Genomic DNA, 54803 nt, shown 5'->3' on the forward strand with positions numbered 1-54803 from the left:
AGCGGTGCACTCCAGCGCAGGCTGGTTTCATAGCGAGGGCTGGGCACGATATTGCAGGCCAGATCGGCCTCGCCCTGTTCCAGCGCGCTTTCCACGCGCGCGCGCGGCATGGGCTGCAGCTCAGCGCGGCTGTGCAAATGTTCGGCCACGGCCCGCACCAGATCCAGATCCAGCCCCTCCGCCGGGGTGTTGTCGCGCCAAAGGATGAAGGGCGCCGAAAGGGACTGTGGCAGCAGCACCCGCAGCGGCGGTGGCGTCTGCGCCAGCACCGGGGGCGATGTCTGGAGAGCAGCGCTCATGCAGACCATGGAAACCAAGCGCCAGCGGGGCAGACCCCAGCGCCGACCCAGTTTGTGGCGGGCGTGGTCGGGGTGGTGCAACGCAGTCATGGCCTTCAGAACACGAAGTCCAGGCTGGCGCTGAGCAGCTGCACACGCCCGTCCCAGTTCTGGCCGGGCGCTAGGCTGATGTCGCCGCCGCGGGGCGTGCTGCGGTCCCTCAGCGCGGACCAGCGCTCGGCCTGCAGCTTGAGGGCCATGCCCTCGGCAAAGTCCCAACGCAGCCCGGCCAGCAGGATGCGCCTGTCGAAAGGGGATTGAAGACTGCGATCGAGCAGGTCCAGGCTGTTCTGTACCGCCGGCGGTGTGCCGGGGCGGGCCTGCAGACCCAGGGCTCGCTCATGGAAGCGGGTCTCGCCCACGGCGCCATAGGGCGTCCAGTCGCCCTGTCGCCGTGCCAGCTGCACATACCAGCCGCTGGCTTCCGGCGAGAACACCGAGTTGCCGCCACGCCGCGTGAACTCGCCTGTGAACTCGTAAGGCCCCGGCGTCCAGACCAGGGCCAGGGTCAGCAGTGCTCCCTGGATGTCGCGGGCGGGCGCCCGATCACTCAGCTTAGCGGCACAGTTGCCGCAAACGCTGCCGGGTTGCGACAGCGCGTCCAGCTCACGAGCCAGCCCCGAGTCCTCGATGTTGAAGCGGAAATCCGCCACACCGAGGCGCAGGGCCAGGTGTTCGCGCTGCCAGCGCAGCGCGGCCATGTGGGAGGACTTCACGTCGATGCGGCCACGTGTGAGCGTGAGGGTGTTGCGCCCGGTTGCGAGGTCCAGCAGCAGATTCCCGCCCCAGGCCGGCGCCGTCCAGCTCAGGGTCAGCGCATCGGTGGGGTAGGCACCATTGAGGCTGTACACCGTGGGCATGGGTCGTACCGCCGTATGGGCATAGCCCACCTTGGCGTTCTCGGATGCCAACAGCAAGGGCAGGGGCTGGCGACCCAGCCGCAGGCGCCAGCTGGGGCTGAATTGCCAACCCAGGTAGAGCCATTGGGTGCTGGGCCGGAAGTTTCTGACCAGCTCGTCGCTGGCTTGCAGCTGCCAGACGGCTTCCAGGGTATCGCTGGCGGGCCAGCGCAGTTGCAGCCCCAGCACGGAGTCTCCGTCGGCGCGCCATTCGCCGTTCAGGGAGTGGCGCGGATTGCGTGTGCCCGGAGCGACGCCGACTACGGCGTCATCACCCCGATAGACGGCGACGCTGCCATAACCCGCCAGCTGCAAAGGGGGCAGGTCTTGCGCATGCACCGCGGCGCCAGCGCCGCATAGCATGGCCAGTGCCAGACCTAGTCGCGATCTGCTGCTCAAGCCCGTCCCCCGGTTTGCTCTGTTTGCCCCACCGCCAAGCGGCTTCGGCCTGCTTTCCATTCTAGGCACGCTCCCTCAGAGCACCAGGGTGGCCAGCACCTCCAGGCGCAGCATATTGCTGGCCTGCAATTTGTCCATCACGGCCTTCATGAAGGTGGTGTTGTGCTCGATATTGCGTACGGTCACATAGACCACGCGCACGACGTCATCGATGCCGAACTCATCGCCGCGCTGTGCTGCCAGTCCGAGTACCAGGAACTTGATCAGGGCAAAGCGCACGGCCAGGTCCATGAACTCGCGTTCCATCTCGGCCATGCCCCGGCGTGGGAACAGGGTCTTGTGGATGTCGTTGAGCAGATAGTTCTTCAGCATCATGGGGTGGGCCGCTTCCAGCGGTGCCCAGCGCTCGCGCAGGGCGGCCTCCAGGCGGGCCACGGCCACGTCGGCGCCCCGGTCCAGCTGCAGGCCTTGCTGCACCTCCTGGATCAGGGCGCGGAAGGAGGGGCGGCCCCGGTTGCTGCTGAGGTACTGCTGCATGGTCTCGAAGAGCAGGGCCAGCTGGGCCTCGCGCGGCACCTGCAGCTCCGCCAGCAGGCTGGGCAACTCGGCCAGATTCTGCGGGTTCAGATAGTGCTCCATGGCCTGGGCCAGTTCCAGATCGCCGGCAGGCCCCTGGGTCTGTATGCTGGCCATGCGGCGCAACATCAGTCCGGCCTGTACCAGGGACTGCGCCGCGTTGAGCAGGGGCAGCCGCACCAGGGCCTGGACCGCCTCCGAGATCAGCCGCGCATGGCGCCGTACCGGGTCGGCCTCGGTGGGCTCGGCAGCGTCGCGCCGGTAGGCCAGGGGCACCAGCTGGGCATTGGCGAAGGGCAGCTGCAGGCTCACCGGCTCCAGCGCGTCCTCAGCCCCCAGCGCCAGGCGAGCCGCCTCGGGGCAGCTCAGGCTGGCGTACATCAGATGATCCTGCCCATCCAGGCCGTAGGAGCGCGGGTACTGGGCGCAGGTGTCCGACAGGGCCTGCTCGCCCAGCTCCCCATGGATGCGGCACAGGCGGCTCTCGTCCAGAAAGGGGCAGCTGGCGTCGGGACGCAGCCGGATGCGGGCAAAAGCGGCATGGCTGCCCTTGTCCAGGCGCTCCAGGCTCTCGCGCATCAGGCCGGCCAGCGGTTCCTGGCGGACCTCGCGATACTTCTGGTAGCTGGCCTTGTCGATGGCCACGGTCCAGCCCGTGCAGCAGTTCTCGGGGCAACTGCCTCCGGCACAGCGAAACTGCTCCATATAGCGCGGGACGGTGGCGACGGGGCTGTGCTTTCCCATGGGCTTCCTTGCTCAGTGCTGGCTGCACGATACCCCAGGGCTGAGTCACAGCGATATCCGTGTTGCCCCCGCGTGCATGCCATGGCGGCATCGCTGGCTAGGGGCGGCCCCTAGTCAATACTACGTAAGCGCTTGGAGCCGGCTTCGGTAGTACGCTGTGGCCCGTCCGATTCGAACCAGACGGAGACCTTTGCATGAACAAGATCTACCCCAGCGCCGCCGAGGCGCTCAAGGGCGTGGTGGCCGATGGCCAGTTGCTGGCCGTGGGCGGCTTCGGCCTGTGCGGCATTCCCGAAGCCCTGATTGCCGCGCTGCGCGACAGCGGGGTCAAGAACCTGACCGTGATCTCCAACAACGCCGGCGTGGACGGCTTCGGCCTGGGCCAGCTGCTGGAGACCCGTCAGATCAAGAAGATGATCTCCAGCTATGTGGGCGAGAACAAGGAGTTCGAGCGCCAGTACCTGGCGGGCGAGCTGGAGCTGGAGTTTACGCCCCAGGGCACGCTTGCCGAGAAGCTGCGTGCCGGCGGCGCGGGCATCCCGGCCTTCTTCACCAAGACCGGCGTGGGCACCATCGTGGCCGAGGGCAAGGAGCTGCGCGAGTTCGACGGCGAGACCTATGTGATGGAGCGCGCCCTGGTGCCCGAGGTGGCTCTGATCAAGGCCGATATCGCGGACCGCTCCGGCAATCTGCGCTTCAACCTCACGGCGCGCAACTTCAACCCCGCGGCCGCCATGGCCGGCAAGATCTGCATCGTGGAGGTCGAGCGCATCGTGGCCACCGGCGAGATCGCGCCGGACGATGTGCATCTGCCCGGCATCTATGTGCACCGCATCGTGCACAACCCCACGCCCGAGAAGCGCATCGAGAAGCGCACCACCCGCGATCGCAAAGTCTGAGGAGAAGCAATATGGCCTGGACCCAAGACCAGATGGCCGCCCGTGCGGCCCAGGAGCTGCAGGACGGCTTCTACGTGAACCTCGGCATCGGCATCCCGACGCTGGTGGCCAACCATGTGCCCGACCATATCGAGGTCTGGCTGCAGAGCGAGAACGGCATGCTGGGCATCGGCCCTTTCCCCTATGAGGACGAGGTGGATGCCGACCTGATCAATGCCGGCAAGCAGACCGTCACCACCATCAAGGGCTCGTCCATCTTCGGCAGCCATGACAGCTTTGCCATGATCCGGGGCGGCAAGATCAATCTGTCCATCCTGGGCGCCATGCAGGTCACGGCCAAGGGTGATCTGGCCAACTGGATGATTCCCGGCAAGATGGTCAAGGGCATGGGCGGCGCCATGGACCTGGTGGCCGGCGTCAAGCGCGTGATCGTGCTGATGGAACACGTGGCCAAGAAGAAGGACGGCAGCGAAGACCTGAAGATCCTGCCCGAGTGCACCCTGCCGCTGACCGGCAAGGGCGTGGTGGACCGCATCATCACCGATCTGGGCGTGATGGACGTGACTCCCGAAGGGCTTAAGCTTGTGGAGCTGGCCGAAGGCGTGACGCGCGAGCACATCCAGAGTAAGACCGGCGTGCCCTTGATCTGAGCACCCGGCAAGCTCGCCCTGCCCGAAGGGCCCGTGGCAACACGGGCCCTTTTCTCATGGCGTCTCGCTCATGCGCCCTCGCCCCCGGCACTGCCGACCTGCTAAAGCCCGCAGCTCACGCCGCCTGTGCCACGCAGCCGCAGCCGCAGGCTGGAACCCGTCGCCAGCGCGGCCCATTCGGGCTGGGGCAGCTCGCAGCGCCACGCCTGTCCGTCCGGACCCTGCAGCTGCAGTTCATAGCGTTCCCGGCCCGTAGTCAGGCGCTGCTGGCCCAGCTGGGCTACGCTGCCGGGCTCCCAGCGCTGGCTCAGGCTGGGAGCGGGCCATTGCGGCTCTTGCTGGGGCAGCGTGCCACGCCATGTTTCGCTGCGAAGCGGCTGCCAGCGCTTGATGCGGTAGTCGCAGCGCGCTGCATAGACAGGCTCGCTGCGCCAGCGGGTCTGGCATTCCTCACGCTTGACGAAGCTGCCGTCCCCGCGGTCCTCGCGCACGGTGTGGCAGCTCTGCCCGTCCTCCACCTCGCGGCTGCCACGCTGGGCCTGGTAGCGCGAGACATGGTAGGCGTCGGCGGGCAGATCCTCGCACCAGTCGCTGGCCGATTGAGCCTGGTACTGCTCCACCACGACGCTGCGGCTCCAGCTCTGGCCCACCACCGTGGCCGAGACCTCGCGCTCGAACAGATAGAGCGCCAGCCAGCCCAGAAGCAGGGCCGCCATGCCCGCGAGCAGCCAGCGCCCCCAGGTGCGTCGTGTCGGGGGCGGGCTGGGCGCGGCCTGCGCCGTCGCCGCCGCCGCAGGCTGCTTGGCTTCGGGGGCGGGCGGGGGCGATGCGGTATCCGACACCCGCCTGACCTCGCCATGACCTTCACGCGGGGCGCCGCAGTGCGTGCAGAAGCTTGCGGCCGCGGAATTCGCCGCCTCGCAGTAGCCACAGGGCCAATCGGCGCCCACATAGCGGTGGCCTTGCACTTCCACCTCCTGGCCTTCGGGCGGGAAGTAGCGCTGCTCGGGGTCCTGGGCCGCACCGCAGTGGGGGCAAAAGCGCTGCGTGAGGGCCCGCAGGTCCCGGGTCTGGCACTTGGAACAGCGCCAGAGCATCTGGTAGGCGATGGGCTCGGACATGGGGCGTGATTGTGGCGCCCGCACATCCCACGCCCTGGCCCCCTTGCGGGGGAGGCATGGCTTCGGCCCCGCTGTGTCGGCATGCATCGGACGTAAGAGTCTGTCAGCTCGCGGGTTCAAGCCCGGTGAACTTGCCTACAGTCCAGGGCGCAATCTCAGCCGGCTAGCCAGGAGCCCTCACACCATGATCGAAGAAGCAGAGACCTTGCTTGTCCGTGCGGGCGATGCAGCACAAGATGAATCCACGCCCGGGGCGCTCCCGCGTGCCGGCCTGAGTGGCAGTCTGGGTAGTAGCCTGAGTACCAGCCTGGGTGCGGGCCTGCTCCTCAGCGCTTGTGGTGGTGGTGGCGGCGGTGACGAGACGACGCCCACGACCGCACCGTCTGCGCCGCCCAGCCCCAGTTCGCCCGCGCCGGCGCCACTGCCCGCTCCCAGCGATGCCCAGGCCGCCCGCTTTCTCGCCATGGCCGGCTTTGCGGCCAGCGCGAGCGAGGTGGCAAACGTCAAGGCCCAGGGTTATGCCGCCTGGCTGGAGGCTCAGTTCGCCCTGCCGCGCAGCCAGTCCCATTACGACTGGATGGTGGCCAGGGGCTATGCGGTGGACGCCAATCGCGACAGCTTCAATGGCACCGACAACAGCCTGTGGCGCAAGCTGATCGGCTCGCCGGACCAGCTGCGTCAGCGCGTTGCGCTGGCCTTGTCCGAGATCTTTGTGGTCTCCATGGCAGGCCTGCCCGTGATGTGGCGGGGCTTTGTGGCCGCGGCCTATATGGACTGGCTGGAAGAACATGCCTTTGGCAACTACCGCCAGCTCATCGAGGCGGTGAGCCTGTCGCCGGCCATGGGCGTCTACCTGAATATGCGCGGCAACCGCAGGGAGGACACGAGCACCGGCCGGGTCCCCGACGAGAACTACGCCCGGGAGCTGATGCAGCTCTTCACCATCGGACTGGTGCAGCTCAATCCCGATGGCAGCCCCAAGCTGGGTGCCGATGGCAAGCCGCTGGAAACCTATACCCAGGCCCAGATCAGCGAGCTGGCGCGCGTGCTGACGGGCTGGGAGTTTGACAACGCCCTGCGCGACGACCCCGGCTATGCCCGTCGCCCCATGATCCATGTGGCCAGCCGCTTCTCCGTCGGGGCCAAGAAGGTGCTGGATGTGGATATTCCCGCCAGCGCCGATGGACCCACCGCCCTGCGCACCGTGCTGGACACCCTGGCCAGCCATCCCAATGTCGGCCCCTTCATCGGGCGACAGCTAATCCAGCGCCTGGTCTGCTCCAACCCCAGTCCCGCCTATGTGCAGCGGGTCAGCGCCGCCTTCAACGACAATGGCAGCGGTCAGCGCGGCGATATGAAGGCGGTGCTGCGCGCCGTTCTGCTGGACCCGGAGGCGCTGAGCCCGGCCAGCAGCAATGCCGGCGGCAAGCTGCGCGAGCCGGTGCAGCGCTTTGTGCAATGGGCGCGCAGCGTGGGCCTGAGCTCGCCCACCGAGCTGTGGAATGTGGGCAATCTCTCCGACCCCGCCACACGCCTGGGGCAGAGCCCTCTGAGGGCGCCCTCGGTCTTCAACTTCTTCAGACCCGGCTATGTGCCGCCCAACTCGGCCCTGGGCGAGGCCGGCATCACCGCGCCGGAGTTCCAGCTCTGCAACGAGAGCACGGTGGCGGGCTACCTCAACTTCATGCAGACCGTGATCGTGAACGGTGTGGGCGAGCTCAAGCCCAGCTATGCCAGCGAGCTGAGCCTGGCCAACGACGTGCCTGCCCTGGTCGCCAAATGGGCGGAGCTGCTGGCCGGCGAGGGCCTGGGCGCCAGCACCCGGGCCGCCATTGCCAGCGCCGTGGGCAGCATCTCGGCCAGCACGGACAGCGGGCGGCTCAACCGGGTGCACGCCACCCTGCTGCTCATTCTGGCCAGCCCCGAGTACCAGATCCAGAAGTGAGGCCCAGACCATCATGAACAGCCTGAACAACAAGCGCATCGGGGTGGCGGCTCATGAGCGCCGCGAGTTTCTGCGGCGGGCCTCGGCCCTGGGCCTAGCCGGCGCGGCCGCGCCCTGGGCGCTGAATCTAGCCGCCCTGGGTGAGGCGGCGGCGCAGAGCGCGCCCCAGGACTACAAGGCCCTGGTCTGCGTCTTTCTGTATGGGGGGAATGACCATGGCAATACCCTGGTGCCCTATGACGCCGCCAGCCACGCGGCCTATGCCCAGATCCGCCAGACCCTGGCCACGCCGCGGGATGCGCTGACCGCCACTCTGCTCAATCCGGCCGCGCCCCTGCCCGACGGCCGCCAGATGGCGCTGGCCCCCCAGATGGGTCGGCTGCGTGCGGTCTTTGACGCCGGGCGGCTGGGCGTGCTGCTGAACGTGGGCACCCTGATCCAGCCCACCAGCCTGGCCCAGTACAAGGCGCAGAGCGTGCCACTGCCGCCCAAGCTCTTCTCCCACAATGACCAGCAAAGCGTCTGGCAGTCGGCCCGGCCTGAAGGTGCCACCAGCGGCTGGGGCGGGCGCATGGGCGACCTTTTTCTCAACAGCAACGCCACCAGCACCTTCACCTGCATCAATGCCTCGGGCAATGCGGTCTTCATGGCCGGTCAGCAGGCGGTGCAGTACCAGATCTCCAGCAGCGGTGCGGTGGCCATCAATGGCGTGACCAAGCCCTTGTTCGGCTCCCAGGCCTGTGCCGATGCGCTGCGCAGCCTGATCACGGCCCCGCGCACACACTGGATGGAGCAGGAGCTCAACCGTGTCACCAGCCGCTCGGTCACGGCCCAGGCCACGGTCAGTGCCGCCCTGGCCAGCCTGCCGGCCCTGCAGACCAGCTTCCCGACCGGCAACAGCCTGGCCGCCCAGCTGCAAATGGTGGCGCGCTTGATCGGCTCCCGCAGCACCCTGGGTGCGCGCCGCCAGGTCTTCTTCGTCTCCCTGGGGGGCTTCGATCTGCATGATTTCCTGGCCGACCAGCATCCTGGCCTGCTCAGCAATGTCAGCGAGGCGCTCGGCGCCTTCCATGACGCGCTGCTGGAACTCGGCGTGATCAACCAGGTCACCACCTTCACCGCCTCGGACTTCGGCCGCACCCTCAGCAGCAACGGCGACGGGTCCGACCATGGCTGGGGCAGCCACCATCTGCTGATGGGCGGCGCGCTCAAGCCCCGCAGCTTCTTTGGCCAGCTGCCCTCGGTGAGCGTGAACGGCCCCGATGATGTGGGGCAGGGGCGGCTCCTGCCCACCACCTCGGTGGATCAGCTGGGCGCCACATTGGCGAGCTGGATGGGGGTGGGCGACAGCGCACTTGCCAGCGTGCTGCCCAATATCGGCAATTACAGCCAGCGCAGCCTGCCCATCTTCGCCACGGCTTGAGGCGTTTTTCCGCTCAGGGCAGCGTGCGAAGGCCCACCCAGCTGGAGCCCTCATGCTGGCCGGCCCGCAGCCTGAGCTTGAAGCCGCCCAGATCGAGATCGCCGATCGCGTCCAGGCCGGCCACGAGGCTGTCGCGACTCAGGGGCGGCTTGGCGCGGCGCAGGCCCTCGACCAGCACCCGGGCCGCCATGTAGCCCTCCAGGCTGATGGAGTCAAACTGCCGATCGCCCGCCTCGCTCATGGCCTGCTGGTAGTCGGCGACCAGGGGCAGGCTGCGATCCAGGGCATTGGGAACGACCTGGGCAATAGTCAGTCGGCCACGGGGCAGCTTGGCGAGAGCCTTTTGCAAATGCTCCAAGCCGGCGAAGGACAGCGCATAGAAACGGCCTTCAAAGCCCGCGTCACGCGCGCTCTGCACGAAGGCGATCGTGCTCGCGTAGCTGCTGACGACGAAGATGGCATCGGCGGGCTGCTGCCGGACCAGGGTCTGGGTGGCTTGGGCCACTTCGGCGCTATTGCGTCGTATCGTGTCGCTGGCCAGCACCTGAATGCCCTGGGCCTGGGCGGCTTGGCGTATGGCCTCCAGGCCGGCACGTCCGAAAAGGTCGGCCTGATACACCACATTCAGGCTGCGCACGCCCTCGAGCTTCATGGCGGTGGCGAGCTGGCGAGCCTCCTCCACATAGCTGGCGCGGACATTGAAGACCAGGGGGTTGTGGGGCTCGCGCAGCACGCTCGCGCCTGTATAGGCCGCCACCAAGGGAATGCCATGGCGGCGCACATAGGGCAGGGCCATGCGGCTGGTGGGCGTGCCCACATAGCCGAACAGGGCCAGCACCGTGGGGTCTTCCGCCAGCTTGCGGGTATTGGCCTCGGCACGGTCCGCCTCGTAGGCATCGTCCAGCAGTTGCAACCGCAGCGGCCGACCAGCCAGGCCGCCCTGCGCATTGAACTGACGGAAATAGGCCTTGGCGCCGGCATGAAAGCGCTGGCCCAGCCCGGCCGCCGGGCCGCTGAGCGCGGCCGATGCGCCGATACGGATCTCGTCCAGGGCCAGCCCCAGCTGGGGGGCCAGCCCCAGCAGCAGGCAGGCTATCCATCGGGCGAGTGCAGTCATGAATCCGCTCAGGCGACCCCAGGGGCCGAGATATCCAGTCTAAGCCCTGGCGCTGTGCATGATCAGCGCATATTGCCGCTCCGGGACGTCAGCTGGGTGGCGATGGCCGCCTTCAGCGGCGGCAGGGCCTGGGCCAGTCGCAGCACGCCGTGGCGCAGCAGGCGGGCCGGCGCGCGCTCGTCGGTAAAGAGCTTCACCACCGCGTTGGTGCCCTGATAGAGGTGCCAGGTGTCGCGTCGATGGCCGGCGCCGTAGCGCAAGAGGGGCGCGGGCGCGCCGAGCGCTTCGCGCGAGGCCGCCAGCTCCCGTGCCAGGCGCTGCACGCCATAGAGACCGAAGTTGTAGCCATGCGCGGTGACCGGGTGCATGCCCACGGCGGCATCCCCGATCAGGGCCAGGCGCTGCGCGGCGAAGCGGTGGGCATAGGTGGCGACCAGCGGGTAGTGGTGGCGTGGCCCGGCCAGACGCAGCTGACCCAGCCGGCCCTGGCTGTGCCGCTGCACCCACGCCAGCCAGCGGGAATCGTCCCAGCCGCGCTGGAGCTCGGCCTGGTCGGTGGGCAGGGTCAGCACCAGGGAGCTCAGCCGGGGCGACAGGCCGCCCAGGGGCAGCCAGGCCATGGTGTGGCCGTGGTGGAAGCACTCCAGCGCCTGATCCCGGTGGGGCAGCTCATGCTCGATGCGGGCCAGCAGCACCGAGCGGCCGAAGTCCCGCATTTCCGCGCCTATGCCTGCCTGCCGGCGCAGGCTGGAAAAGCGGCTGTCGGCGGCAATGATCAGCGGGGCGTGCAGCGTCTCCCCGCTCTCCAGGCTGACGCGGGCTTGCGCGCCGTCCAGATGCAGGGCCTTGACCCGCACCCCGGCGCGCAACTGCGCCGGCGGCCGGCGCTGCAGACCCTGCCAGGCAATGCGGCGCAGCCAGTGATTGGGCACCAGGACCCCCAGGGGGCTGCGCGCATCGGCAAAGTGCAGGGACTGGTCGGCCCGACCATTGAAGACCCTGGCCTCGCGCAAGGGGGAGATGGCCTCGGGTGGCAGGTCTTGCCAGGCGCCAAGCTGCTGCAGGATTCCCATGCCGCGGTGGGTCAGTGCGATCTCGCGGCCATCCTCGGGGGGCTCGGACAGCTGGTCCACGGGCGCGGCCTCCAGCACGGTGCTGGCGATGCCTGCATCGGCCAGGGCACAGGCCATGGACAGGCCGGCGGGGCCACCGCCGACGATGATCACGCTGGAGCAGGAACTGGCAGATGAGGACATGAAACGGACGCGCCGCCCCGGGGGCGGCGCGGCAGGGCACACAGGGCTGCCCAGGCTAAGGGCAAAGCGTTGGGGCCGCCTTGACCCAGCGCAGAGCCCAGGCGCGTCGAGCGCCTCAGCGCCTCAGCGCCGCCGATCGCGGCTCAGCAGGCCCCAGAGGCTGGCCAGGCCCAGCAGCAGGAACAGGGCGGCGCTCCAGAGCTCGTAGGGCAGACCCAGCAGGCGGTAGGCGGCGGCCTCGGCGCAGTTGGCCGTGATCATGAAGACCGGGGGCCAGAGCTCCTCCAGATTGAGCCAGGTCACCATGCGGTCGGCCAGGGTCATGGCGCAGGAGGCCATCTTGGAGGCCACATCATGCTGGTAGTAGGCGGCAGCCAAGCCGGCGCCGGCCAGGGCGATGATGAGCACAAAGCTCAGCAGGCGCGCCGGGCGCCAGCGCTGGAGCAGCCAGCCCAGGGCGGCCACGGCGCCGATCAGCAGGAAGATGCCGCGCTGCATCACGCACCAGGCGCAGGGATTGACCTGGAACTGGTGCTGGGCGACCAGGGCAATGCCCACACCGCCGAAGGCGGCCAGGGCGATGCCCGCCAGCAGCCGGGCCGGCAGCTTGGAGGGACGGGCGTACATCAGGCCTCCGGCTGGACCTCGACCACCAGGTCGATCTCCACGCAGGCGCCCATGGGGATCTGGGCCACACCAAAGGCGCTGCGCGCATGGGCGCCCACCTCGGGGCCGAAGACCTCGGCCAAGAGCTCGGAGGCGCCATTGGTCACCAGATGCTGTTCGGTGAAGTCGGGCGTGCTGTTGACCAGGCTCATCAGCTTGACGATGCGCTTGATCTTGCCCAGATCGCCCACGGCGGCGTGCAGGGTGCCCATCAGATCGATGGCGATGGCGCGGGCCGCGGCCTTGCCCGTGGCCGTGTCCACATCACGACCCAGCTGGCCCACCCAGGGCTTGCCGTCCTTCTTGGCGATATGGCCGGAGATGAAGAGCAGATTGCCGCTGCGCACAAAGGGCACATAGGCGGCCACCGGCACGGCCAGCGGGGGCAGGGTGATGCCCAGCTGCTGCAGGCTTTCGTAGATGGGGGAGGTCTGGCTCATGATGCGTTGGTTGGGGGCGGGGCCCCGGGCTGACAGTGCTGGCGCGCATCCTACACCGCCCTCCCGCTCGGAACGAACCACTGGCATGGCCATGCCATTCGTGGGGCAGGGCTGGTTCCGGCGCGCATCTGGCGCTAGAAATGTGACTGCAGCAGGCTTGCAGGGGAGGGCCGCAGATGGCGGGCAGCACAAGGCCATGGCAGCTGGGCGCGGTCGCCTTGTGCGCGCTGGCCGGCATGGGCGGCGTGCACCTGCTGGCGCGGCTGCCGCAGCCCGCGCACTGGAGCGGCCTGGCCCTGCTCGGTGTGCTGCTCCTGGTCATGGGGCTGGCGCGCCGGGGCTCGCCGGGCGTGCGCTGGCTGCTGCTGTGCCTGGCGGCGGCGGCATTGGCGGCCAGCTGGGCCGGCCTGAGGGCACAAGCGCGCTGGGCGCAGCAGCTGCCTCCGGCCTGGGAGGGGCGCGATCTCTGGGTCACGGGCCGCATCGACAGCCTGCCCCAGAGCCAGCTGGGCCAGGGCGGTGCTGCGGGCTGGCGCTTTGTCCTGGCCGTCGAGGCGATCGCAGACCCCGAGGGCGCCGTCCTGCCCGCCGGGCTGCCGCAGCGCCTCATGCTCTCCGTCTATGCCCAGCCCGGGCAGCAGGCCCTGCCCACCTGGCGCCCGGGCGAGCGCTGGCGCCTGCTGCTGCGCCTGCGCCAGGTGCATGGCAGCATGAATCCGGCCGGTTTCGACTACGAACTCTGGCTCTTCGAGCAGGGCATACGCGCCACGGGACTGCTGCGGCGCTGGCAGCTGCTGGCCGAAGCCCAGGGGCCGGACGGCGCCCTGGATCGCTGGCGTCTGGGCCTGCGCGAGCGGCTGCAGACGCAGCTGGGTCCGCAGCCCGCCACCGGCGTGCTCATTGCCCTGAGCCTGGGCGAGCAGGCCGCCATCTCGCGCAGTGACTGGGCCCTGTTCCGCGACACCGGCACCAGCCATCTCATGGCCATCAGCGGCCTGCATGTGACCATGTTTGCCTGGGGGGCGGGTCTGCTGGCCGGCTGGGCCTGGCGCCGCAGCGGCCGGCTTTGCCTGGCCGTGCCGGCGCCGGTGCTGGCGCGCTGGGCCGGGGTGCTGGCGGCCTTGGCCTATGCCCTGTTCTCGGGCTGGGGCGTGCCGGCCCAGCGCACGGTCTGGATGCTGTTCGTGCTGGCCTTGCTGCGCCAGAGCGGGCTGGCCTGGCCCTGGCCCCTGTGCCTGCTGCTCAGTGCCCTGTGGGTGGCCTTGATCGATCCCTGGGCCCTGTGCCAGGCCGGCTTCTGGCTCTCGTTTGCGGCCGTGGGCCTGCTGATGGCGGGCGGTGTGGCCGAGCCCGGCTGGCGTGGATTGCTGCGCGGCGCCTGGCGCAATCAGTGCATCGCCACCCTGGGTCTGGCACCCCTGACCCTGCTGTTCTTCCAGCAGCTCTCCCTGGTGGGCTTGCTGGCTAATCTGCTGGCCATTCCCTGGATCAGCCTGCTGGTCACGCCCCTGGCCCTGGTGGGCGCCCTGATGCCCCCGCTATGGTCTCTGGCCGCCTGGCTGCTGCAGGGCCTGATGCTCTGGCTGGAGCTGCTGGCCCGGCTGCCCGGCGCGGTGTGGAGCGTGCCGGTGGCGCCGTTGTGGGCCCAGCTCAGCGGGCTGCTGGGCGCGGCCCTGCTGGTGCTGCCCCTGCCCTGGCGCTTGCGCCCGGCCGGCCTGGCCCTGATGCTGCCCCTGCTGTGGCCCGCCCTGCCGCGGCCGGCGCCGGGGCAGTTCGAGCTGCTGGCCGCCGATGTGGGGCAGGGCACGGCCGTGCTGCTGCGCACCCGCCACCATGCCCTGCTGTACGACACCGGGCCTCAGTACCACCCCCAGGCCGATGCCGGTCAGCGGGTGCTGCTGCCCCTGCTGCGGGCCCTGGGGCAGCGCGAGCTGGATCTGCTGCTGCTCAGCCACCGTGACCAGGACCATGTCGGGGGCGCCGCCAGCCTGATGGCCGGCTTGCCGGTGCGCGGCCTGCTGAGCTCGCTGGAGCCGACTCACCCCCTGCTGCAGGCCCCAGGCGCGCCCCGGGATGGCCAGCAGCGTTGTGAGCGCGGTCAGCGCTGGCGCTGGGACGGCGTGGACTTCGAGCTCTTGCATCCCAGCCCGGCCGACTATGAACACCCCGGACTCAAGCCGAATGCCCTGTCCTGCGTGCTCCTGGTCAGCGCGGCGGATGGGCGCCGAGCCCTGCTGACCGGCGATGTGGAGGCGGCCCAGGAGGGCGGCTTGCAGCCGCCCGGCGGCATTGACCTGCTGATGCTGCCGCATCACGGCAGCCAGACCTCGTCCAGCCCGGCGCTGCTGGCCGCGGCCCGTCCGCGCCTGGCCTTTGTGCAGGCGGGGTATCGCAACCGTTTCGGCCATCCCGCGCCCGCGGTGCTGGCGCGCTACCAGGCCGCCGGCGTGCCGGTGATCCAGAGTGCCGACTGCGGGGCGCTGTACTGGTCCAGCGCGGCGCCGGCCCAGGCGCATTGCGAGCGCGAGCTGCGCCGTCGCTACTGGCACCGGAGCGCGCCGGTGCATGCGGCGGCGGAGCTCGGTCCCCTGCCTCAGGGGGCGGAGGAGCCGGCCTTGCGGTAGCTTCGCAGGGTCTGGCCCATCTCGATCACGGCCATGGCGTAGTAGCTGGACCAGTTGTAGCGCGTGATGGCGTAGAAGTTGCTCGTGCCCGCCACATAGACCGGGGCCGCCTCGCCCATCTGCAGCTCCACCAGGGCCAGGGGGCCGGGGTGTTCGCGCGCGCCTTCGCTCAGGCGCGCGCCGGCTTCCTCGAACTGCGCCGCCGTGAAGCTGGGCAGGATGTCCGGTGCCAGCAGGCGGGCACGGTCGGCCGTCTCCACCGGCGCGGCCACCGTGTAATGCGTGGGCAGGCCCGGCTGCCAGCCGTGCTGGGCCAGGTAATGCGCCACCGAGCCAATGGCATCCACCGGGCTGCGTATCAGGTCCACCCGCCCGTCACCATCGAAATCGATGGCAAACCGGTTCCAGCTGCCCGGCATGAACTGCGGCCAGCCCATGGCGCCGGCGTAGGAACCCTTGAGCGCCAGCGGGTCCAGCCCCTCGCGACGGCACAGGCGCAGATACTCCACCAGCTGTTCGCGGAAGAAGGCGCTGCGGTCGCGTCGACCCGGCGGAAAGTCGAAGGCCAGGGTGCTGAGTGCGTCCAGCACCGAGAAGCCGCCGGTGATCTGGCCATAGAAGGTTTCCACCCCGATCAGCCCGGCAATCAGCTCGGCCGGCACGCCATAGCGCGACTCGGCCCGGGCCAGGGCCTCTTCATGCTCGGACCAGAAGGCCAGGCCGGCCTGGATGCGACGCGGCTCCACGAAGCGGGCGCGGTAGGCCCCCCAGTCCTTGGCCGTGCCCGCGGGCGGCGGCATGATCAGGCGCTGCACCGTGGGGTTGCGCCGTGCCTGGGCCAGCAGGGCGCGCAGCGGGGCCTCCTCCCAGCCCTCCTGGACGGCCAGCTCGCGGGCGAACTGCATCAGGTCCTCGCGCTCGCCATAGGGCTGGGCTGGCGCGGGCTTGGCCAGCTTGGCCGGCGGCTTCTTGCGGGGCTGCTTCTGGGTCTGGCTTGGCTTCTTGGGGGGCTCGGCCTGGGCCGTCGTGGTGCTCAGAAGGCCCAGGCTCAAGAGCAGCAGGGCGATGGGGCGTAGAGGGAGGGACGGCAAAGACGGCAAAGACATGGCGACGCGGCGCGTTACGGTGAGCTCGGGGTGCGCAGCATACGGCCTGCCGCGCGGAAGGCGCGCAAGCGACGCCGCCTCGCGGCCCAGCCCAGATCCGGCGCGGAGGCCGCTGGGGCATAGCGCGCGCGCTCCAGCTCCAGCAGCAACTGTTCCAGCGGCGCGGCCCGGGCGCCATGGCGCTGGCGCAGCAGCTCGGCCCACAGGCGCGGCCCCTGGTGAGCCTGGGCGGGCACATCCAGGCGGCGCAGCTCGCGCAGCAGGGCCGCGCGCAGCTGGCTCCAGCCGTCGTGGGCACGTGCCTGCCAGGCCACCCAGAGGGCGCCGGCCGCGGCGATCAGGCCGAGCAAGCCGGCCGCCAGCTGGCCCAGGGCGCTCCAGTCGGGGCTGCTCCAGCCCAGGCTCTTGAGCAGATCGAACTGATCCTGGCGCGAGTAGTTGAGCACGTACTGCTGCCAGCGGTTGTTCAGGGCCTCCCAGCCCGAGCGCAGGCCTTGCAGGCCGCGCCACAGGGCCGGGCTCAGGGCGTTGACGGTGCCCGCCAGGGCGCCGGGCGGGGCTTGCAGGGCCAGGCCGGCCAGCACGCGCTCGGGCGCCACGGCGGCCGTGGGGTCCACGCGCTGCCAGCCGCGCTCGGGCAGCCAGACCTCGGCCCATGCATGGGCCTGGGCGTTGCGCACCACCAGATAGCCGTCCTGCAGCTCGCGGTCGGCGCCCTGGAAGCCGGTGACGACCCGGGCCGGCAGGCCCAAGGCGCGCATCACCACCACAAAGGCGCCGGCAAAGTGCTCGCAAAAGCCCAGCCGCCGGTCCAGCCAGAACTCGTCCACCAGATGCGGGCTGTTATCGCCATAGCGCCCCGGGGTCAGGGTGTAGATGAACTCGGCCTCGCGCAGATGCTGCAGCACCGCGGCCACGGCGGCGGGGCCGTACTCGGCCGGGCTCAGGTCTTGCAGGCGCTCGCGGCGCAGATCCGCCGCCCAGCCCAGGGTGCGCGGGTTGAGCCCGGGCGGCAGCTCCTGATAGGCCAAGAGGCTGGCGCTCATGCGGCGCGGGCCGCTGCTGTAGTCCAGGTGGGCCTGGGCCTGCAGGCGCAGCCGCTCCGTGATGGGCCGGGGCGACAGCCACTGCAGCTCGCTGCCGCGCCACAGGCTCAAGCCCTGGGCCTCCAGCCGGGTGCCGGGGGCTTCGGGGCCGGATTCCAGCAGGGGCAGCACCGACAGGCGCAGCGGCTCCAGCGTGATCTCGTAGCGCAGGGCCGGGCCGCGCACCTCGGGCGCGCTTCCGCCGAGCATGGCGGCTTGCGGGCCTTGGCCGGGCAGGGCGCGCCAGCTGCGGCCGTCAAAGCGGCTGAGCACCGGGCCGCGGAAGTACAGCTTCTCGGGGGGCGGGGGTGGCCCCTCGAAGCGCAGGCGCATGGCGATGCTCTCGTCGTTGGCGATCTCGCTCATGGCGCCGAACTGCATTTCGTTGGACAGGCCGGTCTTGCCCACGGCGTCGCTGGGCACGCCCCACAGCGGCGCGATGCGGGGAAAGAGCATAAAGAGCAGCACCATCACCGGCAGGCCCAGGGCGGTGGTGCGCGCCGCCTGGGCGGCGGCCAGGCGCAGGCTGGGCTGGCCTACGGGCATCTGGGCCAGCACCAGGGCGCTCATCAGGGCCCAGACGCACAGCAGGGTCCACAGGCCGGTGAGCAGGGACTGGGAATAGAGAAACTGCGTGAGTACCAGGAAGAAGCCCAGGAAGAAGACCACGAAGGCGTCGCGCCGGGCGCGCAGCTCCAGGGTCTTCATGGCCATGAGCATGAGCAGCATGGTGATGCCGGGCTCGCGGCCCAGCAGGGTGCGGTGGGTGAGCAGGGTCAGGCCCGCGGTGAGCGCAATCAGCAGCAGCAGGGCCCAGCGCCCGGGCAGGGGCCGGCCCTGCCAGGCCAGCAGGCCGCGCCAGAGCAGCATCAGACCCGTCATCAGGCCGCACCACAGGGGCACATGGTCCAGATGCGGCAGCGCCGTGGCGGCAATGGTGGCCAGCAGAAAGAAGGTGTCGCGGGTGTCCCGCGGCAGATGGCTCAGGCGCTCGCGCCAGCCCATGCCGCTGCCTGCGACGCTCCGGGGGCTGATTGGGCTCATGGCTGTACCCCGCCCGGGGCGGCGGCCAGCATCTGCAGGGCGGCCTGCAGATGGGCCGGCCCCAGATCGGGCTCCAGGGTCTGGCTCTCGTCCAGGGCCAGACTCAGGCCCCAGGGCTCGCCACGCTGCTCGGCCTCCAGGGCCCAGGCCGTCAGGCGCGAGAGCCGGGCCTCCCAGTCCTGGAGCCCGGCGGTATCGGCCAGGCGCAGCCAGCGTCGCCGGCTGGCCGGGGCCAGGCTGTCGCGCACCAGCAGCTGCTCGCCCCCCTGCTGGGCGGCCTTCTTCCAGAGCACCTGCTTGGGCGAGTCGCCATGCTGATAGGGGCGCACGCTCTCGAAGTCGTCGCCCCGGCGCTGCAGGCCGGCGCTGGCGCTGCCGTCGCCGCTGCTGGCCGCGTGGGCCGGCAGTGGCGGGGCACCTTCCTCGGGGCGGGGGTAGATCCAGACCCGGGCCGCCGGCCGCCACACACTCCAGGCGCCGAACAGGCCCAGGGGAAAGCGCGTGGCGATGCGCAGCATGGGCAGGCTCATCAGCCCGCGCCGCTCCGCCGGACAAGCCAGGCTGAGCTGGGCGTGCCCACCGGCCGGCACATCCACCCAGGCCGGCTCACCCGCGGTCCCGACGCGCAGTCCGATGCCATAGCGCGCGCGGCCGCTGTTGTGCAGGCGCAGCTCCAGCTGCAGGTCCTGGCCGGCATGCACGCTGGCGGGCGGCTTGAGGTCCAGGCTCAGACCGCGCAGATTGCCGTGGGTGGCATGCATGGAGGCAAAGCCCGCCCCCGCCAGCAAAAAGGTCAGGGCATAGCCCAGGCTGAGCTGGTCATTGATGGAGGCCAGCAGCAGCACCAGCAGGGTGGCGCAGAAGAACAGGCCCGGGCGGCTGGGCAGGATGTAGATATTGCGCTGCACCAGCCGGTGGGTGTCGCTGGCCGGATGCCGGGCCTGCCACCAGGCCTGCCAGCGTTGACGCAGCTTCATGCTCAGGGCAAAGGGATGGCCTCGACCATGGCGCGCACCTGCTCGCGCGCACCGCGGCCGGCACCGGCCTTGGGGCGCAGGCGGTGGGCCATGGTCTGGGGCAGGATGGACTGCAGATCGTCGGGCGAGACATAGTCGCGCCCGTCCAGCAGGGCACGGGCGCGCGCAGCGCGCAGTACGCCCAGGCCGGCGCGCGGACTCAGGCCCTCGACGAACCACTGGCCCGAGCGGGTGGCAGCGAGCAGGGCCTGCAGATAGTCCAGCAGGGCCGGGGAGGCATGCACCTGACGCACGGCGGCCTGGGCCTGCAGCAGCTGCTCGGGTGTCATGACGGGCTGCAGGGCCTTGATCGCCTCGCGGCTGTCCTCGCCCATCAGCAGTTCGCGCTCGGACTGGGCATCGGGATAGCCCAGGGAGATGCGCATCAGGAAGCGGTCCAGCTGCGACTCGGGCAAGGGGTAGGTGCCCAGCTGCTCGCTGGGGTTCTGGGTGGCGATCACGAAGAAGGGGCGGGGCAGGGTATGGGTCTGGCCGTCCACGCTGACCTGCTGCTCCTCCATGGCCTCCAGCAGGGCGCTCTGCGTCTTGGGGCCGGCGCGGTTGATCTCGTCGGCCAGCAAGACCTGTGCGAATACCGGACCGGGGTGGAAGGTGAAGCGCGCACTGTCGCGTTCATAGACCGAGACGCCCAGCAGATCGGATGGCATGAGGTCCGAGGTGAACTGCACGCGCGAGAAGCGCAGGCCCAGGCAGACCGAGAGCGTGTGCGCCAGCGTGGTCTTGCCCACGCCGGGCAGATCCTCGATGAGCAGATGGCCGCCGGCGATCAGGCAGGCCACGCAGTCCCGGATCTGGGGCGACTTGCCCTTGATGATCGTGCTAATCTGGCGCTGCAGCGCCGCGAGGGGTCCGGCCAGCGCAGCGGCCGGAGCTGTTGCTTCCTTGAGCGTCATGCGAGAGAACATAACTCAAAACAAGGGACGACGAGTCTTTCACCAGCGCGATGTCTACTGCCTTCATCAGCCATGCCGACTGCCGGCGCCATGAGATGGGTGCGGGTCACCCCGAATGTCCTCAGCGCCTGGATGCGATCGAGGACTGGCTGATCGGCACGGGGCTGGATGTGGCGCTGCAGCGCTTCGATGCCAGCAACGCCAGCCCGCAGGCGCTTGAGCGTGCGCACAGCAGCGCCTATATCGCCCATATCCGCGATCTGCTCGAGGGCCTGGCGGCCAGCGGCGAGACCCGGGCCATCGACCCCGACACCATCGCCAATCCCTACACTTGGTCGGCCGCGCTCAAGGCCGCCGGTGCCGCGGTACAGGCCACCGACCTGGTGCTGGATGGCCAGGTGGAGAACGCCTTCTGCGCGGTGCGTCCGCCCGGCCATCACGCCACGCGCGACCAGGCCATGGGCTTTTGCTTCTTCAACAATGTGGCGGTAGCGGCGCGCCATGCCCTGGACGACCGCGGGCTCAAGCGCGTGGCGGTGGTGGACTTCGATGTGCACCACGGCAATGGCACCGAGGACATCCTGGCCGGCGACGACAGGGTGCTGATGGTCAGCATCTTCCAGCACCCGCTCTATCCCTTCAGCGGCGCCGTGCCCAAGGGCGAGAACATGGTCAACGTGCCGGTGCCGCCCTACACCAAGGGCGGTGAGGTGCGCGAGCTGATCGAGGCCATGTGGATGCCGGCCCTGGAGCGTTTCAGGCCCGAGATGATCTTCATCTCGGCCGGCTTCGACGCCCACCGCGAGGACGATCTGGGCCAGCTGGGCCTGACCGAGGCTGACTACGAGTGGATCACCCTGCGCCTGCAGGATGTGGCCCGGCGCCACGCCAAGGGGCGCATCGTGTCCTGCCTGGAGGGCGGCTACCACCTGGACGCCCTGGCGCGCAGCGTGGGCGCGCATCTGCGGGTGCTGGCGGGCGTCTGAGCCGCCTCAGGGCTTGCCGCCCTTGTCCTCGACGCTGGCCTTGTTCATGAGGGCGCGCACATGCCGCACCGGCATGGCGTAGCTGATGCCCGTGGGTGAGCTGAGGGCCGATTCCCGCGTGTTCTTGATCAGGGCCATGCTCAGCACGCCCACGACCTCGCCGCTGGCGATGTCCAGCACCGGGCCGCCGCTATTGCCCGGGTAGCTGATGATGTCCAGTTGCAGCACCTCGAAGGCCCCTTGGCGCAGCTGGGCCACATTGCGTGCATTGAGCGTCTGGGCATTGAGCGAGGGCAGGCTGATGGCCGTATGGGCCGCCACCACGCCCCGGTGCGTGACATGGGAGTAGCCCAGCAGCCCCCCGATGGGGAAGCCGATCAGGGCGATATCGCTACCCTCGGGCGGCGAGGCATCGCTGGCCAGACGCAGGGCCGGCGCGGGCGGGCCGTCAAAGCGCAGCAGGGCCACATCATGGGCCGGGTCATTCACCAGCACCGTGGCCATGCGCGGTGTCCATTGCCGATCGCTGCCCCAGACCTGCACGGCCAGGCGGCGCTCCTGGGTCTCCACCATCTGCAAGGGCGGCAGCACATGGGCGCCGGTGACGGCCAGATTGCCATCGCCCACGACAAAGCCGGTGCCTCGGAAGCCGAAACGGGGGCTGTCGAGGGCGCCAAACGTGCCCACCAGCAGCACCGAGGGCTTGGCCCGCGCGACCAGGCTGGGCAGGTCCTGGGCCAGCAGGGCGGCAGGGGCCAGCAGGCACAGGGCCAGGGCTTGCCGCAAGAGCGTGCGCCGACCCAGGCGGGCGCTGGGGAGCGGGGTGGGGGGCAGGGGCTTTTGCATGATGGGCGGACGATAGCAAAGCCCGACCCTTCGCGCAGCCGGGCTCGTCTGTCAAACGCCGGCCGTCGGGCAGCGGCGACAATGCGGGCATGAATCAGCCCGTGATGACAATCAATGAATTGCTGGCCCTGGGCCGCAACTTTTTCAAGCCGGCCGTCCTGACCGAGCTGGGTCTGCTTGTGGCCTGTCTGGGCCTGGCCTGGTTGCTGGTGCGCCTGATCCAGCCCCGCCTGGCCTCGCAGCAGCTCAAGCACTCGGTGCTCTTTGGTCACCATGTGGTGGACGGCGCCCTGTTCCCCGGACTGGCCCTGCTGCTGGCGCTGGGCGCCAAGCGCCTGCTGCCCTGGCTGGAGCTCTCACCCGCGCTGTTCAAGCTGGCCCTGCCGGTGCTGATGTCCCTGCTGGTCATCCGCCTGACGGCCCGCGTGCTGCGTGCCGCGCTGCCCGAGGCCAACTGGGTCAAGGTGGTGGAGCGCAGCGTGTCCTGGATGGCCTGGGGGGCGTCCGTGCTCTGGATCACCGGCCTGCTGCCCGAGATCCTGGACGAGATGGAAAGCATTCGCTGGAAGATCGGCGCCAGCCAAGTGTCCCTGCGGGCCCTGCTGGAAGGCGGGCTGACGGCGGTGCTGGTGATGATGCTGGCCTTGTGGCTCTCGGCCGTGATTGAGGCGCGCCTGCTGCGCGATGTGACCAGCGATCTCTCGCTGCGCAAGATCGGGGTGAACATCACGCGGGCCCTGCTGCTGTTCGCAGGCCTGCTGTTTGCCCTCTCGGCCGCGGGCATCGATCTGACCGCGCTGAGCGTGCTGGGCGGCGGCCTGGGCGTGGGCATCGGTCTGGGCATGCAGAAGCTGGCGGCCAACTACGTGTCGGGCTTCGTGATCCTGGCCGAGCGCTCCCTGCGCATCGGCGATATGGTGCGCGTGGACAACTTCGAGGGCCGCATCAGCGATATCAAGACGCGCTACACCGTCATCCGCGCCCTGGGCGGGCGTGAGGCCGTGGTGCCCAACGAGACCCTGATCACCACCCGGGTGGAGAACCTCTCGCTGACCGACCCGCGCGTGCTGCTCAGCACCGTGGTGCAGGTGGCCTATGGCAGCGATGTGGAAAGCCTGATGCCGCTGATGGTGGAGCGTGTGCTGCAGGTGCCGCGGGTGCTGGCCGATCCGGCACCTTCGGTGCAGCTGAGCAATTTCGCCGCCGATGGCCTGGAGCTGACGGTGCTGTTCTGGATTGCCGATCCCGAGAACGGTCAGGGCGGCCCGCGCTCGGATGTGAATCTGGCTCTGCTGCGCCTGCTGAACGAGCGTGGCGTCGAGATTCCCTTCCCGCAGCGGGTGGTGCGCAGCGTGCAAGGCTGAGCCCCGCGGCTCAGTGCAGGCGGCGGTATTCCGGCTCGATGCGGCGCAGCGACGGCCACAGCGGCATCTCGTTGTAGGGCATGGGGTGGGCAAAGAGATAGCCCTGCATCAGGTGGCAGCCCATCTCGCGCAGCAACTGGACTTGGGACTCTGTCTCCACCCCTTCGGCCACACATTCCAGGCCCAGGCTGGCGGCCATGGCGATGATGGCCCGGACCAGGGCGCGGTCTCCCGCGTTTCTGTCCAGGTCCTGGACAAAGGAGCGGTCGATCTTCACCGCATCGACCGGGAAGTGCTTGAGGTGGCTGAGGCTGGAGTAGCCGGTGCCAAAGTCGTCCACCGCCAAGCGTACCCCCAGGCTCTTGAGTTGCAGCAGTGCACGCCTTGATTCCTCGGGGCTGCCCATCAGGGCGGACTCGGTGATCTCCAGCTCCAGCCGTGGCGGGGGCAAGCCGGTTTCGCGCAGCAGGCGCTGAACGTCTTCGGGAAAGCGGGCGTCGACCAACTGCTGCGGCGACACATTGATGGCCAGGCGCAGCTCCGATTCCAGCAGATCGCGGCGCTCGGACAGCAGCCGGGCTACCAGCTGCAACACATGCCGGCCCAGACTCAGCATCAGGCCGCTCTCCTCCGCCACGGGAATGAACTCGGCCGGTCCGATCTCGGGGCCGCTCGCCGGTGCCCAGCGCAGCAAGGCCTCTGCAGCGACATGGCGACCGCCTTCGATGTCCACCTGGGCCTGCAGCATCAGGTACAGACGCTCGCCCTCCATGTCCTGCCGCAGCAGCTGGGCCATCTGCAGGCGTTGCACCGCCGTGGCAGCCATGGCCGGGTCGTAGAGGCAGTAGCGGTTGCGGCCCAGCTGCTTGGCGCGGTAGAGCGCCATATCGGCGTGCTTCATCAACTCCTCGGCGCTCTGCCCATCGTCGGGATAAAGGGCCAGGCCCATGCTGAGGCTTGCCGTGACCTGGCGTGCGCCAAGGGCGATCGGCTCGGCCACCTGACGCAGCAGCTTCTCGGCCACCCGCGCCGCATGTTCGGGCCCCTGGACTTCGCTGAGCAGGAGCACGAATTCGTCACCACCCAGGCGGCACACCGTATCGGTGCTGCGCAGCTCGCCGGAGAGGCGCTGCGCCACAAGCTGCAGCAGCTGATCGCCCATGGCATGGCCCAGGGTGTCGTTGATCAGCTTGAAGTGATCCAGGTCCACGAAGCCGATGGCAAAGCCCTGACCCTTGCGTGCCGCACTGGAGCAGGCCTGCTCGATACGATCCATCAGCAGCACCCGGTTGGGCAGGCCCGTGAGGGCATCATGGTGGGCCATGTGGTTGAGGCGCCGCGCATCTTCACGTGCGCGGCTCACATCCTGGAACACCATCACGACCCCGCGCAAATGGCCCGTGGCGTCGTGGATGGGCGAGGCGCTGCCGGTCATGGCATAGCTGTGACCATCGCGGGCCTGCAGCACGCAGTCCGGCGGCAAGGTTTCCATCCGCCCGGTGGCCAGGCAACTGCCCACGGGGTCCAGCGCCCTGGTTTTGTCGTGGGCGGCACGCAGGTTCAGCACCTCGGTCACCGCGTGCCCGGCCGCGGCGTTCATGTCCCAGCCGCTGAGTCGGGATGCACTGCGGTTGATGAAGATGATCCGCCCTTGCTCGTCGGTGCTGAGTACGCCGTCGGCAATCGAGGTCAGGGTGATCTGCAGCAACTGCCGTTCCTCGTCCAGTCGCTTGAGCAGGGCCTGCTCCTCGGTCACATCGCGCAATGAGGCCATGCTGCACAAGCCCTGCTCGCGCCCGGCATCTTCTTCCCAGACCATGGACAGGCGAACCCGCCGTAGCTTGCCATCGGCACGGCGTGCCAGCATGGGCAGATCTTCGACCGGCTCGCCCGCGGTAAGCACGGGCAGCAGTTCGGGCGAGGCCAGCCCCTGCGGGTCCAGGCTGATGAAGTCGGAGATCTTACGGCCCAGCACCTCGGACTCGCGATAGCCGAAGTGCTGCAGCCAGGCGCTGCTGACGCTGAGCAGGCGGCCCTCGACATCGGTGGAGTGCAGCAGGGTGGGGGCCCGGGTGTAGAGGCTGCGGTAGCGCGCCTCACGGCGCGCCAGCTGCTCCGCATTGCGCCGGCGGCTCTGTTCCAGGGCAGCCCCCAGCAGCAGCGGGCTTAGCACGGCCAGCAGCAAGGGCAGCAGGTGCAGGGCGTCGGCGCCTGGGCCGGTCTGGGGCGGCAGCACCATGAGGCCGCGCGAGATCAGCCCGAAGCAGGCGGCCACCGTGATGGGCGCGGCCAAGCTGGCCGAGGCAAAGCCCCCGCAGTAGGCGGCCAGCATGCCGATGGCCGCCACATAGACGTAGGGATAGGGCAGGCTGCTGAAGGCCAGCAGGGTGACGCCGGCCACCAGCAGGGCCAGGGGTAGCTGCAGCGTTTGCAGACAGGCCTGCAGCGCCTGACGCGGCCCCAGTGCCAGCGCCAGGACACCCAGCGGGAACACGCAGACCCAGCCCAGTGCGGAGCCCAGCCACCAGGTGGTGAAAATGCCGAGCAAGTCGCCTGCCGGAGCGAGCATGAAGAGCGTGATACTGCCGGCCAGGGCCCCGAGGCCCGCGGCCAGTGCCGGGCCTAACAGCAGGGCCTGGAGCAGGGCATTGGGCTCGTGGATGACGCTGCGCACATTGCCGTGACGCCGCAGCAGCCAGGCGCCCATCCAGGCCTCCAGCACATTGCCCGGCACGAAGGCGAGCGCCATGGTAGCGGTGCCACCGGTCAGCATATTGGCGCCCAGCACCGCCAGGCCATGCGCGACCAGGAGTGTCGGCCAGTGGCGCGGCGTGTAGGCCAGCATGGCGCAGACGATGAGGGTGTTGCTGAGCCACAGCGGGGCGATGCTGCCGGGCTGACGCATGAGCATGATGCAGCCCAGCGCCGCCAGCAGGCTCAGCAGACCCCAGAGCAGCAGGGACCAGAGGGCTGGCCGGCCCGGGGGTGTGGCGGCTGGCTGCTCGGGCATGAGGCGGGCGATCATGAGCCGGCCTTGCGTGCGCGGTGGCGCATCACGAAGAACAGACTGAGCAGGCCCGCGGCGATGCTGAGGCTGGCGATCAGGCGCAGATCGGCCTGGCGCGGGTCTTGGTAGGCGAAACGTCCTTCGGGTACCCAGCGCTGGGTGATCTGGCGACGCGTGGGCTGCGGCAGCTCACGCAGGGCTTTGCGCAGCAGCTCTCCGATGTCGGGCCGCCCTATGGGGTAGGCAAAGCTGAGGGAGTACTCGAAGCCGATGTGCTGGTGCACCTCGAAGCGCAGCATTGACGCATCGCGCTGGTTCAGAAAGTGCAAGGAGGCCAGGTCGGCCACGACGGCCTCCACCTCGCCGCGCAGCATGGCCTGCAGCGCCAGGCGGTCGTCATCAAAGCTTACCCAGCGCACACCGGGATAGCGCTCACGCACAAAGCCTTCCACCGCATAGCCGCGCCCGACGCCCACGGCATGCCCGTTCAGGGCGGCCAGCTCGCTCTGGCTGGCCTTGCCCGGCGGCAGGGCCAGCACGGCCGGCACGCTGACATAGGGTTCGGTGAAGGCGAGAAAGCGGCTGCGCTCTGCGGTGGGGCGCAGGGAGGAGATGAGGTCCACCTCGCCGCGCTGGGTGGCGCTCAGGATTTCATGCAGGCTGCGCGGGGGCAGGGTGCGGACCTGAAAGCCGCCCAGGGGCGCCAGGGCCTGGAGCAGCTCGACCGACAGGCCGCCAACCTGGCCCTGGGCATCGGCGTAAACGAAGGGACCGTAGTCGGCCTCGGGGGCGAAGCGCAGCTCCACGCCCCAGGTCAGTGCCGGCCAGGCCAGCAGCCATAGCAAGGAGCAGGAATGCGCAGCCTTTGTCATGGACCCTCCCCAGGGCAGCTACTACCGCCTTGCCAGGCTTGTGCAGCCAAGCAAGGGTAAGGCGCCGCGCCCAGGGGGTCAATGCGGGGCTTTGGGCCTCCCCCATTGGGGTGGCCCGTTTTGGCACAGGATCAGGCCACGGACACGGGGATCTTGCCGATCTTGCCCTGCCCGATCTTGTCGGCCCACTCGGCCGGACCGGTGATGTGGGCGCTGGTGCCGCCGGCGTCCACGGCCACGGTCACAGGCATGTCCACCACATCGAATTCGTAGATGGCTTCCATGCCCAGGTCCTCGAAGCCCACGACCTTGGCGGCCTTGATGGCCTTGGACACCAGATAGGCCGAGCCGCCCACGGCCATCAGATAGGCCGACTTGTGCTTCTTGATGGCCTCGATCGCGACCGGGCCGCGCTCGGCCTTGCCGATCATGGCGATCAGGCCGGTCTGGGCCAGCATCATCTCGGTGAACTTGTCCATGCGGGTCGCGGTCGTCGGGCCTGCGGGGCCGACCACCTCGTCGCGCACTGGGTCGACCGGGCCCACGTAGTAGATGACGCGGTTGGTGAAGTCCACCGGCAGCTGCTGCCCTGAAGCCAGCATGTCCTGGATGCGCTTGTGGGCGGCATCGCGGCCGGTCAGCATCTTGCCGTTGAGCAGAAGGGTCTGGCCCGGCTTCCAGCTGGCCACTTCCTCGGGCGTGAGCGCGTTCAGGTCCACGCGCTTGCTCTTGTTGTAGTCAGGGGCCCAGTGCACATCGGGCCACAGGTCCAGGCTGGGGGCTTCCAAATAGGAGGGGCCCGAGCCGTCCAGCACGAAGTGGGCGTGGCGGGTGGCCGCGCAGTTGGGGATCATCGCGATGGGCTTGCTGGCCGCATGCGTGGGATAGGTCTTGATCTTGACGTCCAGCACCGTGGTCAGGCCGCCCAGGCCCTGCGCGCCTATGCCCAGGGCATTGACCTTCTCGTAGAGCTCGATGCGCAGCTCTTCCAGCTTGTTGCTGGGGCCGCGCTCCAGCAGCTCGTACATATCGATGTCGTCCATCAGGGCTTCCTTGGCCAGCAAGGCAGCCTTCTCGGCCGTGCCGCCAACGCCAATGCCCAGCATGCCCGGCGGGCACCAGCCCGCGCCCATGGTGGGCACGGTCTTGAGCACCCAGTCGACGATGTTGTCGCTGGGGTTGAGCATATAGACCTTGCTCTTGTTCTCGGAGCCGCCGCCCTTGGCCGCGACGATCACGTCCACGGTATTGCCGGGCACGACTTCCATGAAGATCACCGCGGGCGTGTTGTCCTTGGTGTTCTTGCGCTCGAAGATGGGGTCGGCCAGCACCGAGGCGCGCAGCTTGTTGTCCGGGTGGTTGTAGGCGCGGCGCACGCCTTCGTTGACCGCATCCTGGATGGAGCCGGGGAAGTCCGCCCAGCGCACGTCCATGCCGATCTTCAGGAAGACGTTGACGATGCCGGTGTCCTGGCAGATGGGGCGGCGGCCTTCGGCGCACATGCGCGAGTTGGTCAGGATCTGGGCGATCGCATCCTTGGCCGCCGGGCTCTGCTCACGCTCGTAGGCGCGGGCCAGATGCTGGATGTAGTCGGCCGGGTGGTAGTAGCTGATGTACTGCAGGGCGGCAGCCACGCTTTCGACGAGGTCGCCGTACTTGATCGTGGTGGTGTTCATGAGGCTGAACCTAGGGGGAGTTGGATGAAGCTGCCCGCAGTTTATCGGAGCCGTCTGGCGCCTAGCTTGCAGCGCCGGCGCGCCGCAGCTCGGACTCCAGCCAGGGCAGCAGCTGATCCAGCCCCTGGCTCAGCGCCCGGGACAGGGCCTGGGCCGCACCGGCGGCGTCGGCACTGGTCGCTGCAGCCTGCAGGGAGAGGCGCAGCTGGGCCTGGCGCTGACGCTGGCGGCGGTCCAGCAGCTCGGCACGCAAGTTCAGCCGGCCCAGACCGGGCGGACTGGCGAAATCGTGATGCACATCTTCCAGGCTCAGGCTGAGCAGCCAGTCGGCTTGCAGGGGCTCGCCCAGCCGGCCCAGTGCGGCGGCCAGCCCCCTGGCCTCCAGCCGCCGGGTGAGCAGGCTTGCCACCATGCGCGAGGGCCGCTCCAGCCATTGCGACTGTTGATAGAAGGCAAACTGCTGCGGCGCCCGCGCATAGGCCATGGTGTGACTGTCGGCCAGTGCATCACCCGGCAGCACCTGGATCAGCAGGGCATTCACCAGCGGCTTGGGCAAGGCTTGGGGCGGTGGACCCACATCATGCAGGCGGTGGTGCACTTGCAGGCCGCTGCTGTGGCCCACGGACACGCAGCCTGACAGGCTGAGCCACAGGCCGCTCGCGCCCAGCAGGGCCAGACCGCGCCGGCGGTCGAGGTCGATCAGGACGTTCATGGTTGTTTCTCCCCGGGGCCCAGCTGCTGCTTGCCGGCCCCCAGCAGCGCGGCCTGCGGGTCACTCAGACGGTCGAAAACGCGGGTCGCCCCGTCGATGGCGACGCGCAGCTCGGTGACCGCGACGCTGAGCTGGTCATCCACATTCGCGGCCGTGGTCTCCAGGCGCTGGGCGGCGCGACCGCCTTTGACCTGCAGCGTCGTCATGGTCTGGCTGGCCTGCTGCAGCGCCAGCCTGGCCTCTGCGGCCAGGGCCGCGGTTTCCGCCAGGGTGGCGTCCAGCTGGCGCCCCGTGCTTTCCGCGACACCGGCCATGCGCTCCCCGGACGTGCCGATCTGGGTGGCCGCTGTGCCCATCTGCTCAAGGGTCCGGTCCAGCAGGCCCAGGCGAGCATTCAGACCGCGGGCCAGATCGCGCAGCGCGGTGACGGTGTTCATGACCTCGTCCCGGTTGCCGCTGGACAGCAGCTGGTTCAGCTGGGTGAGGGTGGTGGCGGCCATGTCGCCGACCTTGTGGACGCGCCCGGCAATCTCGTCCATGCCCGAGCGGCCTTCCTTGATCACCGGATAGCGCTCGCCCTCGGCCACGGCCACCAGGGGCTCTCCCGGCGGCTCGGGCGTCACCAGGGCGATGGCGGCGATGCCGGTGACGAAGTTGCGGCTCACCATGGCCACCGTGTTGCTGCGCACGGGCGTGCGCTTGTCCACGCGGATCTCCACGCGGACGCGGTTGAACTTGTCTGCGGCCAGCGCATAGTCCTGGACGCGGCCCACCTTGATGCCGCGCAGGCTGACATCGGCACCGACCTGGAGCCCGTCCAGGGCCTGCTGCTCAAAGTGGATGGTGTAGCGGCGAAAGTCGCTCTCGCTGCCCACATTCGCCAGCCACAGCACCGCGGCGACCAGTGCTGCCAGCAGGCCCAGCACGGCCAGCCCCACCTTGGTGTAGCGTGCTTCAGCTTCCATAAGAGGGCTCTCCCTTGGTCTGGGCGGCGGGCGGCGTGCGCCCCAAAAAATACTGGCTGAGCCACGGGTCCTGAGAACGCATCAAGTCCTGCACCCGCCCATCGGCCAGCACACGGCCCTCGGCCAGGGCAATCACGCGGTCGGTGGCGCCGATCAGGGTGTCCAGATCGTGAGTGACGAGGAAGACCGTGAGGCCCAGATCATCCACCAGGCTGCGCACCAGTCGGTCAAAGCCTCGCGCGGTGATGGGATCCAGCCCCGAGGTCGGCTCGTCCATGAAAAGCAGTTCCGGCTCCAGGGCGATGGCGCGGGCGATGGCCGCACGCTTGCGCATGCCGCCCGAGAGTTCGCTGGGCAGCTTGTGGGCGGCCTCGGCGGGCAAGCCGGCCTGGTGCAGCCGCAGCTGCACCAGCTCATCAATCAGCGCGTCGTCCAGGCTGGTGTGCTCCCGCAGGGCCACGGCCACGTTCTGCGCCACGGTCAGGGAAGAGAAGAGGGCGCCGTCCTGGAACATCATGCCGAAGCGGCGCCGCACCGCCGCCAGGCGCGCGGCGTGGGTCGGGCTCCCGGTTTCGTCCCACATCTCGCAGCCGAGCAGCTCGACCTGACCGCTGCTGGGTCGGTGCAGGCCGATGATCTCGCGCAGCAGCACGGACTTGCCGGTGCCGCTCGCGCCGATCATGCCGACCAGGCTGCCACGCTGCACGCTGAAGCTGATGCCCCGGTGGACGGCATGGGTGCCGAATCGCGTGACGATGTCGCGCACAAGCAGCACGGTGTTCTGGGGCGAATTCATGGTCCGGGCGCTACCAGCGAAGAGCCTGCAGGAGCACGGCGAAGCCTGCATCCAGCAGGATGACGGCGACGATGCCCTGCACCACCGTGGAGGTGGTCGCCGCGCCAACGGCGCGGGTGTCGCGGCCCACCGTCATGCCCATGCGCACGCCGATCACGGCAATGAAGAGCGCAAAGACCGGCGCCTTGATCAGCCCCACCCAGACATGACGCAGGTCCAGCGACTCGCGCAGACGCGCCAGATAGCCGGCCGGGGTGATGCCCAGCATGGGCTCGGCGATCAGCATGCCGCCCAGGATGCTCATGACATCGCCCACAAAGACCAGCAAGGGCAGGGTCAGCATCAGCGCCAGCACGCGCGGTAGCACCAGCACCTGCATGGGGTCCAGCCCCAGGGTCTTGATGGCATCGATCTCCTCGGTCAGGCGCATGGAGCCGAGCTGAGCCGTGAAGGCCGCGCCGGAGCGGCCGGCCACGATCACGGCCACGATGATGGGCGCGAACTCGCGGGTGGCGCCTATGGCCACCCCGTCGACCACGAAGATGCTGGCCCCGTATTGCTCGGCCTGCAGGCCCAGCAGATAGGCGATGACCACGCCGATCAGCAGGGTCACGAGCGCGACCACGGGGATGGCCATGAGGCCGGTCTGCTCGATCTGGACGGTGAGCTCACGCAGACGCAGCTTCTGTCGGCCGCGCAGCACGTCCAGACCGGCCAGCAGGCTGGCCCCCAGAAAATTCAGATGGCCCAGCAGGACTGCGGCCAGGGCACTGCTGCTGCGGCCGAGTTGGGCCAGGGCCGAGCTGGGCCCGGGTGGCGCCACGGGCTGTGCATGCGCCAGATGGCGACGCACGCCCTCGACAATTCGTGCCTGAGCGGGCGATAGCCCGTGCCAGGGCTTGCCCCCCAGGCCGGCCGCTCGCAGCCAGCGCAGCAGCAGCAAGGCGGATGCCGAGTCGATGTCCTGCAGTTCACGGGCGTCGACCTGCTCGGGAAGGCGGGTCGGCTCGATGGCAAAGCCTTCCAGCAGGGTCGCCAATTCGGCCAGATGGACCATGCGCCAGACCCCGTGCAGCTTCAGCGTGGATCGAGCGCCCTCGGCCTCGCTCAGACTGAGCGAGCCGGGGCAACGGTTTGCATCGACCGGGCTGGAGGTTGAGACGGCTTCCATGCTGGGGGCAAGCATACGTGAAGGGCGTTCCTCCAGCGAGCCAGGGCTGGGGCCCCTACAATGCGCCGCGTCGTCTGCCCAAGGGCCTGCTTGCAACAGCGCCGAGGCTTCCATTGAGACAAGTTGAGACAAGGATTCGATGGCCCAGCTTGCCGCGCTTGTTCTTCTCCCCCTGCTGCTTGGCTGCGGGTTATGTGCGTTTCTTGGACGCCGCCCGGCCGTCGGTCGGCACGCGCCGGCCCTGGTGGCGGGCGCCGTCACAGCCACGGTGCTGGGCTTGCTGCTGCATCTGGCGCCCCAGGTGTTTCAGGGTCAGGTCTTGCTGGCGCACGCCGATTGGGTGCCCGCCATCGGGCTGAACATCGGATTGCGCCTGGATGGCCTGGCCTGGCTGTTTGCCGCGCTGATCAGCGCCATCGGTCTGCTGGTCATTCTCTACGCCGCCTTCTATCTGCATGCCGACGATCCGCCGGGCAAGTTCTTCAGCCTGCTGATGCTCTTCATGGCGGCCATGCTGGGCATTGCCCTCTCGGACAACCTGCTGCTCTTGGTGGTGTTCTGGGAGCTGACCAGCATTTCCTCCTTCCTGCTGGTGGGCTACTGGAGCCACAAGGACGAGGCCCGGCGCGGTGCGCGCATGGCCCTGGCCGTTACCGGCGGCGGCGGTCTGGCCCTGCTGGCCGGCGTGATCGTGCTGGGCCAGATTGCCGGCAGCTACGAACTCTCCCAGATCCTGGACAAGGGCCCACTGGTCCAGGCCGACCCCCGCTACCCGCTGGCCCTGGGCCTGATTCTTTTGGGCTGCTTCACCAAGAGCGCCCAGCTGCCCTTCCATTTCTGGCTGCCGCAGGCCATGGCGGCACCCACGCCGGTGTCGGCCTATCTGCATTCCGCCACCATGGTCAAGGCCGGACTCTTCCTGCTGATGCGCCTGTACCCGGTGATTGGCGGGGCCGAGCTGTTCGAGACCGTGGTGGCCAGCATCGGCTTGCTGACCATGGTGTTCGCGGCCTTTGTGGCGATCTTCAAGCATGACCTCAAGGGCTTGCTGGCCTACTCGACCGTCAGCCATCTGGGCTTCATCACCTTCATGATCGGGCTGTCCACGCCCATGTCGGCGGTGGTGGCGGTGTTCCACATCCTCAACCACGCCAGCTTCAAGGCGGCGCTGTTCATGACGGCGGGCATCGTCGATCACGAGGTCGGCAGCCGCGATATGCGTCGCCTGGGCGGGCTGTTCGCGCTCATGCCCTGGGTCGGCAGCCTGGCTCTGGTGGCCTCGGCCGCCATGGCGGGTCTGCCGCCCTTCAATGGCTTCATCTCCAAGGAGATGATGCTGGAGCAGGCCCTGCAGGCGGACTTCTGGGGTGCGCAGTCCTGGTTGATTCCGGTGCTGGCCACCCTGGGCGGCCTGTGTTCCGCGGCCTACTCCCTGCGCCTGGTTCACGACAGCTTCTTCAACGGCCCGGCGCGGGACTGGCCCCAAGCCCATCCGCATGAGCCGCCCTGGGGCATGAAGGCGCCGGTTTTGCTGCTGGCAGGTATCTGCCTGGCCGTAGGCCTGGCGCCCATGCTGATCGCCGGCCCCCTGGTGCAGCTGGCGGCCTCGGCCATGCTGGGCGCGCCCGCACCGGCCTTCGGCCTGGCACTCTGGCATGGCCTGAATCTGCCCCTGCTGATGAGCGCCCTGGCCGTGCTGGGCGGCGCGCTGCTCTACGCGGGCCTGCAAAAGGGCGCCTGGCTGCATCGCTACCAGGCGCGCAGTTTCAGCGGCAAGCGGGTCTTTGAAGCTGGCGTGGATGGCCTCATCGCCCTGGCCGGGCGCTGGACCGCCTGGCTGGAAAACGGTTCGCTGCAGCGCTACATCGCCTGGATGCTGATGTTCGTGATTGCCCTGGCCGCCTGGCCGCTGCTGACGGCCGAGGGCTTGGCTGCCGGCGAGCGCAGCCTGATGCCTGCGCCGCCGCTGGCCCTGCTGCTGTGGCTCTTGCTGCTGGCCATGGGTCTGGGGCTGCTGCGCCTGCAGCGCCAGCGCTTTGTGGCGGTCATCCTGACCGGCGGCATCGGCCTGCTGTGCTCGCTGAGCTTTCTGGCGCTGTCGGCGCCCGATCTGGCGCTGACGCAGCTGGCGGTGGATGTGGTGTCCACGGCCCTGCTGCTCATGGGCCTGGCCCTGCTGCCTCAGAGCAGCCCGGTGGAAAGCTCCCGGGCACGCCGGGGCCGGGACGCCCTGATTGCCCTGGCGGGCGGGGCCGGCGTGGCCTGGCTGTGCTGGCTGGTGTTGACGCGGGATCATGCGTCGATTTCCTGGTACTTCCTGCAGAACGCCGTGTCGCTGGGGGGCGGGACCAACGCGGTGAACGTGATCCTGGTGGACTTCCGTGGTTACGACACCTTTGGCGAGATCACGGTGCTGGGCATTGCCGCCGTGGGCGTGCTGGCCCTGCTGGACGGCTTGCGGGTCAACAAGCCCGGCGCGGACGCGGCGGGACGCCCCTGGAGCTACGCCCGTGAGCCCCTGATGCTGAAGGTGGTGGCGCGTCTGGTGCTGCCGCTGGCCCTGCTGGTCTCGGTCTACATCTTCTGGCGCGGGCACAACCTGCCCGGTGGCGGCTTCATCGCCGGCCTGGTCACGGGGGTGGCCCTGGTGCTTCAGTACATGGCCAACGGGCAGCAGGCGGCCGAAGCGCTGATGCATGCGCGGGGAGGGCGTCGCTTCGTGCGTTGGATCGGTCTGGGTCTGGCCATTGCCTGGGCGACCGGGGTGGGCGCCTTCTTGTTTGGCAAGCCCTTCCTGACTAGCGCCTTCGGCCATCCGGTGCTGCCCCTGCTGGGCGAGTTGCCGCTGGCCACGGCCGCACTGTTTGATCTCGGTGTGTACATCACCGTGGTGGGCGCCACGATGCTGATGCTGTCGGTGCTGGGCTCGGCGAGCAAGGAAGGGGCGCGCGCATGATGATCTCGATGGAGTTTCTGCTGGCCACCGGCATCGGTTTTGTCACGGCCTGCGGTCTGTATCTGATGCTGCGGGGTCGCAGCTTTACCGTGGTGCTGGGTCTGTCCCTGTTGGGCTACGCGGTGAATGTGTTCATCTTCGCCATGGGGCGGCTCTGGCAGTCGGCGCCGCCCATACTCTCTCAGGGACCGGTGTTTGCCGACCCCCTGCCGCAGGCCCTGGTGCTGACGGCTATCGTGATCGGCTTTGCCACCACGGGCTTCGTCATCGAGCTGGCCCTGCGCAGCCGCGCGGACAATGGCAGCGACCATGTCGACGCCACCGAGACTGAGGGGTCGGCACGATGATGATGTGGCTCAAGGATCATCTGGCCGTGCTGCCGGTGCTGCTGCCGGCCATCACCGCGGCCTTGCTGCTCCTGATGGGGGATCATGGCGCCGGCAGCCGCAGCGGCCACGGGCATCGCAAGCTGCTGTGGGCGCGCCGTCTGTCTCTGGCTTCGGCCTTCTTGGGCCTGCTGCTGGCGGCCTGGCTGGTGCAGCGGGCGGGCTCGGGTGAGTTGATCACCTATCGAGCGGGCGACTGGCCGGCGCCCTTTGGCATCCTGCTTCTGGTGGACCGGCTCGGCGCCCTGATGCTGCTGCTGAGCGCCTGCGTGGCCCTGCCCGTGCTGTGGTACGCCTGCGGTGGCTGGGATGCGCACGGCCGCTACTTCCACGCCCTGTTCCAGTTCCAGCTCATGGGCCTGGCGGGCGCTTTCGTGACGGGCGATCTGTTCAACCTCTTCGTGTTCTTCGAGGTCTTGCTGATCGCCAGCTATGTGCTGATGGTGCACGGGCAGGGCGGGGCTCGCTTCAAGGCCGGCCTGCACTATGTGGTGCTGAATCTCCTGGCCTCGGCCCTGTTCCTGATCGGGGCGGCCCTGGTCTATGCCAAGACGGGCACGCTGAATTTTGCCGATCTGGCCCTGAGGGTGCCGCAGGTGAGCGGGCCGGATGCGGCCCTCTTGCAGGTGGCCGCCTGGGTGCTGTTCGTGGTCTTCGGCTTCAAGGCGGCGCTCATGCCCATGGCCATGTGGCTGCCCAATACCTATGCCTCGGCCTGCGCGCCGGTGGCAGCGCTGTTCGCCATCATGACCAAGGTGGGGGTGTATGCCATCCTGCGGGTGCATGGCGTGGTGTTCGGCGCCTCGGCCGGGGCCAGCGCGCTGACCGTGGAGCCGGTGCTGCTGCCGCTGGCGCTGGCGACCAGCCTTACCGGCGTGCTGGGTGCGCTGGCCGCCCGCACCCTGGCGCGCCTAGTGGCCTGGCTGACCGTGGCCTCGGTCGGAACCGTGCTGGCGGGCCTGGGCCTTTTCGGCACGGCCGCTTGGGGGGCAGCGCTCTACTACATGCTCAACAGCACCCTGGTCATCGCGGCGCTCTTCATGCTGGCCGAACTGGTGGCCGCGCAGCGGGGCGAGGCCCAGGGCCTGCTCGTGCCCGCCTCGCCCCTTGCTCAGCCTACCTTGCTGGGCCTGATGCTGCTGCTGGCCGCGGCATCCACGGCCGGGCTGCCGCCCTTGCCGGGCTTTATCGGCAAGCTGATGCTGCTGGAAGCGGCCAGCGGCCATGCCTGGGCCGTGAGCTTCTGGGCCGTGGTGCTGGGCGTTGGTTTCCTGACCCTGCTGGGCCTGGCGCGTGCCGGCAGCATTCTGTTCTGGCATGTGCGAGACGATGCGCCTGCGGCGGCCTCGGCGGGCGGCAGCGCCAAGCTGGTGACGGCCACCGCCAGCCTCTTGCTGGCCAGCGTGCTGATGAGCGTGGCGGCCGCCCCCGTGCAGCGCTACACGGAGGCTGCCGCGGTCCAGCTGATGGACTTGAGCACCTATGCCGAGGCGGCCTTGCCGGAGCAGGGGGGCGCCGCTGCCCGCAGCACCCGCCCCTATGACGGACGCATGCCGTCCCCGCCTGCTGGAGCCCAGTGACCATGGCCGCGAACAAGGAGAACAAGCCACAAGACCGCAGACGCGCCGGCTGGCTGTCGCATCCGGTGCTGTCCCTGCTGCTGGTGCTGGTGTGGCTGCTGCTGCAGGGCAGCCTGAGTCTGCCTTACTGGATCAGTGCGCTGCTGCTGGGGCTGCTGCTGCCTTGGCTGGTGCAGGGATTTCTGGGGCCGGCCATGCGTCCGCGCAAAACCCTGCTGATGCTTCGCTTTGCGGCCCTGGTGCTTTGGGACATCGTGGTCTCGAATCTGACCGTGGCGCGCCTGGTGCTCTCGCCTGGCGCCCGGCCCCAGCCCGCCTGGGTGCGCGTGCCCCTGGCCCTGCGGCAGCCCGGGCCCATCACCCTGCTGGCCACCATCATCACCACGACACCGGGCACGGTGTCCTGCGTGGTGGATGGGGAGCGTGCCGAGATTCTGGTGCACGCCCTGGACTGTGCCGACCCGCAGGCCATGGCAGAGGACATCAAGCGCCGCTACGAGCAGCCGCTGCTGGAGATCTTTGAATGAGTGCATCCCTCAATCTGCTGGGCTGGGCGCTTGATTTCGCCACCATCGCCGTGGGCCTGGCCTTGGTGCTTTGCGGCTGGCGTCTGCTGCGCGGGCCGGAGGCGCCGGACCGGGTGCTGGCCCTGGACACCATGTACATCAACGCGCTGGCCCTGGTCATCCTGCTGGGCATGCGCTGGCAGATGGACCTCTTGTTCGAGGCGGCGCTCATCATCGCCCTGCTGGGCTTTGCCTCGACCGTGGCGCTGGCGCGCTATCTCAGCCGTGGCGATGTGATGGAGTGAACGCAATGCAGGAATTGCACTGGGTGATACAGGCCCTGGTTTCGGCCCTGCTGGTGATCGGCGGGGTGTTTGCGCTGGTGGGTGCCGTGGGCATGCTGCGCTTTCCCGACTTCTTCATGCGGCTGCATGCGCCCACCAAGGCCAGCACGCTGGGGGTGGGCGGGGTCTTGCTCGCCAGTCTGGTGCTGCACTGGGCGCAGGGCGACCATGGGCTGCACGAGCTGCTGATCACGCTCTTTGTCTTTGTGACCGCGCCGGTCTCGGCCAATCTGCTGGCCAAGGCGGCCTTGCACCTGCGGGTGCCCTCCCGGGCCCCGGTGCCGCCCGACCAACCACAACCCTGATTTCATGCGCCGGGCGTGGCGCGGTGCGGCAGCTCAGGGCTGCCGCTGCCCTTTCATCAGTGAGGCGACCATGGCAATGATGGTGAGCGGGACCACGAAGCTCAACATGGCCGTGCTGTAGGCGCCCAAGGCATCGTGCTGCTGGGCGCGCAGGATCAGGAAAGCACAGTAGGCGACGTAGTAGCCGACAAAGACCGCCCCCTCCCAGCGCGCGATCTCGCGCGCACTGAGCATGACCGGCAGACAGGCCAGGGCCGTGGCCAGCATGACCCAGTAGTCGAAGTGCAGGGCGGCCGGGGCCACCGGCATGCCGCCTGGCGCCACCGCAGCCACCAGGCCCAGGCAGCCGAGGATGTTGAAGATATTGCTGCCCACCACATTGCCGATGGCGATGTCGCGTTGTCCGCGCAACGCCGCCATCACCGAGGTGGCGACTTCGGGCGCCGAGGTGCCTGCCGCGACGATGGTCAGGCCGATCACCAGCTCGCTCACACCCAGACTGCGAGCGATTTCCACGGCGGCATCAACCAGCCAGCGGGCGCCCAGGATGAGCAGTGCCAGACCGCCTGCGATCAGCAGCAACTGCACCGCCCAGTGGCGGTCCCAGGCGGAGTCCTTGGGGAGCTCATCCAGCAACTCGCGTTCGACCTCGGCGGATTCCTGCGACGGACTTCGCACCAAGTGGACGATGTAGGCCGCCATCAGGCCCAGCATGAGCAGGCCTTCCCAGCGGTTTACGACACCGTCGAGCATCAAAGGCAGCAGTAGCAGCGAGGCGCCGATCATGACCGGTATCTCCTGTCGCACGATCTGCGCATTCACGCTCAAGGGCAGGATCACGGCCGAGACGCCCAGGATGAAGAGCACGTTGAAGATATTGCTGCCCAGCACATTGCCCAGTGCCAGGTCTGCCTGACCTTGCAGGGCCGAACCCAGGGAGACGGCCACTTCCGGGGCACTGGTGCCGATGGACACAATGGTCAGCCCCACCACCAAGGGCGAGATGCCCAGGCTGAGGGCCAGCTTTCCCGCCCCGCGAACCAGCAGTTCTGCGCCGCCCACGAGAAGGAGCAGACCGATGATGAGTAGTGCGGTGCTGGCCATGGTGTCAGTGCTTTTCGGATACCGGGTGCATCAGGCGGTCGGCCGCGGCTATGGCCAGGGCCGAGAACAGGAAGGCCACATGGATCAGGGTCTGCCAGAGCAGAACCTTTTCGGTGTAGTTGTCGGCGTTGATGAAGGTCTTGAGCAGGTGGATGGAGGAGATGCCTATGATGGCCGTGGCCAGCTTGACCTTGAGCACCGAGGCGTTCACATGGCTGAGCCATTCGGGCTGGTCCGGATGACCTTCCAGATGCATGCGCGAGACAAAGGTCTCGTAGCCGCCCACGATCACCATGATCAGCAGATTGGAGATCATCACCACGTCGATCAGGCCCAGCACCACCAGCATCAGGATGGTTTCATTGAGCTTGGCAATCGGCTCGTAGCCGATCACGGCGCCCGCCGCGTCCTTGATGGGCGTGGCCTTGTAGCCAATGCTCTTGACCAGCATGCTCAGCGCATCCTGGTTGCCGAAGGCGGCTTCCACCAGGTGCACCAGCTCGGTCCAGAACTGGAAGACATAGACCGCCTGCGCCAGGATCAGGCCGAGGTAGAGCGGCAGCTGCAGCCAGCGGCTCATGAAGATTACATTGGGCAGGGGGCGCAAGGCTTTGTTGCTATTGTTCATCGGTGTGAGGCAAGAGGCTGTGGCCGCGGATTCTAGGGCCCGTGCGTGACGGAACCCCTAAGCGGTCACGCCGGGTTACGGCGCTAGAGTAAGCGCTTCGTCAGAGATGGCACGCACAGTGCTCGCAGTTTTTCAAAGCAAATCTACCAGGCACCGAGGAGACAGCCATGTCGCAGAGCAAGCAATACCTGCCCAGCGCCGAATGGAGCGCGAACGCCCACGTCAAGGGCATGGACGGCTACCGTGCCCTGGTGGCCGAGGCCGAGGCCGACTATGAGGGCTTCTGGGCCAGCCGTGCCCGTGAGCTGATCAGCTGGCAGACCCCTTTCACCAAGGTGCTCAACGACAGCGAGGCACCGTTCTTCAAGTGGTTTGAGGATGGCCGGCTGAACGTCTCCTACAACTGCCTGGACCGCAATGTGGAGCGCGGCCTGGGTGACAAGACGGCCCTGATCTTCGAAGCCGACAACGGCGATGTCACCCGCGTCAGCTACAGCGAACTGCTGGCCAAGGTGTCGCGCCTGGCCAATGCGCTGAAGGCGCGCGGCGTCAAGAAGGGCGACCGCGTCGTCATCTACATGCCCATGTCGGTGGAGGGCGTGGCCGCCATGCAGGCCTGCGCCCGCATCGGCGCCACCCACTCGGTGGTGTTCGGCGGCTTCTCGGCCCAGAGCCTGCGCGACCGTGTGCAGGACGCCGGCGCCGTGATGGTGATCACCGCCGACGAGCAGCTGCGCGGCGGCAAGCAGCTGCCGCTGAAGTCCATCGTGGACGAGGCCCTGGCCGACAACAGCTGCCCCACGCTCAAGGATGTGATCGTCTACCAGCGCACCGGCGGCAGCATCGCCTGGGTGGCCGGTCGCGACCTCTGGCTGCATGAGCTGCTGGAAGGCCAGAGCAGCGACTGCGCGCCGGAATGGGTGGAGTCCGAGCATCCGCTCTTCCTGCTCTACACCTCGGGCTCCACCGGCAAGCCCAAGGGCGTGCAGCACAGCACCGGCGGCTATCTGCTGCATGCGGCCCTGACCACCAAGTGGACCTTTGACCTCAAGCCCGATGATGTGTTCTGGTGCACGGCCGATATCGGCTGGGTCACGGGCCACACCTATATCACTTACGGCCCCCTGGCCCTGGGCGGCACCGAGATCGTGTTCGAGGGCGTGCCCACCTACCCGGACGCTGGCCGTTTCTGGCAGATGATCGCCAAGCACAAGGTCACGATCTTCTACACCGCGCCCACGGCCATCCGCTCGCTCATCAAGGCGGCCGAGACCAATGAGGCGGTGCATCCCAAGAACTATGACCTCAGCAGCCTGCGCCTGCTGGGCTCGGTGGGCGAGCCCATCAACCCCGCCGCCTGGGAGTGGTACCACCAGCATGTGGGCGGCGGCCGCTGCCCCATCGTGGACACCTTCTGGCAGACCGAGACCGGCGGCCACATGATCACGCCGCTGCCGGGCGCTACGCCCCTGGTGCCGGGCTCCTGCACCTTGCCCTTCCCGGGCATCACCACCGCCATCGTGGACGAGCTGGGCAACGATGTGCCCAACGGCCAGGGCGGCATTCTGGTGGTAAAAAAGCCCTGGCCTTCCATGATCCGCACCATCTGGGGCGACCCGGAGCGCTTCAAGAAGAGCTACTACCCCAGTGAGCTCAAGGGCTACTACCTGGCGGGCGACGGCGCCATCCGCGACGCCGAGACCGGCTACTTCACCATCACCGGCCGCATCGACGATGTGCTGAACGTCTCCGGCCACCGCATGGGCACCATGGAGATCGAGTCGGCCTTGGTGAGCTGCACCGAGCTGGTGGCCGAGGCCGCCGTGGTGGGCCGCCCGGACGACACCACGGGTGAGGCCATCTGCGCCTTCGTGGTGCTCAAGCGCCCCCGCCCCAGCGGCGACGAGGCCAAGGCCATTGCCAAGCAGCTGCGCGACCATGTGGCCAAGGAGATCGGCCCCATCGCCAAGCCCAAGGACATCCGCTTCGGCGACAACCTGCCCAAGACCCGCAGCGGCAAGATCATGCGCCGTCTGCTGCGCGCCGTGGCCAAGGGTGAGGCTGTCACCCAGGACACCAGCACCCTGGAGAACCCCGCCATCCTGGATCAGCTGGGGCAGGCGTACTGAGTCACGCAGGCTCCGGCCTTAGGCACCGCGCAGGCCGCGGAGCGAAAGCTCCACGGCCTGTTTTTCTTGATTGGGCCCGCCAATCAGCAGAGAGGGACGTGGTTTAGGGATTTTGTGCGTTAAGCGCGCAGAGGAGGATGGCGCCTCGAGCCTCGAGCCATGGTGGTTGCGGGGCATTCATCCCCATTCCGGAAGGGCTCCATCATGTTCAAGACAGTTCACGCTTCCGCCTTGACCCTGCTCGTGCTTGCGATGCAGTCCCCCACGGCCCAGGCCGTGCCCAACAGCTTCATACAGTTCACCGACAGCGGGGGGACACCCTTTAAGGGGGAGTCCCTGATGCTCGGTCACGAGGACTGGAGCGAGGTGGACGCCTGGTCCTGGCTGGTCAGTGCCGAGTCCAGCTTTATCAAGGGCGGTGGTGCTTCCGTCGGCAAGTCCCAGCCCGGGCCGTTCCGCTGGCAGCAAGACCTTGACCGGACCTATCCGAAGCTTTTCACCTTCCTGGTCCAAGGCAAGCACAGTGCCAAGGTCAAGTTCGATGTGACGACGAATACCGGCGGCTCCAAGCCCGAGGTCTTCTTCAATATGGAGTTCGGCGAAGTCCTCTACACCAGGCTGGCGACCTCCGGCAGCAGCGGTGGTCCGCTGCAGCTCAATGGCGAGTTCGTCTTCAAGGAAGTCAGCATGTCCTACAAGCCCATGGACAGCAAGGGCAAACTGGGCCCCGCCGTGACGGCCAAATGGAATGTGGCGACCAATGTGGCCGGCGGCCAGTCCTTCTATGAGTTCAGCGGCGACGCCATGGCCCTGGAAGGTCTGTCGCAGGCCATGGCCCTGTCCGTGCCGGAGCCGCAGACCTGGCTGATGATGCTGGGCGGCCTGGCCGCCTTGAGGGCACTGGCTCAGCGTCGCCGGGCCAGAATCTGCGCCTGAAAATGCCCAAAGCAAAAAGGTCGACCGAGGTCGACCTTTTTGTTGGGCTGTCGCGAGTCGGGCTTACTTGATGCTCATCACCCAGGTCGCCAGCTGCTTGGCCTCATCGGCCGAGACCTGGGCATTGGGCGGCATGGGCACCGGGCCCCAGACGCCTGAGCCGCCCTTGACGATCTTCTCGGACAGCTTCTTCACCGCATCCTTGTCCTTGGCGTACTTGGCGGCCACGTCCTTGTAGGAGGGGCCTACCAGCTTCTTGTCCACCGCATGGCAGGCCATGCAATTCTTCTTCTGGGCCAGGTCGGCACTGGCGAAGGCGGCCGGGGCGCTCAGGGAAGCGGCCAGGGTGGCCAGGGCGATCAGAGAGGGCTTCATGGCTTCCTTTCGATTTCTTGCTTCAGGTTTTTGCTGGGGCGTCGGGCAATCTGCACTACAGTCCTGGCAGGAAAGCCGAGCGGCCATTGTAGGCATGGTGTGGCAGTCGGCGGCAGGCAAATCGTGGAGTCGGACGCATGGGTTTTGTGCTGATCGGGGTCTTGTTGCTCTTGCTCAAGTGGCAGGAGGTGGCGCCGGTCGCGGGCTGGAGCTGGTGGCTGGTCTTGTCACCCTTTGCCGCGGCCGTGCTGTGGTGGGCCTGGGCGGATGCCAGCGGCTACACCCAGAAGCGCGCGATGCGCAGCTTGGATGAGAAGAAGGCTCAGCGCCGCGAGCGAACGCTGGAGGCCTTGGGGCAGGGCGAGAAACAGCGGCGGCGCTAAGCCGCCGGCCCGTCACCGGCTTAGAACCGCCGGCCCGTGTATGGCGGGACACAAAAAAAAGGGCGCCATCGGCGCCCTTTGTTTGTTGTTTGAGGTCGCAGCACGACCTCACTCGAACTTGTCGAGCACGGCGCCGGAGCTGGCGCTGGAGGCGTTCCTGGCGAACTTGGCCAGCACGCCGCGGGTGTAGCGCGGCGCCGGCTTCACCCAGGCGGCCTTGCGGCGGGTCAGCTCGGCCTCGTCCACATGCAGCTCCAGCAGCAGCTGGTGGGCGTCGATGGTGATGCGGTCGCCCTCGTGCACCAGGGCGATGGTGCCGCCCTCGTAGGCCTCGGGCGCCACATGGCCGACCACCATGCCCCAGGTGCCGCCGGAGAAGCGGCCGTCGGTGATCAGGCCCACGCTCTCGCCCAGGCCCTGGCCGATCAGGGCGCCGGTGGGGGCCAGCATCTCGGGCATGCCCGGACCGCCCTTGGGGCCCAGATAGCGCAGCACCATCACATCGCCGGCCTGGATCTTGCCGGCCATGATGGCCGCCAGGGCGCTCTGCTCGTCGTCAAAGACGCGGGCCGGACCGGTGATCACGGGGTTCTTCAGGCCGGTGATCTTGGCCACGCAGCCCTCGGGCGAGAGATTGCCGCGCAGGATGGCCAGATGGCCCTGCTCGTACATGGGATTGCCGACCTCGCGGATCACCTCCTGGTCGGGGCTGAGATCCGGCACCTCGGCCAGGTTCTCGGCCACGGTCTTGCCGGTGATGGTGATGCAGTCGCCATGCAGCAGGCCGGCCTTGAGCAGCACCTTCATCACGGCCGGGATGCCGCCGGCCTTGTGCAGGTCCACGGCCAGGAAGCGGCCGCTGGGCTTGAGGTCGCACAGCACCGGGATCTTCTTGCGCATGCGCTCGAAGTCATCGATGGTCCAGTCCACCTCGGCCGCGTGGGCGATGGCCAGGAAGTGCAGCACGGCATTGGTGGAGCCGCCGGTGGCCATGATCACGGCCACGGCGTTCTCGATGGCCTTCTTGGTGACGATGTCGCGCGGCTTGAGGTCGGCCTTGACGGCCTCGACCAGCACGGCCGCAGCCTTCCTGGTGTTCTCGACCACCTCGTCCTCGACGTTGGACATGGACGAGGAGTAGGGCAGGCTCATGCCCAGCGCCTCGAAGGCCGAGCTCATGGTGTTGGCCGTGTACATGCCGCCGCAGGAGCCGCTGCCGGGGATGGCGCGCTTCTCGATCTGGCAGAAGTCTTCCTCGCTCATCTTGCCGGCTGAAAACTGGCCCACGGCCTCGAAGACCGAGACGATGTTCAGATCCTGGCCCTTGTAGTGGCCCGGCTTGATGGTGCCGCCATAGATGTAGATGGCCGGCACATTGGCGCGCAGCATGCCCATCATGCCGCCGGGCATGTTTTTGTCGCAGCCACCGATCACCATCACGCCGTCCAGCCACTGGCCGCCCACGCAGGTTTCCACGCAGTCAGAGATCACCTCGCGCGAGACCAGGCTGTATTTCATGCCCTCGGTGCCCATGGCCATGCCATCCGAGATGGTGGGCGTGCCGAAGAGCTGGGCATTGGCGCCCGCAGCCTTGAGGCCGATCACGGCCGCATCGGCCAGCTTCTGCAGACCGGAGTTGCAGGGCGTGATGGTGGAGTGGCCGTTGGCCACGCCGATCATGGGCTTGCCGAAGTCCGTCTCCTGGTAGCCCATGCCGTAGTACATGGAGCGGTTGGGCGCGCGGGCCACGCCCTCGGTGATGTTCTTGGAGCGGCGGTTGTAGCTCATGGGCAAGGTCTCCTGGCGAGTCCGTTCATGCTGGGGAGACGCCAGTATCGGATGCGGTGACTTGGCTTTCAAATATATTATTCATTTCATATTGATACGGAAAACATTAATGATTGAGCCACGCAGCCTGCGCCAGTTCCTGGTCGTGGCCGAGGAACTGCACTTCGGCCGGGCGGCCGCACGCCTGCACATGACCCAGCCCCCGCTCACCCAGGCCATCCAGAAGCTGGAGGCCCAGCTGGGCGTGCGCCTGTTCGAGCGCAGCAGCCGCTCGGTGGCCCTGAGTCCCGCTGGCGCGGCCCTGCTGCCCGAGGCGCGGCGTATGCTGGCCGAGCTGGAGGCCCTGCCGGCCCTGGCCCGGGCCGCGGCCGAGGGGCGCCAGGGCCGGCTGCGCCTGGGCTTTGTCTCCACCGTGGGCTTTGGCGAGCTACCACGCTGGCTGCGGCGCTTTCGCGAGCAGCAGCCCGGCATCCAGCTCAGCCTGCGCGAGGCCACGCTGGATGTGCAGCTGCAGGACTTTGCGGCCGATGCCCTGGACGCCGGCTTCGTGATCCATGCCCCCGATGCCCTGCCCAGCGGCTTCGAGGCCCTGCCGATTGCCCGCGAGCCCCTGGTGCTGGCCCTGCCGGCCGAACTGCCCCAGGCCGGGCGAGCCCAGCTTGCCGCGCCGGACATCCTGGACCTGCCCCTGGTGATCTTCCCGCGCGAGATCGCCCCCTCGCTCTTCGACGCGGTGCTGGGCTTCTACCGCGCGCACGGCCGCGCCCCGCAGATCGCGCAGGAGGCCATCCAGATGCAAACCATCGTCAACCTGGTCTCGGCCGGCATGGGCGTGGCCTGGGTGCCGGAATCCGTGATGGGCCTGCAGCGCAGCGGCGTGGTCTACCGGCCGGTGGCTGGCCCCGTGCCGGTCAGCGCCACCAGCCTGATCTGGCGGCCTGGCGCGCCGCCCGCGGTACAGCGTTTCGTGACCCATGTGCGTGAGGGCCTGGGCATGGCCTGAACAAGGCCGTGGCTCAGGGGCCGGGCGGCCGGCCCCGTATGATGCGCGACCTGTATCCCTAGAGCGAGAGACGCTGCCGCCATGCTGGTCCATCCCCAGTTCGACCCCATCGCCATCAGCCTGGGCCCCCTGGCCGTGCACTGGTACGGCCTGACCTATCTGGCGGCCTTCGGTCTCTTTCTGTGGCTGGCCACGCGCAAGATCGCCCAGCCCCAGTTCGCCAGCCGCGGCTGGACCCGGCGCGATGTGGACGATCTGCTCTTCTTCGGCGTGCTGGGCGTGGTGCTGGGCGGGCGCCTGGGCTATGTGCTCTTTTACAAGCCGGCCTACTACCTGAGCCATCCGGCCGAGATCCTGGCGGTGTGGAAGGGCGGCATGGCTTTTCACGGCGGCCTGCTGGGCGTGATCGTGGCCATGTGGCTCTTCGCCAAGCTGCGCCAGCGCAGCTTCTTCGAGGTGACCGATCTGATCGCGCCCTGCGTGCCCACGGGTCTGGCCGCGGGCCGCTTGGGCAACTTCATCAACGGCGAACTCTGGGGCCGCGCCGCCGATCCCTCCCTGCCCTGGGCCATGGTGTTTCCGCAGGCCCACGACGGCGGCATTGCCCGCCACCCCTCCCAGCTCTACCAGTTCCTGGGCGAGGGCCTGCTGCTCTTTGTGCTGCTCTGGTTCTATGCCAAGAAGCCCCGCGCCACCGGCCAGGTCTCGGGCATGTTCCTGATCGGCTACGGCATCTTCCGTTTCCTGGCCGAGTTCTTCCGCGAGCCCGACGACTTCCTGGGCCTGCGGGCACTGAGCCTGAGTCAGGGACAATGGCTGTCCCTGCCCATGATTGCCGCCGGCATCGCCATCTGGCTCTGGGCCGGCCGTCGCGCCCGCGGCGCCAGCGCTGCCTGAATTCCCATGCGTCAAATCTTCTTCGATACCGAAACCACCGGCCTGTATGCCGAAGGCGGCGACCGCCTGGTCGAAATCGGCTGTGTGGAGATGGTCAACCGCCAGCTCACCGGCAACAACCTCCACATCTACATCAACCCCGAGCGCTCCAGCCATGAGGAAGCGCTCAAGGTGCACGGACTGACGGACGAGTTCCTGTCCACCAAGCCCAAGTTCGCCGAGATCGCCGATCAGTTCATCGAGTACGTGAGCGGCGCCGAGCTGGTCATCCACAACGCGCCCTTTGACCTGGGTTTCGTCAACGCCGAGATGAAGCGTCTGGGCCGCCCGCCCATCCACGATGTGGTGGCCGGCGTGCGCGACACCTTGCTGATGGCGCGCGACCTCTACCCGGGCAAGGCCAATTCGCTGGACGCCTTGTGCCGGCGCCTGGAGGTGGACAACTCCAACCGCACCTTCCACGGCGCCTTGCTGGACGCGGAACTGCTGGCCCAGGTCTATATCAATATGACCCGCGGCCAGGACTCCCTGGTCATCGACGAGTCCAGCGCCAGCGGGGGCGGCGGCCATGCCGCGGGCGAGACCCAGCTGGAGTCCGTGGACTTCAGCCGCTTTGCGCTGCCCGTGCTCGTGGCCAGCGAGGCCGAACTCCAGGCCCATGAGAAGGTGCTGGCCGAGCTGGACAAGGCCAGCGGGGGCAAAAGAATCTGGCAAGCTCACTGAGTCACTTGCAGGTATTCAAAAATTCATGGCATAATCATTGGCTTCCCGGTTGATGAATTTGTTTGGCAGCAATGCAAGGCAGATTTGTCGGGTGACCAGACCGGGCGGTTAGCTCAGCGGTAGAGCACTGCCTTCACACGGCAGGGGTCGCAGGTTCGAACCCTGCACCGCCCACCAAGCTTCAGGTCATCAAGATTGCAGCCGCAATCACCCGCCAGATACCGGGCGGTTAGCTCAGCGGTAGAGCACTGCCTTCACACGGCAGGGGTCGCAGGTTCGAACCCTGCACCGCCCACCAGGATCACCCCGCGCGTTCGCAAGAACCGCGGGGTTTTTCTTTGTGTGCTGCGGAGATCGGGGGGGTGGGGGCCTTGTTCATATGCTCTGGTCTTGAGCTCATCGGCCTTGTTGGAGAATGCCATCTATGACCAAGATGTGCTTCAAAAGGGTCTGCCGTCATGACTGATGCCTGGGCCGAACAAGGCTGGTCCAGGCTGTGCTTGGATGAGCTCGCCATAGGGTGGCTGGCGCCCGGCCATCGAGAAAGCCTGCAGCCCTTACTGGCGCCGTACGCAAACCTCCAGAACGGAGATCTACATTGGCGGCCGCCGGCGGCTGAGCGCTCGGCGCGTATCCAGGCGGCGGCCGAGGCCCTGCGCGAGCGCGGTCTGATTCGAGGCTGGCGCGGCGAGGCCTATGCCTGCGAGGCGCCGGTGCCCGAGCCCTGCCGCGAGCGCGGGGCCGAATTGTTCCGGCTTGAGCGCGCCGCTTTCCGCTACTTCGGTCTGATGAGCCGTGCCGTGCACATCAACGGCTGGTGGCCCGATGGGCGCATGCTCTGCGGCCGTCGCGCCCTGAACAAGGCCACCGATCCCGGCCGGCTGGACAATCTGGCGGCCGGCGGTCTGGGGGCCGGTGAATCCCTGCTCGATTGCGCCAGGCGCGAGCTCTGGGAAGAGGCTGGTGTGCCGTTTGCGCTGAGCCAGGCTCTGCGGGACGCGGGCGCGCTGCGCAGCTGCCGCGCCATTGCCGGCGAGGGCTTGCATGACGAGATCCTGCACCTCTATGAGCTGCAGCTGCCGGCCGATTTCATGCCCCGGAACCGGGACGGCGAGGTTCAGGAGTTCCTGTTCCTCGGGCCTCAGCAGCTGCGTGAGCGTCTGGCTGCGGGGGAGTTCAGCCCCGACGCCGCACAGGTGGTGCTGCAGGCCCTGAACTCGCCAGCCTAGCCCTGATCGGTGCTGGGTGGCGCCACTCCCGGCTTGGGGGCCGTGCCCCGCCTCAGGCTTCGACGGCTGCCGCGGCTTGCTCCAGGGCCTCGATGCGCCGCTGCAGATTGGCGGCGCGAATCTTTTCCCGGGTCAGCTCCTCGTCCAGGTTCAGCAATCGGTCCTCGACAAAGGAGCGCTCCACCTGCGCACGCTCCAGCTCGGCCTGCAATTCCGTCAGGCGCTGGCGTGCGCGTTGCAACTCCAGGCCCTCGCTGCGCGTGTTGCCAGCTGCCCCACGGCGCGAGGCGGCTGCGGCGCGGGCCTGGTCCAGGGCTTGCAGGAGCTTGCGGCGTTGCTGCAGCAAGCGGGCCAGCTCCACCTGCTGCAGGCGGCGCCACTCGGCATAGTCGCCGATGGTCGGGCATTGCTCCGGGGGGCTGAGCCGCGCAAAGTCCATCTGCTCCTCCTCGCTGGAGGGCAGGGCGCTGTCTTCTGGCTCCGCCTGCAGGCGTCCCCCCGCCTGGCTGCGCTCAAAAGCAGCGGCCTCGTTGCCGCCGCGCCCCAGGGCGGCGCGTTCAATGCGCTCCATCAGGCGTTGCAGATCACGCACGATGGACTTGAGGGCCTGGCCGGCCTCGCGGCTGTCGCCCAGCGCATGGCTCAGGAAGCGCTGTCGCCGGTCCTCCTCGCTGTTCATGCGCAGATAGGCGGCCACCGCCACGATCACGAAAACGCCGTTGGCCAGCAGCACGCCCAGCGCGGCAATCTGTTCCAGGCTCAGACTCAGAAAAAGACTCATACCAGCAGAAAACTCAGTCGCCCCTGGCCCAGGGATTTGATGCGCAGCGTGAATTCGCTGCGTCCCTGATGCTGTTGCAGCAGTTCCGGGAGTTTGTCAAAACGCTGTCGCACCAGCCTTGCCGCACTCAGGGCCACCTGATCGGTCGGGCTGCGCTTGCGCAGCAGCGGCGCGCAGGCCTGCAGCAGCCGCCCCGCCTGATCCACCACGCGAGCGCTGGGTTCGGTGCCCGCCGTGATGCCGGCCTGGATCTCGGCGCTGCTCAAACCGCTGGCGGCACCGCCAATGAGCCAGCAGGCCGCGGTGTCGAGCAGTCCCAGCGCATAAAGACCGCCGCGCTGGGTGCTGCCGTACAGGGCGACGAGTTGCTGCTCGCGTTCGGCCAGCCGCGCGTCCGGCTCGGCCCGCAGCAATTCGAAACCCCGTGTTCCGATATGCATATAGGTCTGCTGCTGCAGTTGGGCCAGGGACTCCAGGGCGGCGCCTCGGGGCAGGTCTGGTACCTGCATGATGTCCGCCGGCGCGGCCATGGGCCGGCTCAGCGCCTCGCCCACGGCCTGGCACAGGGACACATCGTCAAAAGGCTTGTTGAGCACGAAGCTCGCCCCCAGCTCGCGGGCCCGATCCAGCTGATCACTGCGTGTTTCGGTGGTGATCACGCCGATGGGCAGGCCGCCGTGCCCGTGCCGGCGCAGCCAGCGCAGCAGCGCGGCGCCGTCCATGCCCGGCATATGCCAGTCGGACAGCAGCAGATCGGGCGTCTCGTCCTCGACCAGGGCCTGCGCCTGCTCGGCGCTGCTGGCGGTGCGGATGTTCAACGGTGGCAGCGCATTGGATTGCTCCAGCGCACGGCGCATGATGGCCTGTATCGCCCGACTGTCGTCGACGATCAGGACGCTGCGCGGCCGCTCTCCGGATGGCGGCTGCATCGATTGGCTGTGCATGACGGATGATCCCTCGCTGGCCGCCCTCCGGTACGCGGCGTGATGGCGTCTTGTGCGCCTGTCGCCCTCATGGGGCGAACTCGGGCGCAAGTGTGCGCTGCCGACGCGCTCGGGCTTCTGGGGAAAAGCCCTTAGTACGACCTCGTAATCGGGCCCTCGTGAATTAGTGAACACCGAAACAGCGAGGGGCGCCGCCCTGGGCACAATCGCCCGCATGGACAAAGTCGATGCAGTCGTGGTGGGGGCGGGCGTGGTGGGTCTGGCCGTGGGACGGGCGCTGGCACGCAGCGGGCGCGAGACCCTGGTGCTGGAGCGCGAGACCGCCATCGGGCAGGGCGTGAGCTCGCGCAATAGCGAGGTCATCCACGCAGGTCTCTATTACCCGGCCGGCTCCCTCAAGGCGCGGCTGTGCGTGCGCGGCAAGGAGCTGCTCTACGCCTTCTGCGCCAGCCACGGCGTGGCCCACAGCCGCTGCGGCAAGCTGGTGGTGGCCACCGAAGCCTCTCAGCTACCGGGCTTGCAGGCCTTGCAGGCCAAGGCCGCTGCCAACGGTGTTCACGATCTGCGCTGGCTCAGCCGCGAGGAAGCCCAGGCCCTGGAGCCGGCTCTGCGCTGCGAGGCGGCGCTGCTCTCGCCCTCCACCGGCATTGTGGACAGCCATGGCCTGATGCTGGCCCTGCAGGGCGATCTGGAGGCGGCCGGCGGCGCCGTGGTTCTGGGATCCGAGGTGCTGGGCCTGCGGACCACGGCCGAGGGCCAGGTCTTGCGGGTGCGCGCCGGGGGCGAGGAGATGGAACTGCTGGCCGGCCTGGTGGTCAATGCCGCCGGCCTGTGGGCGCCCTGGCTGGCCGCACGCAGCGAGGGGCTGGATGCGGCCCATGTGCCGCGGGCGCATTACAGCAAGGGCAGCTACTTCTCGCTGGCGGGGCGCGCGCCTTTTGGCCGTCTCATCTATCCGCTGCCCCAGGAGGCCTCGCTGGGCGTGCATCTGACCCTGGACCTGGGGGGCCAAGCCCGCTTCGGCCCCGATGCCCAGTGGCTGGAAAACGTGGCCGACCCCGATGCCCTGGACTACCAGGTGGACCCGGCGCGGGCCGAAGGCTTCTATGCCGATGTGCGCCGTTACTGGCCGGCCTTGCCGGACGGCGCGCTGCAGCCGGCCTACAGCGGTGTGCGCCCCAAGATCCACGGCCCGGGCGAGCCGGCGCCGGACTTCCGCATCGAGGGTCCGGCCCAGCACGGCGTGCCGGGCCTGGTGAACCTGCTGGGCATCGAGTCGCCCGGCCTGACCAGCTGTCTGGCGATTGCGGACGAGGTGATGGCCCGGCTGGCGGCCTGAGACCGCGCGGCGGGCCAGGGCTTCAGTCGCGGCCGCTGTCGCGACGCTGCCACTGCCCGTCGATCAGCAGCTCATGCGGGCCGAAGCGGGCCTTGTAGGCCATCTTGTCGCTCTCGGCGATCCAGTAGCCCAGATAGAGGTGGCTCAGGCCCAGGCGCCGGGTCTGCTCGATCTGCCACAGCACGTTGTAGCTGCCGTAGCTGTTGCGACCCTCGGGCTCGTAGAAGGTGTAGACGGCGGAGAGCCCGTCGCTCAGCACATCCAGGATGGAGACCATGCGCAGCCGGCCTTCGCCTTCCTCGGCCTCGGGGCCGGCGGGTTCACGAAATTCCACCAGGCGCGAGTTGATGCGGCTTTGCAGCAGGAACTGGGTGTACTGGTCCACGCTGTCATGGTCCATGCCGCCACCGCTGTGGCGCCCGGCCTGGTAGCGCAGATAGAGCTGGTAATGCTCGTCGCTGTAGGTCAGGCGCATGACCCGGGTCTGTAGCGCCTCGTGCTGGCGCCAGGCGCGGCGCTGGCTGCGCGAGGGCTGGAAGTCCGCCACCGGGATGCGCATGGGCACGCAGGCCTTGCAGCCATCGCAATAGGGCCGGTAGGTGAAGAGGCCGCTGCGGCGAAAGCCCGCTTCCACCAGGCCCGAGTAGGCGTCGGCATGGATCAGATGGCTGGGCGTGGCCACCTGCGAGCGTGCCTGACGGTCCGGCAGGTAGCTGCAGGGGTAGGGCGCGGTCGCATAGAACTGCAGCTGGGACAGCGGTAGTTCCTTGGGATGGGTCACGGTGGGGGCTCCCTCAGGCTGGCAGCTGCGGATTCTGCGTCAAAGGCGCCCAGCTCGTCCCAGAGTGCCGGCTCGAAACGCCAGGCCGCGGCGGGCAGGGGGCCGTCCTCGCCAATCGCCGCCTGCAGATGGGCCTGGAAGGCGCTGCGGGGCACTTCGGCCGCGCCGAGCGACGCCAGGTGGCGGGTGTTCTGCTGGCAATCGATCCAGGGGATGCGGTGGCGCCGGCACAGGCAGACCAGGGCCGCCAGCGCGATCTTGGAGGCGTCGGTGCGGCGCATGAACATGGATTCGCCAAAGAACATATGGCCCAGGTTCACGCCATAGAGCCCGCCCGCCAGCTCGCCGTCCACCCAGGTCTCCACGCTGTGCACCGCGCCGCGCTCGCGCGCCCAGCGCTGGTAGGCGGCCTGCATCTCGGGCAGGATCCAGGTGCCGTTCTGGCCCTCGCGCGGGGTCTCGGCACAGGCCTGCAGCACCCGGGGCAGGGCGCTGTCCACCCGGATCTCGCAGCCGGGCGTGGCACGGAACTTCGCGATGGTCTTGCGCAGTGAGCGGCTGAGCTTGAAGTGCCGGGTCTGCAGCACCATGCGCGGCTCGGGCGACCACCACAGAATGGGCTGGCCGGGGCCGTACCAGGGAAAGATGCCGCGGCGGTAGGCGGCCTCCAGCCGGGCGGGGGCCAGGTCGCCGCCGGCGGCCAGCAGGCCCGGCGCCTCGGAGGCGGGCCCCAGGGCCTGCTCCGGCGGCGGGAACTCCAGCGAAGACTCTTGCAGCCAGTCGATCATCGGCTTCATGGTAGCGTGTCGCCCATGAAGAACAGCATCACCGTTTACGGGATTCCGAATTGCGACACGGTCAAGCGCGCCCGCGCCTGGCTGGATGAACAGGGGCTGGCCTACCAGTTCCACGACTACAAGAAGGCCGGCGTGCCCGCCGACCTGCTGCCGCGCTGGATGGCCGAGCTGGGCTGGGACAAGGTGATCAACCGCGCCGGCACCACCTGGCGCAAGCTGGACGAGGCCACCA

General features: G+C 68.4%; 50 protein-coding genes and 2 tRNA genes (2 of these 52 cut by a window edge). 24 read left to right on the forward strand and 28 right to left on the reverse strand.

Features of this window, described 5'->3' with window-relative positions:
* The 3 genes from DFR39_RS06100 to fliB form a co-directional block, all read right to left on the reverse strand.
* Nucleotides 1-299: the start of a substrate-binding periplasmic protein gene (locus DFR39_RS06100; protein WP_162849436.1), read on the reverse strand. 772 nt of this gene lie to the left of the window's left edge; only the first 299 of its 1071 coding nucleotides appear in the window; its start codon is at nt 297-299; the stop codon falls past the left edge of the window.
* 95 nt (nt 300-394) lie between these two features.
* Nucleotides 395-1636 (reverse strand): hypothetical protein, encoded by a 1242-nt coding sequence (locus tag DFR39_RS06105; protein WP_133602655.1) that lies wholly within the window; start codon nt 1634-1636, stop codon nt 395-397.
* 75 nt (nt 1637-1711) lie between these two features.
* The gene (fliB, locus tag DFR39_RS06110; protein ID WP_133602656.1) at nt 1712-2956 is read right to left on the reverse strand and encodes a flagellin lysine-N-methylase; all 1245 of its coding nucleotides are present in this window, start codon (nt 2954-2956) and stop codon (nt 1712-1714) included.
* Between the two features lie 194 nt (nt 2957-3150).
* Here fliB and DFR39_RS06115 point away from each other — a divergent pair, with 194 nt between their 5' ends.
* Entirely contained in the window at nt 3151-3855 is a 705-nt protein-coding gene (locus tag DFR39_RS06115; protein WP_133602657.1) for a CoA transferase subunit A, read from the forward strand.
* An 11-nt stretch (nt 3856-3866) separates the two neighbouring features.
* Nucleotides 3867-4505: a CoA transferase subunit B gene (locus tag DFR39_RS06120; protein WP_133602658.1), complete on the forward strand. Its 639-nt coding sequence runs from the start codon at nt 3867-3869 to the stop codon at nt 4503-4505.
* A 101-nt stretch (nt 4506-4606) separates the two neighbouring features.
* Here the strand turns inward: DFR39_RS06120 and DFR39_RS06125 are convergent, their stop codons facing one another.
* On the reverse strand, nt 4607-5626 hold the full coding sequence (locus DFR39_RS06125; protein WP_133602659.1) for a hypothetical protein: 1020 nt from the start codon (nt 5624-5626) through the stop codon (nt 4607-4609).
* Nucleotides 5627-5810: 184 nt separating this feature from the next.
* Between DFR39_RS06125 and DFR39_RS06130 the strand changes: the two genes are divergently transcribed.
* Together DFR39_RS06130 and DFR39_RS06135 are read left to right on the forward strand one after the other, a co-directional pair.
* Nucleotides 5811-7571 (forward strand): DUF1800 domain-containing protein, encoded by a 1761-nt coding sequence (locus DFR39_RS06130; RefSeq protein ID WP_246030714.1) that lies wholly within the window; start codon nt 5811-5813, stop codon nt 7569-7571.
* Between the two features lie 13 nt (nt 7572-7584).
* Nucleotides 7585-8994, forward strand: a complete 1410-nt coding sequence (locus DFR39_RS06135; protein ID WP_133602660.1) for a DUF1501 domain-containing protein — start codon at nt 7585-7587, stop codon at nt 8992-8994.
* 13 nt (nt 8995-9007) lie between these two features.
* Here DFR39_RS06135 and DFR39_RS06140 read toward each other — a convergent pair whose 3' ends face one another.
* From DFR39_RS06140 to DFR39_RS06155, 4 genes are all read right to left on the reverse strand, one after another.
* Nucleotides 9008-10111, reverse strand: coding sequence for an ABC transporter substrate-binding protein (locus DFR39_RS06140; RefSeq protein WP_133602661.1), 1104 nt, complete (start codon nt 10109-10111; stop codon nt 9008-9010).
* A 62-nt stretch (nt 10112-10173) separates the two neighbouring features.
* A complete protein-coding gene (ubiM, locus tag DFR39_RS06145) occupies nt 10174-11367 on the reverse strand; it encodes a 5-demethoxyubiquinol-8 5-hydroxylase UbiM (protein ID WP_133602662.1) in 1194 nt (397 codons plus the stop codon).
* Between the two features lie 123 nt (nt 11368-11490).
* Nucleotides 11491-11994, reverse strand: a complete 504-nt coding sequence (locus tag DFR39_RS06150; RefSeq protein WP_133602663.1) for a disulfide bond formation protein B — start codon at nt 11992-11994, stop codon at nt 11491-11493.
* Complete coding sequence (locus DFR39_RS06155) at nt 11994-12473, reverse strand: RidA family protein (RefSeq protein ID WP_133602664.1); 480 nt, start codon at nt 12471-12473, stop codon at nt 11994-11996. Before DFR39_RS06155 ends, DFR39_RS06150 begins: the two co-directional genes overlap by 1 nt.
* 176 nt (nt 12474-12649) lie before the next feature.
* On the opposite strand from DFR39_RS06155, the gene DFR39_RS06160 reads away from it, so the two are divergent.
* Nucleotides 12650-15097 carry a DNA internalization-related competence protein ComEC/Rec2 gene (locus DFR39_RS06160; protein ID WP_133602665.1) on the forward strand — a complete coding sequence of 816 codons (2448 nt, stop codon included), beginning with the start codon at nt 12650-12652 and terminating at the stop codon, nt 15095-15097.
* Here DFR39_RS06160 and mltB read toward each other — a convergent pair.
* Genes mltB through DFR39_RS06180 form a run of 4 tightly spaced genes read right to left on the reverse strand, consistent with a single transcriptional unit; the run spans nt 15067 to nt 20262 of the window.
* Nucleotides 15067-16203: a lytic murein transglycosylase B gene (gene mltB, locus DFR39_RS06165; protein WP_133602666.1), complete on the reverse strand. Its 1137-nt coding sequence runs from the start codon at nt 16201-16203 to the stop codon at nt 15067-15069. The genes DFR39_RS06160 and mltB overlap by 31 nt on opposite strands.
* Nucleotides 16204-16217: 14 nt before the next feature.
* Nucleotides 16218-18332 carry a transglutaminase TgpA family protein gene (locus DFR39_RS06170; RefSeq protein WP_246030715.1) on the reverse strand — a complete coding sequence of 705 codons (2115 nt, stop codon included), beginning with the start codon at nt 18330-18332 and terminating at the stop codon, nt 16218-16220.
* Complete coding sequence (locus DFR39_RS06175; protein ID WP_133602667.1) at nt 18329-19309, reverse strand: DUF58 domain-containing protein; 981 nt, start codon at nt 19307-19309, stop codon at nt 18329-18331. The genes DFR39_RS06170 and DFR39_RS06175 overlap by 4 nt, the downstream gene beginning before the upstream one ends.
* A 2-nt stretch (nt 19310-19311) precedes the next feature.
* Entirely contained in the window at nt 19312-20262 is a 951-nt protein-coding gene (locus tag DFR39_RS06180; RefSeq protein ID WP_133602668.1) for an AAA family ATPase, read from the reverse strand.
* A gap of 50 nt (nt 20263-20312) precedes the next feature.
* Between DFR39_RS06180 and DFR39_RS06185 the strand changes: the two genes are divergently transcribed.
* Nucleotides 20313-21248 (forward strand): histone deacetylase family protein, encoded by a 936-nt coding sequence (locus DFR39_RS06185; protein WP_133602669.1) that lies wholly within the window; start codon nt 20313-20315, stop codon nt 21246-21248.
* 6 nt (nt 21249-21254) lie between these two features.
* Here DFR39_RS06185 and DFR39_RS06190 read toward each other — a convergent pair whose 3' ends face one another.
* A complete protein-coding gene (locus DFR39_RS06190) occupies nt 21255-22094 on the reverse strand; it encodes a S1 family peptidase (protein ID WP_133602670.1) in 840 nt (279 codons plus the stop codon).
* 104 nt (nt 22095-22198) lie between these two features.
* Between DFR39_RS06190 and DFR39_RS06195 the strand changes: the two genes are divergently transcribed.
* Nucleotides 22199-23458 carry a mechanosensitive ion channel family protein gene (locus DFR39_RS06195; protein ID WP_246030716.1) on the forward strand — a complete coding sequence of 420 codons (1260 nt, stop codon included), beginning with the start codon at nt 22199-22201 and terminating at the stop codon, nt 23456-23458.
* A gap of 10 nt (nt 23459-23468) precedes the next feature.
* On the opposite strand, the gene DFR39_RS06200 is transcribed toward DFR39_RS06195, so the two are convergent.
* The 7 genes from DFR39_RS06200 to DFR39_RS06230 form a co-directional block, all read right to left on the reverse strand.
* Complete coding sequence (locus DFR39_RS06200; RefSeq protein WP_133602672.1) at nt 23469-26483, reverse strand: bifunctional diguanylate cyclase/phosphodiesterase; 3015 nt, start codon at nt 26481-26483, stop codon at nt 23469-23471.
* Entirely contained in the window at nt 26480-27337 is an 858-nt protein-coding gene (locus DFR39_RS06205; RefSeq protein WP_133602673.1) for a transporter substrate-binding domain-containing protein, read from the reverse strand. The genes DFR39_RS06200 and DFR39_RS06205 overlap by 4 nt, the downstream gene beginning before the upstream one ends.
* A gap of 131 nt (nt 27338-27468) precedes the next feature.
* Nucleotides 27469-29013: a fumarate hydratase gene (locus DFR39_RS06210; RefSeq protein ID WP_133602674.1), complete on the reverse strand. Its 1545-nt coding sequence runs from the start codon at nt 29011-29013 to the stop codon at nt 27469-27471.
* 61 nt (nt 29014-29074) lie between these two features.
* Nucleotides 29075-29725, reverse strand: coding sequence for an ABC-type transport auxiliary lipoprotein family protein (locus DFR39_RS06215; protein ID WP_133602675.1), 651 nt, complete (start codon nt 29723-29725; stop codon nt 29075-29077).
* Entirely contained in the window at nt 29722-30690 is a 969-nt protein-coding gene (locus tag DFR39_RS06220) for an MlaD family protein (RefSeq protein ID WP_133602676.1), read from the reverse strand. Before DFR39_RS06220 ends, DFR39_RS06215 begins: the two co-directional genes overlap by 4 nt.
* Nucleotides 30680-31486 (reverse strand): ABC transporter ATP-binding protein, encoded by an 807-nt coding sequence (locus tag DFR39_RS06225; RefSeq protein WP_133602677.1) that lies wholly within the window; start codon nt 31484-31486, stop codon nt 30680-30682. Before DFR39_RS06225 ends, DFR39_RS06220 begins: the two co-directional genes overlap by 11 nt.
* Before the next feature lie 10 nt (nt 31487-31496).
* Nucleotides 31497-32657: an MlaE family ABC transporter permease gene (locus DFR39_RS06230; protein WP_162849437.1), complete on the reverse strand. Its 1161-nt coding sequence runs from the start codon at nt 32655-32657 to the stop codon at nt 31497-31499.
* A 139-nt stretch (nt 32658-32796) separates the two neighbouring features.
* Here DFR39_RS06230 and DFR39_RS06235 point away from each other — a divergent pair, with 139 nt between their 5' ends.
* Genes DFR39_RS06235 through DFR39_RS06260 form a run of 6 tightly spaced genes read left to right on the forward strand, consistent with a single transcriptional unit; the run spans nt 32797 to nt 38734 of the window.
* Nucleotides 32797-35613 (forward strand): monovalent cation/H+ antiporter subunit A, encoded by a 2817-nt coding sequence (locus DFR39_RS06235; RefSeq protein WP_133602679.1) that lies wholly within the window; start codon nt 32797-32799, stop codon nt 35611-35613.
* Complete coding sequence (locus tag DFR39_RS06240) at nt 35610-35960, forward strand: Na+/H+ antiporter subunit C (protein ID WP_246030717.1); 351 nt, start codon at nt 35610-35612, stop codon at nt 35958-35960. The genes DFR39_RS06235 and DFR39_RS06240 overlap by 4 nt, the downstream gene beginning before the upstream one ends.
* Complete coding sequence (locus tag DFR39_RS06245) at nt 35957-37579, forward strand: monovalent cation/H+ antiporter subunit D (protein WP_133602680.1); 1623 nt, start codon at nt 35957-35959, stop codon at nt 37577-37579. The genes DFR39_RS06240 and DFR39_RS06245 overlap by 4 nt, the downstream gene beginning before the upstream one ends.
* A 2-nt stretch (nt 37580-37581) precedes the next feature.
* A complete protein-coding gene (locus DFR39_RS06250) occupies nt 37582-38106 on the forward strand; it encodes a Na+/H+ antiporter subunit E (protein WP_133602681.1) in 525 nt (174 codons plus the stop codon).
* Nucleotides 38103-38390, forward strand: coding sequence for a K+/H+ antiporter subunit F (locus DFR39_RS06255; RefSeq protein ID WP_133602682.1), 288 nt, complete (start codon nt 38103-38105; stop codon nt 38388-38390). The genes DFR39_RS06250 and DFR39_RS06255 overlap by 4 nt, the downstream gene beginning before the upstream one ends.
* 5 nt (nt 38391-38395) lie before the next feature.
* Nucleotides 38396-38734, forward strand: a complete 339-nt coding sequence (locus DFR39_RS06260; protein ID WP_133602683.1) for a Na+/H+ antiporter subunit G — start codon at nt 38396-38398, stop codon at nt 38732-38734.
* Nucleotides 38735-38767: 33 nt separating this feature from the next.
* Here the strand turns inward: DFR39_RS06260 and DFR39_RS06265 are convergent, their stop codons facing one another.
* Together DFR39_RS06265 and DFR39_RS06270 are read right to left on the reverse strand one after the other, a co-directional pair.
* On the reverse strand, nt 38768-39838 hold the full coding sequence (locus tag DFR39_RS06265) for a calcium/sodium antiporter (protein WP_133602684.1): 1071 nt from the start codon (nt 39836-39838) through the stop codon (nt 38768-38770).
* A gap of 4 nt (nt 39839-39842) precedes the next feature.
* Entirely contained in the window at nt 39843-40466 is a 624-nt protein-coding gene (locus DFR39_RS06270) for a YqhA family protein (protein WP_133602685.1), read from the reverse strand.
* A gap of 167 nt (nt 40467-40633) precedes the next feature.
* Between DFR39_RS06270 and acs the strand changes: the two genes are divergently transcribed.
* Both acs and DFR39_RS06280 read left to right on the forward strand, forming a co-directional pair.
* Nucleotides 40634-42595, forward strand: a complete 1962-nt coding sequence (gene acs / locus DFR39_RS06275; RefSeq protein WP_133602686.1) for an acetate--CoA ligase — start codon at nt 40634-40636, stop codon at nt 42593-42595.
* Nucleotides 42596-42799: 204 nt separating this feature from the next.
* Nucleotides 42800-43531 carry an Hcp family type VI secretion system effector gene (locus DFR39_RS06280; protein WP_162849438.1) on the forward strand — a complete coding sequence of 244 codons (732 nt, stop codon included), beginning with the start codon at nt 42800-42802 and terminating at the stop codon, nt 43529-43531.
* 63 nt (nt 43532-43594) lie between these two features.
* Here DFR39_RS06280 and DFR39_RS06285 read toward each other — a convergent pair whose 3' ends face one another.
* Nucleotides 43595-43906, reverse strand: a complete 312-nt coding sequence (locus tag DFR39_RS06285; RefSeq protein ID WP_133602688.1) for a c-type cytochrome — start codon at nt 43904-43906, stop codon at nt 43595-43597.
* Between the two features lie 137 nt (nt 43907-44043).
* Between DFR39_RS06285 and DFR39_RS06290 the strand changes: the two genes are divergently transcribed.
* A complete protein-coding gene (locus DFR39_RS06290) occupies nt 44044-44289 on the forward strand; it encodes a TIGR04438 family Trp-rich protein (RefSeq protein ID WP_133602689.1) in 246 nt (81 codons plus the stop codon).
* Nucleotides 44290-44397: 108 nt separating this feature from the next.
* Here DFR39_RS06290 and ilvD read toward each other — a convergent pair whose 3' ends face one another.
* The gene (ilvD, locus tag DFR39_RS06295) at nt 44398-46077 is read right to left on the reverse strand and encodes a dihydroxy-acid dehydratase (protein ID WP_133602690.1); all 1680 of its coding nucleotides are present in this window, start codon (nt 46075-46077) and stop codon (nt 44398-44400) included.
* 109 nt (nt 46078-46186) lie between these two features.
* Between ilvD and DFR39_RS06300 the strand changes: the two genes are divergently transcribed.
* The 6 genes from DFR39_RS06300 (at nt 46187) to DFR39_RS06325 (ending at nt 49929) form a co-directional block, all read left to right on the forward strand.
* Nucleotides 46187-47080 (forward strand): LysR family transcriptional regulator, encoded by an 894-nt coding sequence (locus tag DFR39_RS06300; RefSeq protein WP_133602691.1) that lies wholly within the window; start codon nt 46187-46189, stop codon nt 47078-47080.
* Nucleotides 47081-47161: 81 nt separating this feature from the next.
* Nucleotides 47162-47977, forward strand: coding sequence for a prolipoprotein diacylglyceryl transferase (gene lgt, locus DFR39_RS06305; RefSeq protein WP_133602692.1), 816 nt, complete (start codon nt 47162-47164; stop codon nt 47975-47977).
* A 6-nt stretch (nt 47978-47983) separates the two neighbouring features.
* The gene (gene dnaQ / locus DFR39_RS06310; RefSeq protein WP_133602693.1) at nt 47984-48700 is read left to right on the forward strand and encodes a DNA polymerase III subunit epsilon; all 717 of its coding nucleotides are present in this window, start codon (nt 47984-47986) and stop codon (nt 48698-48700) included.
* Nucleotides 48701-48802: 102 nt separating this feature from the next.
* A tRNA-Val gene (locus tag DFR39_RS06315) sits at nt 48803-48877 on the forward strand.
* Between the two features lie 46 nt (nt 48878-48923).
* Nucleotides 48924-48998, forward strand: a tRNA-Val gene (locus tag DFR39_RS06320).
* A gap of 160 nt (nt 48999-49158) precedes the next feature.
* Nucleotides 49159-49929, forward strand: coding sequence for an NUDIX hydrolase (locus tag DFR39_RS06325; RefSeq protein ID WP_133602694.1), 771 nt, complete (start codon nt 49159-49161; stop codon nt 49927-49929).
* 52 nt (nt 49930-49981) lie between these two features.
* Here the strand turns inward: DFR39_RS06325 and DFR39_RS06330 are convergent, their stop codons facing one another.
* Nucleotides 49982-50710 (reverse strand): hypothetical protein, encoded by a 729-nt coding sequence (locus tag DFR39_RS06330; RefSeq protein WP_133602695.1) that lies wholly within the window; start codon nt 50708-50710, stop codon nt 49982-49984.
* The gene (locus DFR39_RS06335) at nt 50707-51654 is read right to left on the reverse strand and encodes a response regulator (protein ID WP_162849439.1); all 948 of its coding nucleotides are present in this window, start codon (nt 51652-51654) and stop codon (nt 50707-50709) included. Before DFR39_RS06335 ends, DFR39_RS06330 begins: the two co-directional genes overlap by 4 nt.
* Nucleotides 51655-51868: 214 nt before the next feature.
* On the opposite strand from DFR39_RS06335, the gene DFR39_RS06340 reads away from it, so the two are divergent.
* Entirely contained in the window at nt 51869-52993 is a 1125-nt protein-coding gene (locus DFR39_RS06340; protein WP_133602697.1) for an NAD(P)/FAD-dependent oxidoreductase, read from the forward strand.
* A gap of 22 nt (nt 52994-53015) precedes the next feature.
* Here DFR39_RS06340 and DFR39_RS06345 read toward each other — a convergent pair whose 3' ends face one another.
* Together DFR39_RS06345 and aat are read right to left on the reverse strand one after the other, a co-directional pair.
* A complete protein-coding gene (locus tag DFR39_RS06345) occupies nt 53016-53774 on the reverse strand; it encodes an arginyltransferase (protein WP_133602698.1) in 759 nt (252 codons plus the stop codon).
* A complete protein-coding gene (gene aat / locus DFR39_RS06350; RefSeq protein WP_133602699.1) occupies nt 53771-54571 on the reverse strand; it encodes a leucyl/phenylalanyl-tRNA--protein transferase in 801 nt (266 codons plus the stop codon). Before aat ends, DFR39_RS06345 begins: the two co-directional genes overlap by 4 nt.
* A 15-nt stretch (nt 54572-54586) precedes the next feature.
* On the opposite strand from aat, the gene DFR39_RS06355 reads away from it, so the two are divergent.
* Nucleotides 54587-54803 carry the 5' portion of an ArsC family reductase gene (locus DFR39_RS06355; RefSeq protein ID WP_133602700.1) on the forward strand. It continues 140 nt past the right edge of the window, so 217 of the gene's 357 nt are visible here — the first part of the coding sequence; it begins with the start codon at nt 54587-54589; the stop codon falls past the right edge of the window.

The organism is Roseateles asaccharophilus (assembly GCF_004362405.1).
In the GTDB taxonomy this organism is placed as follows: Bacteria; Pseudomonadota; Gammaproteobacteria; order Burkholderiales; family Burkholderiaceae_C; genus Kinneretia; species Kinneretia asaccharophila.

What these genes read in the sequence shown, in the direction of transcription:
- acs (WP_133602686.1), top strand. Translation starts at nt 40,634, where the DNA reads ATGTCGCAGAGCAAGCAATACCTGCCCAGCGCCGAATGGAGCGCGAAC.
- DFR39_RS06120 (WP_133602658.1), top strand. Translation starts at nt 3,867, where the DNA reads ATGGCCTGGACCCAAGACCAGATGGCCGCCCGTGCGGCCCAGGAGCTG.
- DFR39_RS06160 (WP_133602665.1), top strand. Translation starts at nt 12,650, where the DNA reads ATGGCGGGCAGCACAAGGCCATGGCAGCTGGGCGCGGTCGCCTTGTGC.
- DFR39_RS06245 (WP_133602680.1), top strand. Translation starts at nt 35,957, where the DNA reads ATGATGATGTGGCTCAAGGATCATCTGGCCGTGCTGCCGGTGCTGCTG.
- DFR39_RS06180 (WP_133602668.1), bottom strand. Translation starts at nt 20,262, where the DNA reads ATGACGCTCAAGGAAGCAACAGCTCCGGCCGCTGCGCTGGCCGGACCC.
- DFR39_RS06135 (WP_133602660.1), top strand. Translation starts at nt 7,585, where the DNA reads ATGAACAGCCTGAACAACAAGCGCATCGGGGTGGCGGCTCATGAGCGC.
- DFR39_RS06210 (WP_133602674.1), bottom strand. Translation starts at nt 29,013, where the DNA reads ATGAACACCACCACGATCAAGTACGGCGACCTCGTCGAAAGCGTGGCT.
- DFR39_RS06185 (WP_133602669.1), top strand. Translation starts at nt 20,313, where the DNA reads ATGTCTACTGCCTTCATCAGCCATGCCGACTGCCGGCGCCATGAGATG.
- DFR39_RS06125 (WP_133602659.1), bottom strand. Translation starts at nt 5,626, where the DNA reads ATGTCCGAGCCCATCGCCTACCAGATGCTCTGGCGCTGTTCCAAGTGC.
- DFR39_RS06190 (WP_133602670.1), bottom strand. Translation starts at nt 22,094, where the DNA reads ATGCAAAAGCCCCTGCCCCCCACCCCGCTCCCCAGCGCCCGCCTGGGT.
- DFR39_RS06155 (WP_133602664.1), bottom strand. Translation starts at nt 12,473, where the DNA reads ATGAGCCAGACCTCCCCCATCTACGAAAGCCTGCAGCAGCTGGGCATC.
- DFR39_RS06220 (WP_133602676.1), bottom strand. Translation starts at nt 30,690, where the DNA reads ATGGAAGCTGAAGCACGCTACACCAAGGTGGGGCTGGCCGTGCTGGGC.
- DFR39_RS06230 (WP_162849437.1), bottom strand. Translation starts at nt 32,657, where the DNA reads ATGGAAGCCGTCTCAACCTCCAGCCCGGTCGATGCAAACCGTTGCCCC.
- DFR39_RS06215 (WP_133602675.1), bottom strand. Translation starts at nt 29,725, where the DNA reads ATGAACGTCCTGATCGACCTCGACCGCCGGCGCGGTCTGGCCCTGCTG.
- DFR39_RS06195 (WP_246030716.1), top strand. Translation starts at nt 22,199, where the DNA reads ATGACAATCAATGAATTGCTGGCCCTGGGCCGCAACTTTTTCAAGCCG.
- DFR39_RS06280 (WP_162849438.1), top strand. Translation starts at nt 42,800, where the DNA reads ATGTTCAAGACAGTTCACGCTTCCGCCTTGACCCTGCTCGTGCTTGCG.
- DFR39_RS06200 (WP_133602672.1), bottom strand. Translation starts at nt 26,483, where the DNA reads ATGATCGCCCGCCTCATGCCCGAGCAGCCAGCCGCCACACCCCCGGGC.
- DFR39_RS06260 (WP_133602683.1), top strand. Translation starts at nt 38,396, where the DNA reads ATGCAGGAATTGCACTGGGTGATACAGGCCCTGGTTTCGGCCCTGCTG.
- DFR39_RS06290 (WP_133602689.1), top strand. Translation starts at nt 44,044, where the DNA reads ATGGGTTTTGTGCTGATCGGGGTCTTGTTGCTCTTGCTCAAGTGGCAG.
- DFR39_RS06265 (WP_133602684.1), bottom strand. Translation starts at nt 39,838, where the DNA reads ATGGCCAGCACCGCACTACTCATCATCGGTCTGCTCCTTCTCGTGGGC.
- DFR39_RS06255 (WP_133602682.1), top strand. Translation starts at nt 38,103, where the DNA reads ATGAGTGCATCCCTCAATCTGCTGGGCTGGGCGCTTGATTTCGCCACC.
- DFR39_RS06285 (WP_133602688.1), bottom strand. Translation starts at nt 43,906, where the DNA reads ATGAAGCCCTCTCTGATCGCCCTGGCCACCCTGGCCGCTTCCCTGAGC.
- DFR39_RS06175 (WP_133602667.1), bottom strand. Translation starts at nt 19,309, where the DNA reads ATGAAGCTGCGTCAACGCTGGCAGGCCTGGTGGCAGGCCCGGCATCCG.
- DFR39_RS06270 (WP_133602685.1), bottom strand. Translation starts at nt 40,466, where the DNA reads ATGAACAATAGCAACAAAGCCTTGCGCCCCCTGCCCAATGTAATCTTC.
- mltB (WP_133602666.1), bottom strand. Translation starts at nt 16,203, where the DNA reads ATGTCTTTGCCGTCTTTGCCGTCCCTCCCTCTACGCCCCATCGCCCTG.
- ilvD (WP_133602690.1), bottom strand. Translation starts at nt 46,077, where the DNA reads ATGAGCTACAACCGCCGCTCCAAGAACATCACCGAGGGCGTGGCCCGC.
- DFR39_RS06340 (WP_133602697.1), top strand. Translation starts at nt 51,869, where the DNA reads ATGGACAAAGTCGATGCAGTCGTGGTGGGGGCGGGCGTGGTGGGTCTG.
- DFR39_RS06235 (WP_133602679.1), top strand. Translation starts at nt 32,797, where the DNA reads ATGGCCCAGCTTGCCGCGCTTGTTCTTCTCCCCCTGCTGCTTGGCTGC.
- fliB (WP_133602656.1), bottom strand. Translation starts at nt 2,956, where the DNA reads ATGGGAAAGCACAGCCCCGTCGCCACCGTCCCGCGCTATATGGAGCAG.
- DFR39_RS06325 (WP_133602694.1), top strand. Translation starts at nt 49,159, where the DNA reads ATGACTGATGCCTGGGCCGAACAAGGCTGGTCCAGGCTGTGCTTGGAT.
- DFR39_RS06115 (WP_133602657.1), top strand. Translation starts at nt 3,151, where the DNA reads ATGAACAAGATCTACCCCAGCGCCGCCGAGGCGCTCAAGGGCGTGGTG.
- DFR39_RS06170 (WP_246030715.1), bottom strand. Translation starts at nt 18,332, where the DNA reads ATGAGCCCAATCAGCCCCCGGAGCGTCGCAGGCAGCGGCATGGGCTGG.
- DFR39_RS06130 (WP_246030714.1), top strand. Translation starts at nt 5,811, where the DNA reads ATGATCGAAGAAGCAGAGACCTTGCTTGTCCGTGCGGGCGATGCAGCA.
- DFR39_RS06250 (WP_133602681.1), top strand. Translation starts at nt 37,582, where the DNA reads ATGGCCGCGAACAAGGAGAACAAGCCACAAGACCGCAGACGCGCCGGC.
- DFR39_RS06205 (WP_133602673.1), bottom strand. Translation starts at nt 27,337, where the DNA reads ATGACAAAGGCTGCGCATTCCTGCTCCTTGCTATGGCTGCTGGCCTGG.
- DFR39_RS06240 (WP_246030717.1), top strand. Translation starts at nt 35,610, where the DNA reads ATGATGATCTCGATGGAGTTTCTGCTGGCCACCGGCATCGGTTTTGTC.
- DFR39_RS06225 (WP_133602677.1), bottom strand. Translation starts at nt 31,486, where the DNA reads ATGAATTCGCCCCAGAACACCGTGCTGCTTGTGCGCGACATCGTCACG.
- DFR39_RS06140 (WP_133602661.1), bottom strand. Translation starts at nt 10,111, where the DNA reads ATGACTGCACTCGCCCGATGGATAGCCTGCCTGCTGCTGGGGCTGGCC.
- dnaQ (WP_133602693.1), top strand. Translation starts at nt 47,984, where the DNA reads ATGCGTCAAATCTTCTTCGATACCGAAACCACCGGCCTGTATGCCGAA.
- lgt (WP_133602692.1), top strand. Translation starts at nt 47,162, where the DNA reads ATGCTGGTCCATCCCCAGTTCGACCCCATCGCCATCAGCCTGGGCCCC.
- DFR39_RS06150 (WP_133602663.1), bottom strand. Translation starts at nt 11,994, where the DNA reads ATGTACGCCCGTCCCTCCAAGCTGCCGGCCCGGCTGCTGGCGGGCATC.
- ubiM (WP_133602662.1), bottom strand. Translation starts at nt 11,367, where the DNA reads ATGTCCTCATCTGCCAGTTCCTGCTCCAGCGTGATCATCGTCGGCGGT.
- DFR39_RS06335 (WP_162849439.1), bottom strand. Translation starts at nt 51,654, where the DNA reads ATGCACAGCCAATCGATGCAGCCGCCATCCGGAGAGCGGCCGCGCAGC.
- aat (WP_133602699.1), bottom strand. Translation starts at nt 54,571, where the DNA reads ATGAAGCCGATGATCGACTGGCTGCAAGAGTCTTCGCTGGAGTTCCCG.
- DFR39_RS06300 (WP_133602691.1), top strand. Translation starts at nt 46,187, where the DNA reads ATGATTGAGCCACGCAGCCTGCGCCAGTTCCTGGTCGTGGCCGAGGAA.
- DFR39_RS06330 (WP_133602695.1), bottom strand. Translation starts at nt 50,710, where the DNA reads ATGAGTCTTTTTCTGAGTCTGAGCCTGGAACAGATTGCCGCGCTGGGC.